The sequence below is a fragment of the Geobacillus sp. GHH01 genome (assembly GCF_000336445.1).
In the GTDB taxonomy this organism is placed as follows: domain Bacteria; phylum Bacillota; class Bacilli; order Bacillales; family Anoxybacillaceae; genus Geobacillus; species Geobacillus zalihae.
In genome coordinates this window covers 1-57,671 of sequence record NC_020210.1, presented here as the reverse complement: position 1 = coordinate 57,671, position 57,671 = coordinate 1, and the positions used below count along the sequence as shown (strand labels likewise).

Here is a 57,671-nt window from a genome sequence, read left to right as displayed (position 1 = left end):
TCGTTCCGACTTTTGCACCGCAATGGCGGCAATAGTAATGTAGCGCCATTCAAGCCAACCTCCTCACTGGGCACCTGCTGTTCCGTCCACAAGGCAGGAAAAGCCGACGCTTCGGCCGCCTCCCGTACTCACATTGTGCACCAGTTCAGAGGAAAATATTCACTCGTTAAAATCATTCATCACTTGAATAAATGGCGCCTTCACCGCCTGTTCACACGCATCGGCCGCCCGCAGCACCGCTTTGTCCACCGCCGGTTTCTCCTCTTCTGTAAATCGGCCTAGCACGTAGTCCGTGACCGGCTGACCGCCGGCCGGCCGGCCGATGCCGATGCGGATGCGCTTAAACTGCTCGGTGCCAAGGTGGTGAATGAGCGATTTGACGCCGTTATGGCCGCCGGAACTCCCTTTTAAGCGAAGGCGGATTTTCCCTGGCGGGAGATCGAGGTCATCGTAAATGACGATGACATCATCGATGGCAATGTCGTAGTAATCCATAAGTGGGCGAACACATTCTCCTGATAAATTCATATATGTCAACGGCTTGCATAATGCTACTTTTTCGCCAGAAACGGACGCCGTTCCAAACAAGCCGCGAAATTTAGCGGTTTTTAACGATACATTCCAGCGCTTCGCCAGTTCGTCGATGACGAAAAAGCCGACATTGTGCCTTGTTTGCTCATACTCCTTGCCCGGATTGCCGAGCCCGACAAACAGCTTCAATCCTCGCGCTCCTCTCTTTGCATGATACTACAAAAGACGTAACCGAAACGGTTACGTCTGTCACTCTTCTGGCGTCGTTTCTCTTCCTTCCGCAGCGTCAGGCTGCCCTGCCTCTTGCTGTTCGCCGCTATCGATTTCTTCCTCTTGTTGCGGCGGCAAGATCGTGGCGATCACTTCGGAGGGTTCATGATTGATTTCAAATTTGCCGTCCGTTTGCACGTCGCCAACGGTGACGGTATCACCGACTTGCAGTCCGGAAATGTCCACTTCGATCACTGGAGGAATGTTTGCCGGCAGGACGCGGATGGACAGCTCATGCAAGTTTTGCTGCAACACGCCGCCATCCTTCACGCCAGGCGCCTCGCCCACTAAGCGAACTTCAACGTCAATATCAACTTCTGTCGATAGATCAACCGCTTGAAAATCGGCGTGAAGCAACTCGCCACGCAACGGGTCGCGCTGCAGTTCGCGCAACAACACGGAATGTTCCTCACCGCCGACTTTCAGCGTCAGCAAGCTTGTGCGCCCGCCTTCACGAAGCGCTTTCTCCAGCTCTGCAGTGCTGACGAAAATCATTTTGTTTTCGACTTTTTTGCCGTACAAAATCGCTGGAATGCCGCCTTGTGAACGAATGCGGTGCAATGTTGAACGTTTTTTGTCTGCGCGTTCCTTCGCTTCCAACACAATCGCCATGTTTCCTCACCTTCCTGAATTAGAATCTATTGTCTACTTTATCCTAAAACAAGAAGGGCTAAACATGTTTTCCTGCGTTAGTCGAACAGGACGCTGACAGACTTCATTTCATACACGCGGCTAATGGCCTCGGCAATGAGCGGCGCCACCGACAGCTCTACAATTTTATCAATTTTTTTCTCTTCTGGCAAGGCAATTGAATTGGTGACGACAAGCTCCTTGATTCTGGAATTTTGGATGCGCTCAATCGCCGGACCGGACAGCACCGGATGGGTGCAACATGCATACACTTCTTTCGCCCCATTCTCGGCGAGGGCGTTGGCTGCAAGGGTAATCGTGCCGGCTGTATCGATAATGTCATCAATCAAAATAGCCGTTTTCCCCGCCACTTGCCCGACAATGTTCATCACTTCCGCCACGTTCGGCTTCGGCCGGCGCTTATCAATAATGGCGATCGGTGCTTTCAAACGGTCAGCGAGCTTGCGCGCCCTTGTGACACCGCCATGGTCCGGAGAGACGACGACAATATCCTCCAATTGTTTGCTTTTGAAATAATCCGCCAAAATGGGCACACCCATCAAATGATCGATTGGAATATCGAAAAATCCTTGAATTTGAGGGGCATGCAAATCAAGCGTGATGACGCGCGACGCCCCGGCCGTCTCGAGCAAGTTGGCGACCAGCTTCGCTGTAATCGGTTCGCGCGAACGCGCTTTCCGGTCTTGACGGGCATAGCCGTAATACGGCATCACGATATTGATCGTGCGGGCCGAGGCGCGCTTTAACGCGTCGATCATGATAAGCAGCTCCATCAAATGCTCATTGACCGGCACGCTCGTCGATTGAATGACGAACACATCGTCGCCGCGGATGCTTTCTTCAATGTTGATTTGAATTTCCCCGTCGCTGAAACGGGAAACGGAACATTTGCCGAGCTCGATTCCCATGACTTCTGCAATTTCCTTCGCCAACTTCATGTTCGAGTTCAGAGCGAACAATTTTAATTGATGCTGACAGTCAGACATGATAGACCTCCGCTAAGATTTTTTCTTGCCTGGCAGGCGATCAACATAATGTTCTTTATTGACTTGCCGGGCGCGGGCAATGGCAAGTGCGCGGCCGGGAACGTCGTCTGTAATCGTCGATCCCGCGGCGACGTAAGCGCCTTGACCGACCGTAACAGGGGCGATCAAATTGACGTTGCAACCGATAAACGCCCCGTCTTCGATTTTGGTCATATGCTTATTCACGCCGTCGTAGTTGACCGTAATCGACCCGCAGCCAAGATTGACATCGGCGCCGACTTCAGCATCGCCGATATAACTCAAGTGCGACGCCTTGCTTCCTTTGCCGAACGTCGATTTTTTCACCTCGACGAAATTGCCGATCCGCACCTCATCGTCGATTTTTGACAGCGGACGAATATGGGCGAACGGGCCGATCGTCACATCCGAACCAATCTCGCTGTCATGGGCGACCGAATGGCGAATCGATGTGCGATGGCCGATATAGCAATTTTTAATTTCCGAATTGGGCCCAATGACGCAATCCTCACCGATCACTGTCTCGCCTTCAATCACCGTGCCGGGGTAAATGACTGTGTCACGCCCGATCACCGCCTCGGCGGAAATATAAGTGGAAGCCGGATCGATGATCGTGACTCCGTTTTTCATATGTTGACGGCAAATGCGAGCACGCATGATCCGCTCCGCTTCAGCGAGAGCGATGCGGTCGTTTACACCGATCGTTTCTTCAAACGACGGCGCCTGATAGGCGGATACAACGCCGCCGTCCGCTTTGATAATTTCAATCACATCCGTTAAATAATATTCGCCTTGAGCGTTTTGATTCGTCACCTTTGTAAGCGCTTGAAACAGTGTCTCATTGTCAAAACAGTACGTTCCTGTGTTAATCTCGCGGATGTTCCGCTCTTGCTCGCTCGCATCTTTATGTTCGACAATTTTCTCGACATGGCCAGCCTCGTTGCGGACAATGCGGCCATATCCGGACGGATCATCAGCGATGGCCGTCAACACGGTCGCCTTCGCCTTGGCGGCCATATGATGCTCGATGAGCATCTCCATCGTCTCAGCGGTGATGAGCGGCGTATCCCCACAGACGACAATCGTCACTCCTTCAAGACCGCGCAAATGCGGAGCCGCCTGCATGACTGCATGCGCCGTCCCGAGTTGCTCCTCCTGCAGGGCATATTCACACTGGGAGCCGAGCTGTTCTTTCACTTGTTCCGCTCCAAATCCCACTACCGCAATCGCTTTTTCCACCCCAAGCTTTGACACTTGGTCGATGACGTGCTGAACCATTGGCTTGCCGCAAATGGGATGAAGCACTTTATACCGCTTCGATTTCATCCTCGTCCCTTGTCCGGCCGCCAAAATGACCGCATATCGTTTCATGTGAAAGGCCTCCAATTACCCTTTTATCCATAATTGAATATATATGAATCAGTGGCACTTTTCAAGGAAACAATACGGCTTTCAAAAAAATAGAGAGCTTGGTGAATTTCACCTAAGCTCCCTTTCATATGTTTACGAAGCGCCAGCTTCTTCAAGTTCTTCTTCCAACTTCCCGAGGCGGTGATATTCAGCGAGGATCGCCTCCTGGATTTTCCCGCGCGTGGCGGAATTGATCGGATGAGCGATATCACGGAACTCCCCATCTGGTGTGCGCTTGCTCGGCATCGCGACAAACAGCCCATTGTTTCCGTCGATGACGCGGATGTCATGGACGACGAACTCGTTGTCCAACGTAATGGAGGCGATCGCTTTCATCCGTCCTTCGGTATTGACGCGGCGTAATCTTACGTCTGTCACTTCCATTTTGCTCACCACCTTTTCCCCTATATGAGACTCGATGTAATGAATTCCACGTGTTCGAGTCATTTCCTTCTTTTTTCGAAAAATTTTTTATAAATTTTTATGTAGGGAAAAAGTGGGGCTAATCATTACGGAACGAGGGCAACGACTTCAATTTCGACAAGGACATCTTTCGGCAGCCGGGCTACTTCCACGCATGAGCGCGCCGGCTTATGGTTCGGGAAGTATTGGCTGTACACTTCATTCATCGCCGCAAAATCATCCATATTTTTTAAAAATACGGTCGTTTTCACCACTGTATCGAGCGAAGCTCCGGCCGCTTCCAATACGGCTTTCAAGTTTTGGAACACTTGATGCGTCTGCGCCTGAATGTCGCCTTTCACCAGTTCCCCTTCTGGGGTGAGCGGGATTTGCCCCGAGCTGTAAAACATGTTGTTGACGATGATGCCTTGCGAATACGGGCCGATCGCTTGCGGCGCCTTCGTTGTCTCTACTTTTCTCATGAGCCAGTCTCCTTTCTTGATTTTTATGTCAAGCAGCAAGCTGCTACAAAAACGCTTTGTAATTGCCTTCCTTAACAGAGATCCTCTTTTCTTTTACATCCACCTCGGACAGTTTGACGAGCGAAATGTATTCATCGACCAATCGCTCTTTTGCCTCTTCCGACTCCACGAGCACGCCAATGCCGGAGACATTGCCGTTAAACTCCTGAAGCAAACTGATCATGCCGTTGATTGTACCCCCCGCCTTCATAAAATCGTCAACGATGAGCACATTGGCTCCTTCCGCTAAGCTGCGCTTCGATAGGACCATCGTTTGGATGCGTTTGGACGAGCCGGATACGTAATTGATGCTTACCATCGGTCCTTCTGTCACTTTATTGTCATGGCGGACGATGACAACGGGCACATACAAAAAGTTGGCGATGGCATACGCGAACGGAATCCCATTGGTGGCGATCGTCATGACGACATCCACCGGACGGTCGGCAAACATCGACGCATAAAGGCGGCCGATTTTGTTCATAATGCGGGGATCGCCAAGAATGTCGGTCATATACAAATATCCGCCGGGAAGAAGCCGATCCGGACGCGACAGTTGTTCACACAAATACGCAACCACTTCTTCCGCTTCCTCAGCATCCATTTTTGGAATGTATTGCACGCCGCCGGCAGCGCCGGGCAGCGTCCGAACGGTTCCGATTCCTTGCTGCTCGAACGTCTGCTTAATGATGGCCAAATCTTCGCTGATCGACGATTTGGCCGATTCGTACCGCTCGGCAAAAAATGTCAGCGGAATGAGCTGATGTGGCCGTTCAAGAAGATAATGCGTCATATCAACTAAACGGCCGCTTCGCCTTAGCTTCATAGCCGACCTCCTGAAACCGAATATTATAAATATATTTTAACAAAAATGTACGTGTTTAATCAAGAGAATGTCGTTCTCCTAACATTCTCACCGCAAACACTTGGTCACAAAAGCCGCGCAACCCATTGTATACCCGCTGCATTCTGGAATCGTGCTCGATCAGTCCAAACACGGTCGGCCCGCTGCCGCTCATCAGCACCGCATCAGCGCCAAACCGCTTCATTTGTTCTTTAATATGCGCGACTTCCGGATATTTTTTCAACGTCACTTCCTCAAGAACATTGCCGACCAACCGGCAGATCGCCGCATAATCTTGCCGCTCGATCGCTCTCACCATCGCATCGACGTCCGGATGGCTGACACGCTCAAGTTCCAAGTTTCGGTACACTTCCGCCGTCGATACACCGATCGGGGGCTTGGCCAGCACAACCCAGCACGGCGGCGGTGAAGCGATCGGAGTGATGACTTCCCCGCGCCCCGTCGCCAAGGCGGTTCCGCCGTAGACGCAAAAAGCGACATCCGAGCCGATTTTCGCCCCAAGCTCTGCCAGTTCATCGAGCGTCAATCCGAGTTGCCAAAGCTTGTTCAACCCGCGCAGCGTCGCCGCCGCATCGCTGCTTCCTCCCGCCAATCCGGCGGCCACCGGAATATGCTTCGTAATCGAAATGGCCACCCCTTGGCGGATCGAAAACGTCTCTTTAAGAAGCTTCGCCGCCTGATACGCCAAGTTGCGGCAATCATCGGGCACAAAGCGGTTTTGCGAAACGATGCGGATCGCATCTTCCTCCGGCAACGCGACAAGCTCAATGCGATCGGCCAAATCGATCGTCGTCATCACCATTTTCACTTCATGGTAACCATCCGGGCGCTTATAAAGAACGTCGAGTGACAAATTGATTTTCGCCGGCGCTTTTATCGACAACCTCACTCATCCTCACCTACTTCCACGCGCAATCATGAATAAGCGGATCGGCATCCATCGGCTGCTTTCCGTCTCCGCCGTCTTTGCCCCGTCTCATCCGCCTTTCTTTCGTCAACCCATTTTATCATATTACCATGTTCTGGCGACGACGCCAAACAATATATGTATGCAAAAAAAGGGCGCCCCGTTCGCGGGACACCCTCGCCGCAACACGCCCCGCTGCCGGCGCTATTCCGTTGTTCCGGCCAGCTGCCGCTCCGCCCGTTCAATCGCCAATCTGACCATGTTTCCTGCGTCTTTCGCGCGGATGGCGCCCCACCCCTCACGTTGCACGACATCGTAAAAGCCCAACTCTTTCGCCAGCTCTTCTTTCAAGCGTTGCGACATAATCCCGCGGCGTCGACCCAATGTCAGCAACCCCTTTCCATGTTCATTGGCGCTATGGCATGAAACGTTTGGCAACCCGCCGGCGCATCAACAAGCCGGCTTTGCATTTGGCCGGGCAAAAGGCGGCTGCGGCAGTTTTAGTATGAAATAAAGGGGGCGGTTTTATCATAGTTCCGAAAGAAAACTCCCGCTTCAAGCAAAGCGAAGTGGGAGTCGTTCACGTCACCTATTTATGACAAAACAAAAAACAAAAAGCAAAAAAGCAGCAAACAAATCTGTCTACTGCCCCCCTGCTTGCTCATCATCCCAAAACGTCAACTTTACCGTCTCTGTCAATACGTCGGCGTAGCTGAACGATACGCGTTCAAACGAATTCTCTTTTTGATCCAGCTCAATGACAAATACGGATGGATATGTTTCCGCCAAAATACCACAACGCTCAATCATTTTTCTGCGTCCGCCGTTGGCCCGCAGCGTCAACCGTTTCCCGATATTGGAATCCAGCGTTTTTTTAATATCGGATAAAGTCTTTGGCATTCATCATCCACCTCACTATTTGTAATTATAACAAAGATGATGTCTAAAGTCAAAAAATAAAAATTATATCAGGGCATTTTTATTTCTGTCAATGTATATTTTTCTACAATATCCTTCTTTTTATGTGTGATGTGGAACTTTTTTGTAAAAAAATGCGACGGACGTATAGAAAAAACCGCCCATCAACTGCGGCGGTTTTCCTCTCGATCCTCAATGAGGCGAAACGGCATCCCGGTGCGGAGCACGCCTTTCGTTTCCACCCCACCAAGCCCCTTTTCCCCGGTTAACGTGTTGCGCAACACATCCCATACGTCGACCGTTTCGGTGAACGGGGTGAAGCTGAGGCGCGAAACGATATAGACGGGGTCCAGAGCATGAATGTTCACCCGCGCTGGTGAACTGGCAAAATTCGCCCCAGCGCGGATGAGCGACTCAAAGTGCGACTGGCAGGCGCCGGCGAAAATGATCAGTTGGTCCAAATGGGGCACTTTTTTGCGCGCCTCTTTCACCGTTTGCACAAAATGGCGCGAATGGCGGTACGCTTTTAACTCATGCACCTTTCCTTTTGACTTCGAATACGAATCATGCCCGGTGATGACTAAAATATCAGGGCGAAACTGCTCGATCCAGTAGCCAACTTTTTCCGGCATTTCGCTTTCCTCGCAGTAAATGCCGTGCACCGGCACGCCGATCCGCTCATACAAATCCATACATTTGCGCAAATATAACGGGTCGCCATCCAAATGGAGGACGCGCCCCGGAATTTGAAAAAAATCTTTCTCCACCCGGTATCCGCCGGTCGCCCGATATTCGACTTTTTGCTTGATCGCCTGATAATCTTGGCGAAAAAGCCGATACGATTGTTCGATCAGCTCGATTTCCCGCTTTTTCCGTTCCTGTTGCTCCTGCTCATCGATGACGACTAAATCGCTGCACGGAGCGTCCGCGACGAGGCGCACATCTTCACCATACAAAATCGCTTCCCACTCGCCGTTTTTTTCTTTCATATCAATCACTCGGAACAATAAATCACATTGGTAAGACTTGCGGGCGACAATATCGCCGATTTTAATGACGTCCATCACCGCTCACTCCATTGCATAATCGTTGTCATCCATACGATATGCACGTGCGGACAATAGGTGATAGACGCCTGTTTGGACGGCTTTGGTTGACGAAAAGACCGCTGCCCCCCCAGAGGAGCGCTTTCTTTACGACTCCTTCATTTGCCGAAAAGCGGTGCCAACGCGTTGCTTAATGAAGCAAACTCAGCGATGTCAAGCGTCTCTCCGCGTCGGCGCGGGTCAATGCCCAAAGCAACGAGCACTCGTTCAATTTGCTCTTTGTTCTCTTTTCCTCCCGGCAAATTGTTTGTTAAGTTGTTGAACAGCGTTTTGCGGCGCTGGGCGAAGCTTGCCCGCACCACTTGGAAAAACACGCCCTCATCGTCGACAACAACAGGCGGATGCTGCCGCTTTACGAGCCGGATGACAGCAGAATCAACGTTCGGCTGCGGCATAAAGACGGTGCGCGGCACCGTCATGATGACTTCCGCTTCGGTATAATACTGCACAGCGATCGTCAGCGAGCCGTAATCTTTCGTCCCTGGCTTAGCGGCAAGACGGTCGGCGACTTCTTTTTGCAGCATGACGACCATGCCGCGGATCGGCAACCGCTCGGTAAGCAGCTTCATAATGATCGGTGTCGTCACATAATAAGGTAAGTTGGCGACGACCATCCGGTCGCTTACATCAGCCAATTCCTCGGCGATGACGGCATGCAAGTCGGCCTTTAATACATCTTGGTGAAAGATGCGCACATTGTCATAAGGAGACAGCGTGTCGGCCAAAATGGGCAACAGTCGGCCGTCGATTTCGAAAGCGACGACTTTTTTCGCCCGCCGCGCCAATTGTTCCGTCAACGCTCCGATGCCTGGTCCGATTTCAATCGCTCCTGTATCAGGGGAGATGTCGGCAACATCCACGATTTTCCGCAAAATGTTCGCATCGATCAAAAAGTTTTGCCCAAGGCTCTTTTTAAACGAAAAGCCATATCGCTCCAAAATTTCTTTCGTCCGCCCCGGTGTTGCAATATCTTTATACATCGTCCGCCTCCTCCTGCATCACGTGCGCTAACGCGGCATAAAAAGCATCACGGGAAATGCGGAACACTTGCAGCCGCTTATGAAACTGCCGACCGTTCGCATAGCCGATTTTCAGCTCCTCGCCAAGACGCTGCCGCCGCCGGCGCGCCATCGCGCCGCCGATCAACCCAGCCTCGATCAGTTCAGCAAACGTAATTTCTTCCTTCCAATCCGACGCCTCTTCATACACGTTGGCGAGCGCCCGACGGATTTCGTCAGGGGACGCGTGCTCAACCCCGATGCCCTTGCCGTTTTTCGCTTTGGCCGCCTCGCGCGGCAAAAAGGCATGCTTGCACCCCGGCACCTGTTCGGCAATCGTGCGGCGAATTTTTTCGCCGGGAAAATCGGGATCGGTAAAAATGATCACGCCGCGGCGCTCTTTCGCCAGCTTGATCCGCTCAATGACATCCGCGCCCACTGCTGCTCCGTTTGTCTCGATTGTATCGGCATCGACGGCGCGCCGGATCGCCGCCGTATCATCTTTTCCTTCCACAACGATCACTTCTTTGATCTTCATCCTCCCATTGCAGAAACAACGGAATCGTCCCTTTTTCCTATTTCTGCAATGCCTCCTTTCCGGTAAAATCAAAAGTAAGGCGAATCATCGCCGAAAGCCGCTTCATTCCCTTATTATTTTTTGAATTTCGCTGAAACTTTTTTTCCGTTTGCATCGTCTAATTTAGCAGAAGCGGCGCGCATTGTCGCGGCACAATGCCATTATAGCGAAAAAAAGCAGAGGGAAAAAACCCTCCGCTTCGTTCTCCCATCGCATCTCTATGGCAATACCCGTATTTTCACGCGCTTTCTGCCCCAACGAAACGCATCCGACCGTTCCGGGAAAAACACATCAATTTTATATCCGCGGATGCCTGAGCCGGTGTCAGCGGCAATGGCATATCCGTATCCTTCCACATACACTCTCGACCCAAGGGGGATGATGGACGGGTCGACCGCAATCACTTTAGCGGAAGGATTTTTGCGCAAGTTGATGCCCGTGCTTGTTATGCCTGAACAGCCTGCACAATAGGCAGTGTAGGCGGTGGCGGTGACGTAAAATTCCTTCGCGGCATGGTCCGAGCCGCGCGAGGACGGGCGGTCGGGCGCGGCAGCTTGGCGCACCGTTTTCGTGCCGATGGCGACAATGCGCGCCTTGCTTTCTTTTAGCGTTTTCACAGCGATTAGTTTGCGCGCCGTTTCTTTGCCGTTTTCCAATGTCACCTCATACGTTTTTTGAACCATCCCTTTTTCTCCAGGCTGAATGACGCGCCGCTCTCCTTTCGGCAATGAGTCATCCCGTTTTGTCACCACGGCAAAGTCGACGGGTTCTTCCACTACATCGGTGACTTTTTTTACTCGGATCACGCGAATGGTCATCTGTTCTTTGACCGTTTCATGCAAGGAGGGCTCTATCCGATCGAGTTGACCTAGCTGAATCCCTTGCTGCTTCAAAAAGTCAGCGACCGTAGTCGAAGTTGTCCATACCTGCTGTTGTTTACCGCCGACATTGACGTGGACTGGAAACGCCTTTTCAACGCCGATGTCCATGCCTTTTTGAATTTTCGCCGAAAGCGCCGGCGCCACTTTGTCATACGCCCCGACCGCCACGTGCTGCGAACGGAGCAGCTCCGCGACCGTATCGGCTGTCGTCCATATCTTTTTCTTTTTTCCATTGACTGTCAGCGTCACTTCTTTGCTTGCTTCCCAAACAATATGGAGATCGTCGGTGATCGGCGAATGCAAGGACGGATAAACATAATCTTCTTTGCGCGGCTGAATGTTTTGCTCCGCAAGCAGCTCTTTCACCGTTTTCGCATGAGTGCGAATTTCTTGTTTGTTTCCGTTTTTGATCAGCGTCACATCGTCTTTGGCCATCTCATATCCAGCAACCCCTGTCGTCGCGGAGATGGCGAGAAACCCGCCCGCTGTGACGGTCACGTTTTTCCTCCATAAGTCCAGCCATTTCCTCCCATTCGGCAACATCAGATGAACGCCTCCTTTTTCTACGGAATTCCCCTCTCCCTTTAACATGTACGCACGAGCATACTCTATTATGCAGAAAATTCAGTGAAAAAGGAAGGAAGACTTGTCGACACGCGGTTGGCTCATATCGGCTGAATTTGTAGAATTTTATCGTCTTCGCCGCACCTTCGACAAGCTTCCCCGCTGTTCGACGCCTAATTTTAGCGGTCGATGGCGAACAATTTTTTGGCATTTTCCGCCGTTGTTTCCGCTACTTCGGCAAAAGAAATGTTTTTGATCTGTGCGATCGCTTCGGCAACGTATTTGACATAGCTCGGCTCGTTTCGTTTGCCGCGGAAAGGGTGAGGCGTTAAATATGGACAGTCGGTTTCGATCAATAAATGGCTGAGTGGAATCTCCTTCGCCACTTCCTTCGGTTTTTTCGCATTTTTAAACGTGACCGGTCCGCCAAGGGAAATGAGAAAATTCATGTCCATGCACTGTTTGGCCACCTCGACGCTGCCGCTGAAACAATGCATAATCCCGCCGATTTCGGCGGCGTTTTCCTCTTGCAAAATTTTTAAAATATCTGCCGTCGCCTCACGGTTATGAATAATGATCGGCAACTTCACCTTTTTAGCCAGCCGGATTTGCTGCCGGAACACCTCTTGTTGCACGTCTTTCGGCGATTTATCCCAATGGTAGTCAAGCCCCATCTCGCCGAGCGCCACGACTTTCGGGTGAGCGGCGAGCTGTTCAATCATCTGCAAATCATCGTCCGTCATCTCGATCGCATCAACCGGATGCCAGCCAACCGCCGCATAAATAAACGGATACCGCTCGGCCAGCTCGATCGCCCGATCGATCGTCGGACGGTCAAACCCGACGACGACAATGTGTGAAACCCCTTCATCGCGGGCGCGTTCAATGACTTGTTCCAAATCTTCTTCGTATTGGACTGCATTCAAATGTGCGTGCGTATCAAACAGCATACTAATGCCCTCTTTTCCACCTTGATGTTAAGTGTAGCATAGAAATTGGTTACATACGTCACATTTCGTTAACATTTCCATTACAAAATAGCGACAAGGAGGTGTCAAGCGCAACACCCCCCTGCCAAGCAAACCGTTATTTGATTTTCGTTCCATTCGGCACGTGTTGATCAACCGTCGCCAGCGAAAATTCCCCGCCGCTGCCTCCGGCTAGAATCATGCCTTCCGACCATTCGCCGCGAAGCTTGGCTGGTTTTAAATTGGCGACGCAAATGACTTTTTTGCCGACGAGTTCTTCTGGTTTGTAAAACTCAGCAATGCCGGAGATCACTTGCCGCTTCTCGCCGCCAAGGTCAAGCTGAAGCTTCAACAGCTTATCGGCGTTTTTCATACGTTCCGCATGGATGACTTCAGCGACGCGCAAATCGACTTTGGCGAACTCGTCAATCGAAATTTCCGCCGCCTCCGCTGCTTTTTTTTCCTCTTTTACCGGTTCGGCGGCCGGTTTGCCCCCTTGCATATGCGCCTTAATGTACTCCACTTCCGCTTCGATGTCGAGGCGCGGGAAGAGCGGTTCTCCCTTTTGCACTTTTGTCCCTTCCGGAATGAGGCCGAAATCGTACAAGCTATCCCATTCTTTTAATGAATGATCCGTGATGCCGAGCTGAGCGAACATGCGCTCCGGCGTGCGCGTCAAAAACGGCTGGAGCAGCACTGCCGTATGGCGAAGCGATTCAGCCAAGTGGGTCATGACGGCGGCAAGCTCATCCCGTTTCTGTTCGTCTTTCGCCAATACCCATGGCTGCGTTTCATCGATATATTTGTTCGTCCGGCTAATCAACTGCCAAACAGCGGCGAGCGCGACGGAAAACTCCATTCCCTCCATCGCTTCTTCATATTGACGCACCACTTCGCGCGCCGTTTGCACCAACTCTTGGTCAAACGGTGTTTTCGGCCCGCGGTATGGCGGAATAACGCCGTCGAAATATTTCTCGATCATCGCCACGGTACGGTGCAACAAGTTGCCTAAGTCGTTGGCCAAGTCATAGTTGATGCGCTCAATAAATCCTTCCGGCGTAAACACGCCATCAGCGCCGAACGGCACTTCCCGCAGCAAATAATAGCGGAGCGCATCAAGCCCATACCGGTCGATGAGCGTCACTGGGTCGACGACATTGCCTTTCGATTTGGACATTTTTCCATCCTTCATCAGCAACCAGCCATGGCCGAATACTTTTTTCGGCAACGGCAAGCCGAGCGCCATCAATATAATCGGCCAATAAATCGTATGGAAACGGACGATTTCTTTGCCGACCAAATGGACGTCCGCCGGCCAATATTTGCGGAACTTTTCATCGTTGTCCGTGCCGTAGCCGAGCGCTGTGATATAGTTGGCAAGCGCGTCGATCCAGACATAGATGACATGCTTCGGATTGCCTGGCACTTTAATGCCCCAATCGAACGTCGTCCGGGACACAGCCAAATCCTCAAGCCCCGGCTTAATGAAGTTGTTGATCATCTCATTTTTCCGCGATTCCGGTTGGATAAAATCGGGATTTTCTTCGTAATATTGCAACAAGCGGTCGACATATTTGCTCATCCGGAAGAAATAGGACTCTTCTTTCACTTTCTCAACAGGCCGGCCGCAGTCCGGACAGTTGCCGTCCACAAGCTGCCGCTCAGTGTAAAACGATTCGCACGGCGTACAATACCAGCCTTCATATTCGCCCAAATAAATATCGCCTTGTTCGACAAGACGGGTGAAAATTTGTTCGACGACTTTTTTATGCCGCTCCTGCGTTGTGCGAATAAAATCGTCGTAGGAAATGTCGAGCTTCTTCCATAGCTCCTGAATGCCAGCGACGATCTCATCGACGTATTGCTGCGGCGTTACTCCTTTTTCTTCCGCCTTGCGCTGAATTTTTTGCCCATGCTCATCGGTGCCGGTCAAATACATGACATCGTAGCCGCGCATCCGTTTATAGCGAGCCATGGCGTCCCCCGCCACCGTTGTGTAAGCATGACCGATATGCAGGCGGTCGCTCGGGTAATAAATCGGCGTCGTCAAATAAAACGTTTTTTTCTCCATCGGTTAGGCCCTCCCTCGTACTGTTGAGCACAAAAGCCCCCGTCCGGCGACGAGAGCGGCGTTACTTCTATTTTACATAATTTTTTCATTCTACAAAAACATCTATTTCTCGTGGGCTGAAAAAATATACCCAAACCGGCAAAAATACGGCCGCGTTTTCAACCATCGCTGCGAATTTGTTATACAAGGATAGAGTTTAGATGGGCAAATTCATTCGTTTTCTCCTTTCTTTCTAAACAAACTTTTTTTTGAAATAACAATATACATTTTTTTTAAATTTTACATATTAAAGGATTGACGCTTAATGGAAACACTGATATGATTAGGTTGTAGGAAATTTGTCGAATATTGACGAATAAACGACAAAAAACTTTTTTGCGGAGAGGAGAATCGACGATGAAATCGACAGGGATCGTGCGTAAAGTCGATGAGTTAGGCCGCGTCGTCATTCCAATTGAGCTGCGACGTACGTTGGATATTAACGAAAAAGATGCGTTGGAAATTTATGTTGACGATGACCGCATCATTTTGAAAAAGTATAAGCCGAACATGACGTGTGTCGTCACCGGCGAAGTGTCGGACGACAACTTCAAACTGGCCGGCGGCAAAATCATTTTAAGCCGCGAAGGCGCGGAAATTTTGCTGCAGGAGATCCAACAGCATCTAGAAGCAGCAACAGACAAAGAAAAAGAATAAAAAAGTTTCTCTGGCTTCAGAGAAACTCTTTTTTTTCTTCTTCTTGCTGTTGATGATACTGCCGATAAACGTCGCGTTTCGACATATTTCGATCACTGGCCGCCTGTTTCACCGCCTCCTTGACGGAAAGGCTGTGCTCGCGAATATAATAATCGACATGTTCGACAAGCGAAAGCGGCTGCCACCATTCCTCTCCCTCTTGCTCTTGTTTCTTCCCGTCTCGCGCCCCTTCGACAATGAGGCAAAATTCGCCCCGGATGTCATGTTCTTCCGCCCAGGCGACCGCATCGCTTAAATCGCCGCGGATGAACTCCTCAAACCGTTTCGTCAACTCGCGGCCAAGAGCGATGCGCCGATTGCCGAATATATCATACATAAGAGCGAGCGTTTCTTTCAAGCGGTGGGGCGCCTCATAAAAAATTAACGTCTCCGCCGCTGTTTTTAATGACAGCAGTTGCTCTTTTTTCTCTTTTTTCGCCCGTTTCAAAAAGCCGACAAACAAAAAGCGGTCCGTGGGCAGCCCGGAGGCGACAAGCGCTGTCAATGCCGCGTTCGCTCCAGGAAGAGGGACGACGCGGCAGCGCTCGGCAAGCGCCGCAGCAATAAGCTCATAGCCCGGATCGGAAATGCCGGGCATCCCGGCGTCGCTCACCAATGCCACCGTTTTTCCTTCCTTCAGCCATTCGACAAGCTGCCGGCCGCTCGCGTATTTATTATGCTCATGGTAGCTGACGAGCGGCGTATGAATGCCGAAATGAGCGAGCAGCTTTTTCGTCTGCCTTGTGTCCTCGGCGGCGATGACATCAGCTTCCTGAAGCGTCCTAACCGCACGAAACGTCATATCCTCCAAATTGCCGATCGGCGTCGGCACGATGTACAGCGTCCCTTGCTCCGTTTGTTCGGTAAAACTTTTTTGCTGCCAAAGCATCCTTGTTCCGCCCCTTTAAGATGAAATAATGCCATATAAGATCCGCTTTGTCTCCTCGGTATATTCGTTATTCTCATCATACACGACAAGCGGAGGCAACACTTTTAAGTCCGGGCTTGCATCTTTTGTCCCTTCAATTAAAATCATGTTCGCCTCTTTGCCCTCTTTCGGGTACACAAAGCGGAGCCGTTTCGGCTCAAGACGGTATTGGCGCATGAGCGTCACAAGGTCAAGCAGCCGCCCGGGCCGGTGGACGAACGCCGCCTTCCCTCCTTGCTTCAACAGCTGGCTGCTGACTCGAATCACATCCTCTAGGGTGCAATAAATTTCATGGCGGGCGATGGCGATATGTTCATTTTTGCTCAGTTCGTCTTTGCCGACTGCCGGAAAATACGGGGGGTTGCACGTGACGACATCGTACCGGCTGTAACCGATCCGTTGCGGCGCTTCTTTAATGTCGCCGTGTATGATCTCGATTTGTCCTTCAAGCCCGTTGTATTGCACGCTTCGCCTCGCCATGTCGCAAAGCCGTTCTTGAATTTCGATGCCGATGATCGTCCCTTTTGTTCGCCGGCTCAACAAGAGGGGAATCACCCCGTTGCCCGTGCACAAATCAACAATCTGCCCCTTTTGAATCGGCATATAGGCAAAATGAGCAAGGAGCACGGCATCAAGGGAAAACGAAAATACAGATGGACTTTGAATGATGCGGAGCTCTTCGTTAAACAAATAATCGAGCCGTTCATCCTCGTACAATTCCACCATGACGCACGATCCTCCATTGAAAAAAATAACCTTTCCGAAACGGAAAGGGTGGCGCTGCCTTTAGTTTTTGTTCAAAAACGACAAGCAAAACAAACAATCGCCCTCGGTGCGAATGCTTCCGTAATGGATGTGACAAATATGAAACCCTTCTTGGTAAAGGCGGGCTAAATTGTCATACCCTTCGCCAATGTCGATGAGTTTTTTGCCATGTTTGTCCCCTTTTCGTTTGCCTTCTTCCCATGCTTCTGACAATTGTTCAAGCCGACGGCGCAAATGAGCATTTTCGATTTGCAGCTGGTGATTCTCTTCTAACAGCTCCGTTACGCGCTGTTTCAGCTGTACCAGCTCGCGGTAAAAATAACTAAGTTGCTCTTCCATATTGGCCACTGATCGAAACACTTCTTTTTTATCTACTTTTTCCACTGGCCCCACCCCAAATTAATCTGCGACGCGAATGGACAACGTCCCGTTTTTCATCAGCTCATCGAGTGTATATTCGACGACCCGTCCGAATTCTGGAAGCTCGATTTGCAGCACCCGCTCTAAAATGTTCAAGCCGACGACTTTGCCGAAGCCGTGCGGTGTTTCGACATATTCCCCTAAATCCGGGAGTTGTTCTTTCGCCGTCTCATACTCTTCGTTTTCATATTTCAGGCAACACATCAGCCGGCCGCACAACCCGGAAATTTTCGTTGGATTGAGCGACAAGTTTTGATCTTTCGCCATTTTGATCGACACCGGTTCAAAATCGCCTAAAAACGTCGAACAACAAAGCATGCGGCCGCACGGCCCGATGCCACCAAGCATTTTCGCCTCGTCGCGCACCCCGATTTGCCGCAGCTCAATGCGCGTGCGGAAAATCGACGCTAAGTCCTTCACAAGTTCGCGGAAATCGACGCGCCCATCGGCAGTGAAATAAAAGATCACTTTATTGCGGTCAAACGTATATTCCACATCGACGAGCTTCATTTCCAGCCCGTGCTCCTCCACTTTGCGCAAGCAAATGTCATACGCCTCGCGCGCCGCCTTTTTGTTTTCTTCCACAACCCATTTATCTTTCTCATTCGCCACGCGGATCACTTTTTTGAGCGGCAGCACGATGTCGTTTTCGTCGACTTGTTTATTGGCGATGACGACTTTTCCGTACTCAATGCCTCGGACCGTCTCGACAATGACGAATTCGCCGACGGGAATAACGGCATCGCCAGGGTCAAAATAATAAATTTTCCCTGCTTTTTTAAAACGGACGCCGACTACCGTATACAACGGCTCTCCCTCCTTTACCGCTTTAATTGAAGAACGAGCTGCTCAACAAGCAACGCCGTGCTCATATTCGTTGTATTTAAACGCGTTTTCGCTTGTAAAATCGCTTCCATGCCAGCCAAAATCCGCCGCTGCGGGCAAGCAAGCGCCCATCGTTGCAGGCGGTCCAGCTGATCGCGGTATAACACGCCGTCCATCTGCCCGGCTTGAATATGCAACAAATCGCGGTATAAATATAAAAGCAAATCAAGTCCAAGGTCAAGCTGATGGCTTTCCAAAAAATGCGGAAACAAGCGGTCGTGGATGAAAAACAAAAGCTGCAGCTCCGGCTTGCCCAGCATCTCATACCATTGTAGCACTAATGTTCGCGCCTCGGCAAACCAACTATCTTTGGCAAGCGCCAGTGCTTCCTCGAAGCTGTTTGTCAAATGGGCAGCCAACAGCGCCAACGGCAACGGCACGTGCTCCTCGACAAGTCCCTGGGCGAGCTCTGCCGGCGGCAACGGCCGGAACGAAAGCACTTGACAGCGGGAAACGATCGTCCCTAGCAGGCGGTGGTATTGCTCAGTCAGCAATACCGCCACCGTCCCCGGATGCGGCTCTTCCAAAAATTTCAGAAGGCTGTTGGCAGCGCTTGTCGTCATTTGATCGGCGTGCTCAACGATGTACATTTTTTTATCCGACTCGACCGCTGTTTTCGAGAACTCTTGCTGCAGCCATTCGATTTGTTCCTTTTTGATTGATCCTCCGTCTGGGCTGATCACCCGGACGTCAGGGTGGTTGCCGGAGTCGATGCGCCGGCAGTTGCGGCACTCCAGACACGGGGAAACTCCGATTGGGGACAGACAAAACAAACGTTTCGCCAACAACAAACTGGCCGCTTTTTTGCCCGTCCCCCGCTGCCCCTCAAACAAGTACGCATGAGAAATCCGCCCTTTTTCCAAGCCGCTTTGCAGCATTTTCGCCACCACCGGCTGGCGTTTCGCTAGCTGTTCCCATCGCATCGCCATCACTCTTCCTTGATTTCTTATTTCTATTCTATCATGTCCACTAGGAATCATCACGGTCGGATTCATGGAAATGGCGCTGTCATCTTCCTTTCAAACGGGAAAGCACCGCGGCCGTTGTTTCAGCGAATACATCATCAAGCGGGCGGTTCGCGTCGATGACGACAATGCGGTCGGCAAACCGTCTGGCGAGTTCCCGATACCCTTCTCGCACCTTCTCATGAAAAGACAACGTTTCAAGGTCAAGCCGATTCACTTCCCGGCCGCGGTTTCGTCGGATTCGTTCAAGCCCAATTTGCGGATCGATATCAAAATAAATCGTCAGCGACGGCATATACCCATCAATAGCGAACTCATTAATTTTCCATACTTCCTCAATGCCAAGCCCGCGGGCAAATCCCTGGTAGGCGAGGGAACTGTCAACAAACCGGTCGCAAAGGACGACGCACCCAGCCTCAAGCGCCGGCACGATTTTCTCAAGCAAATGCTGCCGGCGCGCCGCCGCATACAAAAGCGCCTCCGTCCGCCCGTCCATTTCCGTATAATCACGGTTTAAAATGATTGAGCGAATCGCCTCGGCAATGCGCACCCCGCCCGGTTCCCTCGTCGCCACGACGTCAATCCCCCGCTCACGCAACAACGACTCCAATTTGCTGATCATCGTCGTTTTGCCGGCTCCTTCCGGTCCTTCAAACGAAAAAAAGCATCCGTTCATCACTCGCGGCATCCTTTCCATCCTTCCTATTCGTATACAACCAGCTGACCATCTTTCAGCCGGCTTCCGCCTTGTATGTGCGCCCGCTGACAAAGAAGCTGGCGGATCTGTTCAATATGGCCGCGGCCGATCCGTTCTCCGACCCACACGAGCGGCACCCCAGGCGGATATGGAATGACCGTTTCCGCCGCTATATGTCCTTCAGCTTCCTCGAGCGCCACAGCTTTTGTCCGCAAATGGCGCAGTTCATTATACGGGACTAAAACCGATAGCGGCGGTCCGAGAAAAGGCGAAGCGTTACACACCGGCGCCTCGCCATCTGGCAAATCGCGCCACGCTCGTTTGATTTTCTCCGCTGCTTCCTGAAGCCGCCCGGTTACCGCCAGCGGGCAAACGAAAAGCACGTTCATTCGATCAGCAAGCTCGACAAACACCCCTTCGCGCTCAAGCCAACGTTGCAGTTCATACCCGGTCAAGGAACAGCGCGTCTGCACCATTACTTTCAGCGGGTCGGTCTGTACGCCAAAATGACGGGAACAAACGACTGCCACCCCATCAATATCGGCCAAGGCTGCTTTAAACTTCTCAATTTCTGCCACGATCGCCGCCGCATCGCTTTTTGAAAGCTGGGCGACATAACTCCGCGCCAAATCGAGCGACGCCATAATCGGGTAAGACGGGCTGCTTGACTGAAACAACTGCAAAAAATATTTCAACCGCTCAAGATCAACCCGCTCGCTGTTTACATGCAAAAACGCTCCCATCGTCATCGCCGGCAACGTTTTATGCGCCGACTGCACGACGACATCAGCGCCATAGCGAAGCGCCGATGTCGGAAAAGGGGGGCCGACAACGAAATGGGCGCCATGCGCCTCATCAACCAGCACCGGAATGCCATGTTCATGAACTAGACGGACGATTTCTGTCAAATCGGCGGCCATTCCATAATAATTTGGGTTCGTCAATACAACCGCAGCAACATCATCATAAAGCGCCAACGCCTCTTTGACCGCTTCAGGACGAATGTGCGAAGCGACACACACATCACGATCAAACTCGGGAGCAAGTAGAACAGGAGTGGCTTCCATGAGTTGCAATGCATGCATCACCGATTTATGGCAATTGCGTTGTACAATCACTTTCTTCCTCTTTCCATCACACACGGCGGCGATCATTGCCAAATTCCCTGCCGTCGAACCGTTCACAAGGAAAAACGTCTCCCTAACGCCATACAGCTCCGCCGCCAGCGCCTGCGCCTCGGCAATCACCGACTCAGGATGATGCAAGTCATCCAAGCCGGAAATTTCCGTCGCATCCAACGCCAACAGCGGCGCAAACATATCTCTCCCTCGTTTCGAAAACAAAGCGCCGTATTTATGTCCCGGCACATGAAACGAAACCGGGCGGCGCGCCCAATGGTGCACGAGAGCGTCATATAAAGGAGTTTTCGTTTGATCCATCATCATCCTCTTTCCTTGCTGTCTGTCCCAGAACGGCCATCATCCGGGCAGACTGCCGAAATGCATGGGATATGCAGGAGAAACATCAAACATATAGTATCACAAACGTCCGAAAAAACGCACGAGTCGCGTCAATCGCAAATAAAAACAGGCCCAAATGCAGGCCCTGATTACGAGTGAATTTTCGATGTAAACATTTTGCGCAGCTGCCGCACATAAAACGAGTAGTTCGGGTCGTCCGTATTCGTTTGCACAATCGCCCGGTTGCAGTCCAAACAAAGAAAATGGCCAAAAAGGAAAATCCCTTCCTTTTTTTCCTGTTCACAAACGATGCATACATGTTCGCGTTGATTCCGGTCTGCTATTGATGTCCTCACGCTCTCCACCTCCCATCCTCTATGTTTCCCACATTGCTAACATTCTATACTAGTAGATGAAAGGAAGAGAGACATTGAGCGGGTCCTTATCGTTTTTTCCTCAAAAAACGAAAGCAGCCAATTGCACCAATGCAACTGGCTGCTTGTTCTTTGCCTAGCAGCGACCTACTCTTGCAGGGGCGCTGGCCCCAACTACCATCGGCGCTGGAGGGCTTAACTTCCGTGTTCGGGATGGGAACGGGTGTTTCCCCTCCGCTATCACCACTAGGCCATATGAGGTTGTCAGGAATTCGTTCCCTGAAAACTAGATAACCGTTTTGGGAAGAAGCCGCGGCGAACCGCTCGCCTGCGCTTTTCGCATTGTCCAGCTCCGGCTCGCCGCCGCTCGGGGTCAAATAACCTTCGCCTTCGGGATGTGAACATCCCTGCAGGCGAAGAACATTTGCCCGTCGCGGCGACCCGCTCGCCTGCGCTTTTCACTGTCTAGTTCCGGCCGCCATCGGCTCGCGACGCTTCGGTCCTGCTGCGGCGGCGACAGCCTCCTCGCAGGCCCTCCAGCGCACCTCGCCGATAAGCGGGCGGCCTCCACTTTTCTTGCTGTCCAGTTCCAGCGCCTAGCTCTCTTCTGCCAAATAACCTTCCCCCTCGGGGTGCAAGCACCCCTGCGGGTGAAGAACATTTGGCTTCGAGAGCTAATCGCGGCGCTTCCACTTTTCTAGGTTAAGCCCTCGATCGATTAGTATCCGTCAGCTCCACGTGTCGCCACGCTTCCACCTCGGACCTATCGACCTCGTCATCTTCGAGGGATCTTACCCGCCTGACGCGGTGGGAAATCTCATCTTGAGGGGGGCTTCACGCTTAGATGCTTTCAGCGCTTATCCCGTCCGCACATAGCTACCCAGCGGTGCCCCTGGCGGGACAACTGGTACACCAGCGGTGCGTCCATCCCGGTCCTCTCGTACTAAGGACAGCTCCTCTCAAATTTCCTCCGCCCGCGACGGATAGGGACCGAACTGTCTCACGACGTTCTGAACCCAGCTCGCGTACCGCTTTAATGGGCGAACAGCCCAACCCTTGGGACCGACTACAGCCCCAGGATGCGATGAGCCGACATCGAGGTGCCAAACCTCCCCGTCGATGTGGACTCTTGGGGGAGATCAGCCTGTTATCCCCGGGGTAGCTTTTATCCGTTGAGCGATGGCCCTTCCATGCGGAACCACCGGATCACTAAGCCCGACTTTCGTCCCTGCTCGACCTGTCCGTCTCGCAGTCAAGCTCCCTTGTGCCTTTGCACTCTCCGAATGATTTCCAACCATTCTGAGGGAACCTTTGGGCGCCTCCGTTACCTTTTGGGAGGCGACCGCCCCAGTCAAACTGCCCGCCTGACACTGTCTCCCACCCCGCTAAGGGGTGCGGGTTAGAATTTCAATACCGCCAGGGTGGTATCCCACCGCCGCCTCCACCGAAGCTGGCGCTCCGGCTTCCCAGGCTCCCACCTATCCTGTACAAGCGATACCAAAATTCCATATCAGGCTGCAGTAAAGCTCCACGGGGTCTTTCCGTCCTGTCGCGGGTAACCTGCATCTTCACAGGTAGTATAATTTCACCGGGTCTCTCGTTGAGACAGCGCCCAAGTCGTTACACCTTTCGTGCGGGTCGGAACTTACCCGACAAGGAATTTCGCTACCTTAGGACCGTTATAGTTACGGCCGCCGTTTACTGGGGCTTCGGTTCGCACCTTCGCTTCCGCTAAGCGCTCCCCTTAACCTTCCAGCACCGGGCAGGTGTCAGCCCCTATACGTCGCCTTTCGGCTTCGCAGAGACCTGTGTTTTTGATAAACAGTCGCTTGGGCCTTTTCACTGCGGCTCTTCAGGGCTCTTCACCCCAAAGAGCACCCCTTCTCCCGAAGTTACGGGGTCATTTTGCCGAGTTCCTTAACGAGAGTTCTCCCGCGCGCCTTAGGATTCTCTCCTCGCCTACCTGTGTCGGTTTGCGGTACGGGCACCTCTTCCCTCGCTAGAGGCTTTTCTTGGCAGTGTGAAATCGGGGACTTCCGGATCACTCCGTCGCCGTCACCGCTTGGCCTTATGATCCGCGGATTTGCCTGCGGATCAGCCTCACGGCTTGGACAGGCTCTTCCAGCCGCCTGCTCGCCCTATCCTCCTGCGTCCCCCCATCGCTCAAACGGGAAGAAGGTGGTACAGGAATCTCAACCTGTTGTCCATCACCTACGCCTTTCGGCCTCGGCTTAGGTCCCGACTAACCCTGAGCGGACGAACCTTCCTCAGGAACCCTTAGGCTTTCGGCGCAGAGGATTCTCACCTCTGTTTTCGCTACTCATACCGGCATTCTCACTTCTAAGCGCTCCACCAGTCCTTCCGGTCTGGCTTCTCTGCCCTTAGAACGCTCCCCTACCGATGACCAACGGTCATCCCGCAGCTTCGGCGGCACGTTTAGCCCCGGTACATTTTCGGCGCAGAGTCACTCGACCAGTGAGCTATTACGCACTCTTTAAATGGTGGCTGCTTCTAAGCCAACATCCTGGTTGTCTTTGCAACTCCACATCCTTTTCCACTGAACGTGCACTTCGGGGCCTTAGCTGGCGGTCTGGGCTGTTCCCCTCTCGACCACGGATCTTATCACTCGCAGTCTGACTCCCGGGCATAAGTCATTGGCATTCGGAGTTTGACTGGGTTCGGTAACCCGGTTTGGGCCCCTAGCCCAATCAGTGCTCTACCTCCAAGACTCCTAAACCCGAGGCTAGCCCTAAAGCTATTTCGGGGAGAACCAGCTATCTCCAAGTTCGATTGGCATTTCACCCCTACCCACACCTCATCCCCGCACTTTTCAACGTGCGTGGGTTCGGGCCTCCAGCCGGTGTTACCCGGCCTTCACCCTGGACATGGGTAGATCACCTGGTTTCGGGTCGACGACGACGTACTCACACGCCCTGTTCAGACTCGCTTTCGCTGCGGCTCCGCCTCTTCGGCTTAACCTCGCACGCCATCGTCACTCGCCGGTTCATTCTACAAAAGGCACGCCATCACGCATGAACGCGCTCTGACTACTTGTAGGCACACGGTTTCAGGTTCTCTTTCACTCCCCTCCCGGGGTGCTTTTCACCTTTCCCTCACGGTACTGGTGCACTATCGGTCACTAGGGAGTATTTAGCCTTGGGAGATGGTCCTCCCTGCTTCCGACGGGATTCCTCGTGTCCCGCCGTACTCAGGATCCGCTCGGGAGGGAACGAAGTTTCGACTACAGGGCTCTCACCTTCTCTGGCCGGCCGTTCCAGACCGGTTCGTCTACCCCGTCCCTTTCTCACTCCCATCGTGAGCGGTCCTACAACCCCAAGAGGACTCGCCTCTTGGTTTGGGCTGTTCCCGTTTCGCTCGCCGCTACTCAGGGAATCGCGGTTGCTTTCTTCTCCTCCGGGTACTAAGATGTTTCAGTTCCCCGGGTGTGCCCTCCATGCCCTATGGATTCAGGCATGGATACTGCCCCATTACGGACAGTGGGTTCCCCCATTCGGACATCTCCGGATCAACGCTTGCTTACAGCTCCCCGAAGCGTTTCGGCGTTTGCCCCGTCCTTCATCGGCTCCTAGTGCCAAGGCATCCACCGTGCGCCCTTTCTAGCTTAACCTATTGCGCTCTCGGCTTCTTCCTTTGCTTTATCGGTTATCTAGTTTTCAAGGAACGAAGCTGCTGCCTTGAGTCTGCTTCTTTGCAGCTTTGCGCCGAGGAATCCATCTTCCTTGAACCTGCTGGAAGACGAAGGCGCAAAGTAGCTCCTTTGAATTCGCTTCTTCGCTGGTTTGCGTCGAGAAATTCAGCTTCTCCGAATCCGCTTGTAGACGCAGACGCAAAGCAACTACGTTGAAACCTCTTACCTTGATATGGTGGAGCCTATCGGGATCGAACCGATGACCTCCTGCTTGCAAAGCAGGCGCTCTCCCAGCTGAGCTAAGGCCCCATCCAATGGGCCTAAGTGGACTTGAACCACCGACCTCACGCTTATCAGGCGTGCGCTCTGACCAGCTGAGCTATAGGCCCATATACACATTGCAAGGAACGGTCAGTTCCCTCAAAACGAAACAAGGCTGCTGCCTTGAGTCAGCTTCTTTGCGGCCTTGCGCCGAGGAATCCAGCTCCGCTGAATCACTCGCAGACGCAGGCGCAAAACAACCGAGAGAATAACCAATTCCCTCAAAACCAAACAAAACAGCAAGCGTCATTATAATCAAACTGATAGGTTTTGTCAAGAAATTCTGTCTAGCTCCGGCGCCTGGTTCTCTTCTGCCAAATAACCTTCCCCCTCGGGGGTGCAAGCACCCCTGCGGGTGAAGAACATTTGGCTTCGAGAGCCGATCTCGGCGCCTCCGCTTTTCGTAATGTCTAGCTCCGGCCGCCATCGGCTCGCGACGCTTCGGTCCTGCTGCGGCGGGCTAAGCCCGCTCGCAGGCCCTCCAGCGCACCTCGCCGATAGGCGGGCGGCCTCCGCTTTTCTCCTTAGAAAGGAGGTGATCCAGCCGCACCTTCCGGTACGGCTACCTTGTTACGACTTCACCCCAATCACTTGCCCCACCTTCGGCGGCTGGCTCCCTTGCGGGTTGCCTCACCGACTTCGGGTGTTGCAAGCTCTCGTGGTGTGACGGGCGGTGTGTACAAGGCCCGGGAACGTATTCACCGCGGCATGCTGATCCGCGATTACTAGCGATTCCGGCTTCATGCAGGCGAGTTGCAGCCTGCAATCCGAACTGAGAGCGGCTTTTTGGGATTCGCTCCCCCTCGCGGGTTCGCAGCCCTTTGTACCGCCCATTGTAGCACGTGTGTAGCCCAGGTCATAAGGGGCATGATGATTTGACGTCATCCCCACCTTCCTCCGACTTGTCGCCGGCAGTCCCTCTAGAGTGCCCAACTGAATGCTGGCAACTAGAGGCGAGGGTTGCGCTCGTTGCGGGACTTAACCCAACATCTCACGACACGAGCTGACGACAACCATGCACCACCTGTCACCCTGTCCCCCCGAAGGGGGAACGCCCAATCTCTTGGGTTGTCAGGGGATGTCAAGACCTGGTAAGGTTCTTCGCGTTGCTTCGAATTAAACCACATGCTCCACCGCTTGTGCGGGCCCCCGTCAATTCCTTTGAGTTTCAGCCTTGCGGCCGTACTCCCCAGGCGGAGTGCTTATCGCGTTAGCTGCAGCACTAAAGGGTGTGACCCCTCTAACACTTAGCACTCATCGTTTACGGCGTGGACTACCAGGGTATCTAATCCTGTTTGCTCCCCACGCTTTCGCGCCTCAGCGTCAGTTGCAGGCCAGAGAGCCGCCTTCGCCACTGGTGTTCCTCCACATCTCTACGCATTTCACCGCTACACGTGGAATTCCGCTCTCCTCTCCTGCACTCAAGTCCCCCAGTTTCCAATGACCCTCCACGGTTGAGCCGTGGGCTTTCACATCAGACTTAAGGGACCGCCTGCGCGCGCTTTACGCCCAATAATTCCGGACAACGCTCGCCCCCTACGTATTACCGCGGCTGCTGGCACGTAGTTAGCCGGGGCTTTCTCGTGAGGTACCGTCACCGCGCCGCCCTCTTCGAACGGCGCCCCTTCGTCCCTCACAACAGAGCTTTACGACCCGAAGGCCTTCTTCGCTCACGCGGCGTCGCTCCGTCAGGCTTTCGCCCATTGCGGAAGATTCCCTACTGCTGCCTCCCGTAGGAGTCTGGGCCGTGTCTCAGTCCCAGTGTGGCCGGTCACCCTCTCAGGCCGGCTACGCATCGTCGCCTTGGTGAGCCGTTACCTCACCAACTAGCTAATGCGCCGCGGGCCCATCCGCAAGTGACAGCCAAAGGCCGCCTTTCAACCAAAGACCATGCGGTCTTCGGTGTTATCCGGTATTAGCTCCGGTTTCCCGGAGTTATCCCGGTCTTGCGGGCAGGTTGCCCACGTGTTACTCACCCGTCCGCCGCTGACCAAACCAGAGCAAGCTCCGATTTGGTCCGCTCGACTTGCATGTATTAGGCACGCCGCCAGCGTTCGTCCTGAGCCAGGATCAAACTCTCCAAAAGAAAGTTGATTGGCTTTTGCTTTGGCCAAAGCGGCCTCCGCTTTTCGAATTGTCTAGCTTCGGCCGCTATCGGCTTGCGACGCTTCGTGTCCCGCTGCGGCGGGCTAAGCCCGCTCGCGGGCCTCTCAGCGCGTTTCGCCGATAGGCAAGCGGCCTCAGCTTTTCGCATTGTCCAGCTTCGGCCCGCCGCCGCTCGGGGTCAAATAACCTTCGCCTTCGGGATTGTAAATCCCTGCAGGCGAAGAACATTTGCCCATCGCGGCGACCCGCGAGCCTCAGCTTTTCCGTATTGTCCAGCTTCGGCGCCTCGCTCTCTTCTGCCAAATCACCTTCTACCTCGGGGTGCAAGCACCACTAAGGGTGAAGAACATTTGGCTTCGAGATCGCCAGGATGGCGATATTTCGCCGTTGCCCGCAGGACGCAGGCTGCCTTTAGGCGAAATTACGGCGCCTCCGCTTTTCTTATGACGCTTGCGTTTTGTTTAGTTTTCAAGGAACTTGTTTATCTTGCACACTTTTATTATTATACATATCATTTAATTTGCTGTCAACATATCTTTCATGAACAGCGACATTAATTATTATAATGCATTGTCATATAAAAGTCAATAACTTTTAAACAAAAAAATTAAAGGCATCTTGAATAATGATGCCTACAAAATATATCGGTCAATCACGATTAACGCTGCCGCTCCAGGGAGGCCAAGAAATCCGCAAACGATTGAGGTGACGAGGTTAATCGGAATATGGATGTTAAAATGCCCGCCGATGGCGTTGATGACAAACAGCGCGAGCGCCCCGACGATCAGGCGGATAGCAGCGTAGCCGATCAGGCGAAGCGCTTTGAGACGGGCGCCGACGATAAGCAAAACGGCGATAAGCGCTAGCAACACGGTAATGACGACTTTCGGCTCCAACGTTTGAACCCCCTTTTTGCACGCTTGTACTACCAACGTATGAGAAACAGGGGAAAAAAGAACAAAAAAATAAGGAAGTTAACGCACTTCCTTAAGTGTGATGCGGCGGTGCTTCGCTTCGCGGAGGAGGAAAAAATATTTGGCCTCAGCGAGTTGCAATGCGCTCAGCACCTCCGGAGACGGATCGACGCTTTTTTCGATGAGTTGTTTCTGCTCAAGCCATTCAGTTCTAGCCTTTTGTAGTTCAGCCATTAACTTCTCATCAAATTGTCTCTTTAGTTTCCCCTTTCGCCGCCATAACAAACCGATCCCCACCTTCTTTCTCTCTATAGCTCACGGCGCCCTTCCAACGCCTTTGATAACGTCACTTCGTCCGCATACTCCAAGTCGCCGCCGACCGGCAAGCCATGGGCGATGCGGGTGACTTTGATTCCTGTCGGCTTCAACAGGCGGGAGATGTACATCGCCGTTGCCTCTCCCTCGATGTTCGGGTCGGTCGCTAAAATCACCTCTTGGACCGTCTCATCCTGCAATCGCGTGAGCAGCTCGGCGATTTTAATATCTTCCGGTCCGATGCCTTCCATCGGCGAGATGGCCCCGTGCAACACGTGGTACAGGCCATTGTATTCTTTCATCCTCTCCATGGCGATGACATCTTTCGGATCCTGAACAACGCAAATCGTCGTCCGGTCGCGCCGCTCGTCTTTGCAGATGTAGCAAGGGTCTGTATCTGTAATATGTCCGCAAATCGTGCAATAATGAATATGCCGCTTGACATCAACGAGCGCTTTGGCAAACTCAAGCACGGTGTCTTCTTTCATCGCCAGCACATGAAATGCAAGGCGGGCAGCCGTTTTCGGGCCGATGCCGGGCAGTTTCATAAAACTGTCAATCAACTTCGATAGCGGTTCTGGATAATGCATACGCCCCCCCTAGAACAACCCTGGAATGTTAAGTCCTTTCGTAAACTGCCCCATCATTTCATTAGCCAACTCATCCGCTTTTTTCAACGCATCGTTTGTCGCTGCCAAAATCAAATCTTGCAGCATTTCAATATCGTCTGGGTCGACGACTTCCTCTTTAATTTTTACTTCCAAAATTTGTTTATGACCGTTAGCGACAACGGTCACCATGCCTCCGCCCGCCGTGCCTTCCACCGTTTTTTCCGCCAACTCTTCCTGCGCTTTTTGCATTTCTTTTTGCATTTTTTGCATTTGTTTTAACATTTTTTGCATATTGCCCATTCCGCCACGCATCATCTTGGCATCCTCCTTTAAACGGTTTATTCTTTAATTTCGATCAGCTCTTCGCCAAACAGCCGCTTCGCTTCGGCGATTAACGGATCTTCTTCGCTTTTTTCCACCATGGCGTCCTTATTGCGGATGAACTCTTCTCTTATTTTTCCCCATTCTCCCTCCGGAATGGCTACCATTTCAAAGCGGCGGTTTGTCAGCTCAAACAAAATCGCTTCGACGTTTTCTTTGACCGAACTTGTGGGATCGGTCGCCATTTTGCAGTGGATTTCGTATTTGAATTTTAATACAAACGCTGAGGCGCTCGCTGCAACCGGCTCGCTCTCTTGCAGCAAGGCAGCGTGCGACACTTTATGCTGCCGTTTCAACGTGTCGAGCACATCCGCCCAGCATCCTTTCACCAAAGCTAAATCTTCATGCGTCGCCTGTTTCAACAGCTCGTAAATGCGGCCAACCGGGGCTTTATATCCCCCCGTTTTCATCGGTTTGGACAGTTTTTTCACCGGCGCGGCGGTCGACGGAGGGGCAGGCGGTTGTTCCTTCAGGCGCCGCAATTCCGCCTCCAGCGTTTCAATCCGCTTTATCAACGGTTCCAACTCGGAAGCCGACAGCGACGGGGCGGCGGCTGATGGATGGCAAAGTTTCACAAGCGCCACTTCCAACAGAAGGCGCGGGTGGTTTGTCCACTTCATCTCTTGCTGGCTTTTGTTCAGCAACTCGATGGCCTCGTATAAATTGGAAACCGGAATCATTTCCGACAGTGAAGTGAACGCTTCGTCAACGACAGCAATTTGAATCGCTCCCTCCACATAGGGAGCGGTTTTGTACAGCAATAAATCGCGATAGTACAAAATCAAGTCTTCAACCAAACGATGCGGATCTTTCCCTTGCGCCATCATCGTTTCCAACTGCTGAAGAACCGCCGCTGTATCTTTGCGGTGGATGGCTTCGATGAAGCTCGATAAGGCGGCAAATGATGCAGCCCCGGTCATCGCCAGCACGTCGTCGAGCCGAAGTTTCCCGTCGCTGAACGAAATGGCTTGATCAAGCAAGCTGAGCGCATCGCGCATCCCCCCGTCTGCAGCACGGGCGATGGCGGACAATGCCTCATCGGACGCCTCGACACCTTGGGCGCTTGCGACATACTTTAGCCGTGAAACGATCGCCGGAAGCGGGATGCGGCGAAAATCGAACCGTTGGCAGCGGGAAATGATCGTCGCCGGAATTTTGTGCGGCTCGGTCGTGGCCAAAATGAAAATGACGTGTTTCGGCGGCTCCTCCAACGTTTTCAACAGCGCGTTAAACGCACCGATCGACAGCATATGCACCTCGTCGATGATATACACTTTGTAGCGGGCCGACGTCGGCGCAAATTTCACCTTCTCACGGATATCACGAATTTCATCGACGCGGTTGTTGGAAGCAGCGTCAATTTCCAGCACATCGGGAACCGTTCCATTCGTAATGCCGAGGCAAGCTGGACACTCATTGCATGGCTCCGCCGCTGGCGCCTGTTCACAGTTGACCGCCTTGGCGAAAATTTTCGCTGCGCTCGTTTTTCCTGTACCGCGCGGGCCGGAAAATAAGTAAGCGTGCGATATTTTATGTTGAAGCAGGGCGCTTTGCAACGTCTTGGTCACGTGTTCTTGGCCGACCATGTCCGCAAAGCGCTGCGGCCGAAACACGCGATATAACGCTTGGTATGCCACGGAAAACGGCCCTCCTCTTTCTCTCGTCCTATCTATTATATAACTTCCTATTGCAATTTGAAATAACAAAAAACCCACTCGCCATGAGTGGGTTTTGTTCCCTATCGCTATGTAAGGCCGTGCACCTTCTGTCGATTAGCTGCCCCGAGCGTTGCTCAAGCAGTTAGCTCAGCCCAGGCGTCCCCGCGGCACATGGGAGCATCCGCTTACTGCTGCTTCCTTCCGGACCTGACAGGGTTCACGGAATCCCATTGCGCGGGACCCAGACGTCAACACCACTTGCTTGAGACAGGCCTCGCAACAGACTAACCTCGAGAAGGAATTCAGCCTCGCTAGAGCGGATTGCGAGTACAGGGCACCGCTACCTCCCCGCTTAGCACGGCACTATCAGTATAGCTCGTTAGCGGAAAAAATGCAATGTCAATCGACGGAATTTTCGTTGGCACTCCCGCCAACATTTCTCTTTTGTTCGCGCAATCGTCGAAAAAATTGGCTCAACAGCGAACCGCACTCGTCAGCAAGCACCCCGCTTACCACCTTAACCTGATGGTTAAATCGGCTTTCCTGCAATAAGTTCATCAATGTCCCAGCGCACCCTCCCTTTGGGTCAAACGCGCCAAATACAACCCGTTCGATGCGGGAAAGAACAATGGCGCCTGCGCACATGGCGCACGGCTCAAGCGTTACGTACAACGTCGCCCGCTCAAGCCGCCATGAACCGGTTGCCCGGCATGCTTCATCGATTGCCAAAATTTCTGCATGAGCGATGGCGCGTTGTTCAGTTTCCCGCAAATTATGAGCGCGGGCGATGACGCGGCCGTCTTGAACGATGACAGCGCCGATCGGCACTTCGCCGATCTGCTCCGCTTTTTTTGCTTCTTCCATTGCCAATCGCATGTAGTACTCGTCGGTGTTCATCGTATACCCCTTCACACAAACGGTCATTTCTCTTTTCTTTTCATCATAGAATATGGAGAATAAAGACGCAACTAGGAGGTCAAGTATGCAAATCCACGTAGTGCAGAGTGGACAAACGTTAAGTGGAATTGCTGAGGCATACGGGACCACGGCGGAAGAAATTGTCCGGGCCAACAAGCTTCCAAACCCTGATAAACTCGTTGTCGGCCAGGCGCTCGTGATCCCGATCGTCGGTCGTTTTTACTGGGTGCAGCGCGGCGACACGTTATGGTCGATTGCACGCCGATTTTCGATTCCGATGCAGCGGCTTGCCGAAGTGAATCGCCTCTCCTTAAACGCTCCGCTTAAGGTCGGGCAGCGGCTTTATATACCGCCCGGCGCCAAGCGAAGAGCGGAGTTTAACGCCTATATTGAACCGCGCGGCGCGACTGTCAGCCCAGCGCTGGAGGCGAGCGCTCGCGAAGCCGCTCCGTATTTGACTTATTTGAGTCCTTTTTATTTTGCGATCCGACGCGACGCGACATTGCAAGAGCCGCCGCTTGACGACTTTCCGGATATTGCCCGCGCCAACCGCGTCACGCTCGTTATGGTTGTCGCCAACATTGAAAACGGGCAGTTCAGCGACGAGCTCGGCGCGCTTATGTTAACAAACGAAACGCTGCAAAATCGTCTGCTCGACAACATTGTCGCGACCGCTAGACGGTATGGCTTCCGCGACATCCATTTTGATTTTGAATATTTGCGCCCGGAAGACCGTGAGGCGTATAATGCGTTTTTGCGCAAAGCGAAACGGCGGTTTGCACGAGAAGGGTGGATGATGTCGACCGCCTTGGCGCCGAAAACGAGCGCGACCCAGCGCGGACGTTGGTACGAAGCACACGACTACCGCGCCCATGGACAAATTGTCGACTTTGTCGTGATCATGACGTATGAATGGGGCTACAGCGGCGGGCCGCCGATGCCGGTGTCCCCGATCGGTCCGGTCCGCCGCGTTCTCGAGTACGCCATCTCTGAAATGCCAGCCGGAAAAATTTTGATGGGGCAAAACTTGTATGGCTACGACTGGACGCTGCCATATGTACCCGGCGGCCCGTACGCCCAGGCCATCAGCCCGCAGCAAGCCATCGCCCTCGCCGCAAAGTATAACGTTGCCATCGAATACGATACGGAGGCGCAGGCACCGCATTTTCGCTATCGCGACGAAAACGGACGCGAGCATGAAGTATGGTTCGAGGACGCCCGCTCCATTCAAGCAAAATTTAATCTCGTGAAGGAACTTGGTTTGCGCGGGGTCAGCTATTGGAAACTTGGCATTGATTTTCCACAAAACTGGCTGCTGATCGCTGATCAATTTACTGTTGTAAAAAAATAAAGGCATAAAAAACCCGCCGGTCAACGGCGGGTTTTTTTATGATGGGAAACGGCTTTCGGCGGTCAGCCGTTTCAGATGACAATCTCCTCTTATGCGCGTCAGTCCTCTTCATCATCGTCTTGGCCAAGAACAAGATTTCTTGTTCCTCATTGCCAACGTCATTCACTATAACACGGCAGTCGGGAAAAGTCAACCAACGATTTGCCTCAAGCACCTTTTTTCAGCGAATGACGTCCCGATTCCCCATGTAAGGACGAAGCGCTTCCGGAACGATGACCGAGCCGTCTTCTTGCTGGTAGTTTTCCAAAATGGCGGCGACCGTCCGCCCAATGGCTAGCCCCGAACCGTTTAATGTATGCACGTACTCCGGTTTCGCTTTTGGATCGCGACGGAAGCGGATGTTGGCACGGCGCGCTTGAAACGCCTCAAAGTTGCTGCACGACGAAATTTCCCGGTACGTTCCGTAACTTGGCAGCCAAACTTCAATATCGTACGTTTTCGCCGCCGAGAATCCAAGGTCTCCGGTGCACAAGGCGACAACGCGGTACGGAAGCCCGAGCCGTTGCAAAATCGTCTCTGCCTGGCGCGTCAGCTTTTCCAATTCATCGTACGAGTCCTCCGGCTTTACGAATTTTACCAGCTCGACTTTATTGAACTGATGCTGGCGGATCAGCCCTCTCGTGTCGCGGCCGGCCGACCCGGCTTCCGCGCGGAAGCAGGCGCTGTAGGCCGCATAGTAAATCGGCAAATCATCTGCGGCCAAAATTTCGTCGCGATGCAGGTTCGTCACCGGCACCTCAGCGGTCGGAATGAGGAAATAATCTTCGCTGTCCAAATGGAACGCATCCTCGGCAAATTTCGGCAACTGTCCGGTTCCGATCATACTCGCCCGGTTCACTAAATATGGCGGCAACACTTCTTCGTAACCGAATTCATCGAGATGGATGTCAAGCATAAAGTTGATGAGCGCCCGCTCAAGCCGCGCTCCTAACCCTTTATAAAAGACAAATCGGCTTCCCGCCACTTTGGCGGCTCGCTCAAAGTCGAGCAAACCGAGCCGATCGGCGATTTCCCAATGCGGCTTCGGCTCAAAGGAAAACGAACGCGGCTCTCCCCATCTCCGCACTTCCACATTGTCCTCTTCTGATTGGCCGATCGGCACTGATTCGTGCGGCACGTTTGGAATCGACAACAACAAGTCGTCGAGTTCCGCCTCAAGCTGGCGAATTTGTTCATCCATCCGTTTAATGCGGTCACCGACTTCGCGCATTTGGGCAATCAGCGGCTCGGCGTCCTTTTTCTCGCGCTTTAGGACAGCGATTTGCTGCGACACATCGTTGCGCTTGCTTTTCAGCTCTTCGACTTCCGCAATCAAGCGGCGGCGGTCTTTGTCCAATTGTTCAAAGCGGTCGATGTTCGTCAAATCCCCGCCGCGCTGCATTAGTTTTTCTTTCACTTCTTCAAACTGGGTGCGCAATATTTTCACATCCAGCATGGCTTTTACCTCCTTTTCCATTCAATATTATACATAAAAAAGCCCCCGTCCCAAAAAAGGGACGGGAGCCATCCCGCGGTGCCACCCTTATTGAAGGCTTGCGATGCCTTCCCCTTTTGCCGTTAACGGCGGCGGCCGAAAACGCCTACTGGCCCTTTGGGCGTTCAACGTTTTGCTCGAGGATGGATTCACAGGAGCTCCCTGCCGGTTCGCACCACCCACCGGCTCTCTGAAAGGAAGGGGACCTGCTACTTGTTCCTCTCATCGCTTTCGCTTGATCACTTTACTTGAGGCTTGACGCCATTTTCGCTTCTTTGACCATGTTGAGGAAGTATTGCATCAATCGATGATCGTCGGTCAGCTCTGGATGGAACGAGCAGCCGAGAAACTGGCCTTGCCGGGCCGCGACAATGCGGTCGTTGTATGTCGCCAAGACATCGACCTCGTCGCCGACCTCGACAATGTGCGGAGCACGGATGAAGACGCCGACAAACCCGTCGCCGACACCCTTAATCGACAGCTCCGCCTCAAAGCTTTCCCGCTGCCGACCGAACGAGTTCCGCTCGACTGTAATGTCCATTAATCCTAAATGTGGCTCGTCATAGCCGACAATTCGCTTCGCCAGCAAAATGAGTCCGGCGCACGTGCCGAACATCGGCTTGCCGGCAGCGGCAAATTGCTTGAGCGGCTCCATCAGCCCATAGCGGTCGATGAGCCGCCGCATCGTTGTGCTTTCGCCGCCCGGCAGCACAAGACCGTCCAACCCCTCAAGCTGCTCCGGCTTTTTCACGATGACCGCCTCGGCGCCGCACGCCTCAATGGCGCGAACATGCTCCCGCACAGCTCCTTGCAGTCCAAGTACACCTATTTTCATCGTTGCTTTGCTCCTTTATTTAGCTTACCAGCCGCGTTCTTGCATCCGGTGCTCCGGCAACAATGTCGCGATATCGATGCCGCGCATCGCGCCGCCCAATCCTTTCGACAAGTGTGCGATCAATTCATAGTCTTCGTAATGAGTCGTCGCCTCTACGATCGCGCGCGCGTATTTTTCCGGATTTTCCGATTTGAAAATGCCAGACCCAACAAAGACACCGTCCGCACCCAAGTGCATCATCAAGGCAGCGTCAGCCGGTGTCGCGACACCGCCGGCGGCAAAGTTGACGACCGGCAGGCGGCCAAGCCGCTTGATCTCGCGCAGCACCTCAACCGGAGCCCCGAGCTGTTTCGCCTCAGCGACAAGCTCATCTTCGCTCATGTTGACGACTTTGCGAATTTGCGCGTTCACTTTGCGCATATGGCGCACGGCCTCAACAATGTTGCCTGTCCCCGGCTCTCCTTTGGTTCGCAACATCGATGCCCCTTCTGCAATGCGGCGCGCCGCTTCCCCTAAATCGCGGCAACCGCACACAAATGGAACGGTAAACTGCCGTTTGTCAATATGGAATTCCTCATCAGCCGGCGTTAATACTTCGCTTTCGTCAATGTAGTCGACACCAAGCGCCTCTAAGACACGCGCCTCAACATAGTGACCGATCCGCACTTTCGCCATGACTGGGATCGAAACGGCGTTCATCACTTCTTCGATCACCGTCGGGTCGGCCATGCGCGCGACACCGCCAGCGGCGCGAATGTCCGCCGGGACGCGCTCGAGCGCCATAACCGCGACAGCCCCTGCCGCTTCAGCGATTTTCGCCTGTTCTGCGTTCACGACGTCCATGATGACGCCGCCTTTTTGCATTTCCGCCATGCCGCGTTTGACGCGGTCCGTACCTGTCAATGCCAACGTTGATTCCCCCTATTCCTGATCCTTATGCTTTGCGAGGCATGCAAAAGGACGATTCCACTGTTTTATTTTACCTCAATTTTTACAAAAATCACAATGGAAAAAAGCTCCCCATCAAGGGGAGTCGATTCTACAGCCAGCCTTTCACTGTTTTGGCGACGCTTGTCCATAAATCAACAAACAGTCCGCCGACCGCGCGCATCGAAAGAACAAACCAATTGGCTTTTTCGACTTCAGCTGTTGTGACAAGCGGCACACGAATGTTTTTTTGCATGTCTGGGCTTAAGAAGGCAAGGGAGTCGTCCCCTTTATATTCGAGCGTCATATATCCAACCGTTTCCCCTTTTTTCAAAGGGGCGACTAGCTTTCCTTCTTTTGTCATTTTTTTCTTGTCCAACACATATACAGGTTTGTATTGTTTTTCCTCGCCGTTTTTCACAAGCAGATCCAGATTCTTTCCTGTCGCGACACGAACCTCTTTTTCTTTCCCTTTCACGACCGGAAGTGTTTCTTTTCCTTTCAGCTGGTACCCTTTTGGATAAAGCGTCTCGAGGGAGTATTGGTTGAATCCGTAGTTAAATAGTTTTTCTGTCTCTTTAAAACGCGCCTCTTTTGTTGTTTTCCCACTCGCATCTTTCGCATTCATGACAACCGAAATCAAGCGGACGCCGTTTCGTTTCGCCGTCCCGGTGAAACAGTTGCCGGCAAATTCCGTATAGCCGGTTTTCAACCCGTCTACACCTTCGTATCCGTACACAAGCCCAGGCAGCATCCAATTCCAGTTGTCCATTTTGATTTCATCTTTTGTTCCTTCCCGGAATACTTTATGAGGAATGCTCGCTGTTTTCAGCACTTCGGGATGATCTTTCAGCAACCGGTAGGCAAGCATCGCCATCGCACGTGCGGACATGACGTTTTCCTCATTTGTGCTTGTCCCTTCTGGATGGAATCCTTTTAAATCCTTATTGCTCAACCCTGTGGCATTGACAAACTTATAATCTTTCAGCCCAAGCTCTTTCGCTTTGTCGTTCATCATTTTCACAAAATTTTTCTCCGATCCAGCGATGATCTCAGCAATCGCGACCGTTGCCCCGTTCGCCGAATAAATGGCCATTGCCTCGTACAGCTCACGCACCGTATACTTGCCATCTTTTCGCAACGGGACATTGGACAGCGCCCGGTCTTGCGACAGCCGGTACACGTAATCGCTTGGCGTGTACATTTGATCCCATTTGACGCGCTTCGCCTTAATGGCGTCAAGAAGCAAATACTCGGTCATCATTTTCGTCATGCTGGCAATCCCAAGCACCGTATCGATATTTTTTTCATACAAAATTCTTCCCGTTTGTGCATCCACTAAAATCGCAGCGTCCGCCCGGATGTCAAGCGGGGCGCTTTCCGCCTTCACCGTCTGTTGAAACGGACCAAACGTTAAACAAAGGCAAATCGACAGCAACCAAAACAACCAGTTTTGTTTTCTCCTCCTCACAATGACACCCTCCTCACACAACCGTTATTGTAACATACCGTCGGCCAAAAAAATAGACGGAGGACATGTCTCCGTCACAGTTGAGCCGATCGGCGCAACTCCGATCAAAAAGCAGAGTAGTTCGGCGCTTCTTTCGTAATTTGCACGTCATGCGGATGGCTTTCACGGAGCCCCGCGCTCGTCATGCGGATAAACTGCGTTTTTTCGCGCAGCTCTTCCAAATTGCGGGTTCCACAATAGCCCATGCCGGCGCGCAACCCACCGACAAGCTGATAAATCGTGTCGGCAAGCGGCCCTTTGTATGGAACGCGTCCCTCGATGCCTTCCGGGACAAACTTTTTCGCATCTTCTTGAAAATAGCGGTCTTTGCTGCCGCGCTCCATGGCTGCGACCGATCCCATGCCCCGGTACACCTTAAAGCGGCGGCCTTGGTAAATTTCCGTCTCACCCGGGCTTTCGGAAACACCAGCAAGCAAGCTGCCGAGCATAACCGCATGCGCCCCAGCCGCGATCGCCTTCACAATGTCGCCGGAATATTTGATCCCGCCGTCAGCGATGATCGGGACGCCATGTTTGCGCGCCTCAGTCGCACAGTCGTAGATCGCCGTAATTTGCGGCACACCAACCCCGGCGACAACCCGGGTCGTGCAGATGGACCCCGGACCGATTCCGACTTTAATAATGTTCGCCCCAGCCTCAATCAAGTCGCGCGTCCCTTCAGCTGTCGCGACATTGCCGGCGATGATGTTCAAGTCCGGGTATTGGCGTCGGATGTTGGCCACCGTCTCTAGGACGCCTTTCGAATGGCCGTGCGCCGTGTCAACGACAATGACATCAACCCCTGCCTCAACAAGCTTTTTGACGCGAATCATCGTGTCCGCCGTCACCCCGACGGCCGCCCCGACAATCAGCCTCCCTTTCGCATCTTTCGCCGAATTCGGGAACTCAATGACCTTTTCAATATCCTTGATCGTAATTAATCCCTTCAGCACACCGTTTTCATCAACAAGAGGCAGTTTTTCGACCTTGTGTCGCTGCAAAATTTTCTCTGCTTCCTCCAACGTTGTCCCCACCGGAGCAGTGATCAAGTTTTCCTTCGTCATTACCTCGGAAATTTTAATCGAATAGTCTTGAATGAAACGCAAGTCACGGTTCGTAATAATGCCGACCAATTTTTGCTCCTCGGGGTTGTTGACGATCGGCACCCCCGAGATCCGATATTTACTCATTAAGTGTTCTGCATCATACACTTGATGATCCGGCGTTAGGAAAAACGGGTCCGTAATGACGCCTCGTTCCGACCGTTTCACCTTGTCGACCTGCTCGGCCTGCTGTTCGATCGACATATTTTTGTGAATGATGCCAAGGCCTCCCTGACGCGCCATCGCAATTGCCATCTCCGCTTCGGTAACCGTATCCATCCCAGCGCTGAGAATCGGGATGTTCAACTGCAGCGTATCGCTCAACTTCGTGGTTACATCAACATCGCGCGGCAATACGTCCGACTTCGCTGGGATGAGAAGAACATCATCAAACGTCAATCCTTCCTTGGCGAATTTCGCTTCCCACATGTTTTCTCCCCCTTGTCCGGAAATATTATTAGTAGCTTAACAACTGGTTAAACTACTGTCAAGGAATCAAGAAAATGTCCAACTTTTCAGTTATTTCGAGACAATTCTATGTAAGGGGGGTAAAAATGTTCGGAAATCACGGTCAACTGTTTCGCCTTTCTGTTTTCCGCTCGGCCGATACTGCGCAGCAATTTTTGCGGCAATGCTATCAACAGCTGCAGCGGGATGACGCCGTCCAACGCAGTTATGCAAACTGTTACCCATTTTTATATTATCTGGAACACGGGCAAAACTTTTACGCCGCTGCCCAGCAGGCGCCGCTGTCCATCAAGCCGGTTCTCTTGTTTTACGGCATGGTGCAGCTCTTAAAAGCATGCCTGCTCACTGTCGACCCCGACTACCCGGAATCAACATCGGTCTTGGCCCATGGTGTATCAGCAAGAAAACGAAAAAAACAGGGCTACGAATTTTTAGATGATGAAGTGAAAATACAAAAAAACGGTTTATTCGCACATTTTTCTGAAAAAATGTTTCATGTGAAACAAGAAGCTGGGGAAAAATTTCGCATGGGCACGCTGTTGCAACGAATTGGCGAGTTGCATGAAACGTTTTTTCTTCTAAGCGGGCGAAAAAAACCGTTATCCTTGCCTGTTGTACATACTGCTTCGCCGCCGATGCTCGCCATCCCAAAAGTGATTTTGGACCACTACCATATGTCGTTGTCCCGCTTTGTCCAATATCTCTGTGAAGAAGGACAAGGAAAGCGGCTTTCGTTCGCCAAAGAAGAAGGAGAATTTCTGTATTTTCATATAGAATCGCCGCTGTCGCCGGCCGGAGAAGGTCCGTTTTTATTCCATCTTGACGGTACACTCCGAATTCCAGTCAAGAAAGAGAAAACATTCTCGCTTCCAGAAATACACGCCCATTACTTGTTGCTGTATAACTTGAGCATGATTTCGCGCTATGAGACGGAATGGTGGAGCGAGCTTCTCCATTCTTACCCAAGCAAGGCATACACTTTTATTCTTGAGTTTCTCTCCGTGTCGGCGGAAAAAGTGCCGTTGCTGCTTCATGAATACTTAATGCGGAAATTTTTGGGTTGAATCAAATCAAAAATCCCCTGCTGTATATACAGCAGGGGATTTTCGCCTAGCAGCGACCTACTCTTGCAGGGGCGCTGGCCCCAACTACCATCGGCGCTGGAGGGCTTAACTTCCGTGTTCGGGATGGGAACGGGTGTTTCCCCTCCGCCATAGCCACTAGGCAATGATGATCATCTTGGACAGTAATTATTATATCCATCCTGTTGGATTTGTCAACAGGATGTTCATTCCCTCAAAACTAGATAACCGTTGGAAGAAGCCGCTCATAGGTCAAGCCCTCGATCGATTAGTATCCGTCAGCTCCACGTGTCGCCACGCTTCCACCTCGGACCTATCGACCTCGTCATCTTCGAGGGATCTTACCCGCCTAACGCGGTGGGAAATCTCATCTTGAGGGGGGCTTCACGCTTAGATGCTTTCAGCGCTTATCCCGTCCGCACATAGCTACCCAGCGGTGCCCCTGGCGGGACAACTGGTACACCAGCGGTGCGTCCATCCCGGTCCTCTCGTACTAAGGACAGCTCCTCTCAAATTTCCTCCGCCCACGACGGATAGGGACCGAACTGTCTCACGACGTTCTGAACCCAGCTCGCGTACCGCTTTAATGGGCGAACAGCCCAACCCTTGGGACCGACTACAGCCCCAGGATGCGATGAGCCGACATCGAGGTGCCAAACCTCCCCGTCGATGTGGACTCTTGGGGGAGATCAGCCTGTTATCCCCGGGGTAGCTTTTATCCGTTGAGCGATGGCCCTTCCATGCGGAACCACCGGATCACTAAGCCCGACTTTCGTCCCTGCTCGACCTGTCCGTCTCGCAGTCAAGCTCCCTTGTGCCTTTGCACTCTCCGAATGATTTCCAACCATTCTGAGGGAACCTTTGGGCGCCTCCGTTACCTTTTGGGAGGCGACCGCCCCAGTCAAACTGCCCACCTGACACTGTCTCCCACCCCGCTAAGGGGTGCGGGTTAGAATTTCAATACCGCCAGGGTGGTATCCCACCGCCGCCTCCACCGAAGCTGGCGCTCCGGCTTCCCAGGCTCCCACCTATCCTGTACAAGCGATACCAAAATTCCATATCAGGCTGCAGTAAAGCTCCACGGGGTCTTTCCGTCCTGTCGCGGGTAACCTGCATCTTCACAGGTAGTATAATTTCACCGGGTCTCTCGTTGAGACAGCGCCCAAGTCGTTACACCTTTCGTGCGGGTCGGAACTTACCCGACAAGGAATTTCGCTACCTTAGGACCGTTATAGTTACGGCCGCCGTTTACTGGGGCTTCGGTTCGCACCTTCGCTTCCGCTAAGCGCTCCCCTTAACCTTCCAGCACCGGGCAGGTGTCAGCCCCTATACGTCGCCTTTCGGCTTCGCAGAGACCTGTGTTTTTGATAAACAGTCGCTTGGGCCTTTTCACTGCGGCTCTTCAGGGCTCTTCACCCCAAAGAGCACCCCTTCTCCCGAAGTTACGGGGTCATTTTGCCGAGTTCCTTAACGAGAGTTCTCCCGCGCGCCTTAGGATTCTCTCCTCGCCTACCTGTGTCGGTTTGCGGTACGGGCACCTCTTCCCTCGCTAGAGGCTTTTCTTGGCAGTGTGAAATCGGGGACTTCCGGATCAATCCGTCGCCGTCACCGCTTGGCCTTATGATCCGCGGATTTGCCTGCGGATCAGCCTCACGGCTTGGACAGGCTCTTCCAACCGCCTGCTCGCCCTATCCTCCTGCGTCCCCCCATCGCTCAAACGGGAAGAAGGTGGTACAGGAATCTCAACCTGTTGTCCATCACCTACGCCTTTCGGCCTCGGCTTAGGTCCCGACTAACCCTGAGCGGACGAACCTTCCTCAGGAACCCTTAGGCTTTCGGCGCAGAGGATTCTCACCTCTGTTTTCGCTACTCATACCGGCATTCTCACTTCTAAGCGCTCCACCAGTCCTTCCGGTCTGGCTTCTCTGCCCTTAGAACGCTCCCCTACCGATGACCAACGGTCATCCCGCAGCTTCGGCGGCACGTTTAGCCCCGGTACATTTTCGGCGCAGAGTCACTCGACCAGTGAGCTATTACGCACTCTTTAAATGGTGGCTGCTTCTAAGCCAACATCCTGGTTGTCTTTGCAACTCCACATCCTTTTCCACTGAACGTGCACTTCGGGGCCTTAGCTGGCGGTCTGGGCTGTTCCCCTCTCGACCACGGATCTTATCACTCGCAGTCTGACTCCCGGGCATAAGTCATTGGCATTCGGAGTTTGACTGGGTTCGGTAACCCGGTTTGGGCCCCTAGCCCAATCAGTGCTCTACCTCCAAGACTCCTAAACCCGAGGCTAGCCCTAAAGCTATTTCGGGGAGAACCAGCTATCTCCAAGTTCGATTGGCATTTCACCCCTACCCACACCTCATCCCCGCACTTTTCAACGTGCGTGGGTTCGGGCCTCCAGCCGGTGTTACCCGGCCTTCACCCTGGACATGGGTAGATCACCTGGTTTCGGGTCGACGACGACGTACTCACACGCCCTGTTCAGACTCGCTTTCGCTGCGGCTCCGCCTCTCCGGCTTAACCTCGCACGCCATCGTCACTCGCCGGTTCATTCTACAAAAGGCACGCCATCACCCATCAACGGGCTCTGACTACTTGTAGGCACACGGTTTCAGGTTCTCTTTCACTCCCCTCCCGGGGTGCTTTTCACCTTTCCCTCACGGTACTGGTGCACTATCGGTCACTAGGGAGTATTTAGCCTTGGGAGATGGTCCTCCCTGCTTCCGACGGGATTCCTCGTGTCCCGCCGTACTCAGGATCCGCTCGGGAGGGAACGAAGTTTCGACTACAGGGCTCTCACCTTCTCTGGCCGGCCGTTCCAGACCGGTTCGTCTACCCCGTTCCTTTCTCACTCCCATCGTGAGCGGTCCTACAACCCCAAGAGGACATGCCTCTTGGTTTGGGCTGTTCCCGTTTCGCTCGCCGCTACTCAGGGAATCGCGGTTGCTTTCTTCTCCTCCGGGTACTAAGATGTTTCAGTTCCCCGGGTGTGCCCTCCATGCCCTATGGATTCAGGCATGGATACTGCCCCATTACGGACAGTGGGTTCCCCCATTCGGACATCTCCGGATCAACGCTTGCTTACAGCTCCCCGAAGCGTTTCGGCGTTTGCCCCGTCCTTCATCGGCTCCTAGTGCCAAGGCATCCACCGTGCGCCCTTTCTAGCTTAACCTATTGCGCTCTCGGCTTCTTCCTTTGCTTTATCGGTTATCTAGTTTTCAAGGAACGAAGCTGCTGCCTTGAGTCTGCTTCTTTGCAGCTTTGCGCCGAGGAATCCATCTTCCTTGAACCTGCTGGAAGACGAAGGCGCAAAGTAGCTCCTTTGAATTCGCTTCTTCGCTGGTTTGCGTCGAGGAATCCAGCTTCTCTGAATTCACTTGTAGACGCAAAGCGACTTCTTTGAACAAACTTCCTTGCGGCTTTGTGCCGAGGAATCTTGCTTCCCTGAACCCGCTAGCAGACGCAGGCACAGATACAAAGCAACTACGTTGAAACCTCTTACCTTGATATGGTGGAGCCTATCGGGATCGAACCGATGACCTCCTGCTTGCAAAGCAGGCGCTCTCCCAGCTGAGCTAAGGCCCCATCCAATGGGCCTAAGTGGACTTGAACCACCGACCTCACGCTTATCAGGCGTGCGCTCTGACCAGCTGAGCTATAGGCCCATATACACATTGCAAGGAACAATAAGTTCCCTCAAAACTAAACAAAACAGCAAGCGTCATTATAATCAAACTGATAGGTTTTGTCAAGAAATTCTGTCTAGCTCCGGCGCCTGGTTCTCTTCTGCCAAATAACCTTCCCCCTCGGGGGTGCAAGCACCCCTGCGGGTGAAGAACATTTGGCTTCGAGAGCCGATCTCGGCGCCTCCGCTTTTCGTAATGTCTAGCTCCGGCCGCCATCGGCTCGCGACGCTTCGGTCCTGCTGCGGCGGGCTAAGCCCGCTCGCAGGCCCTCCAGCGCACCTCGCCGATAGGCGGGCGGCCTCCGCTTTTCTCCTTAGAAAGGAGGTGATCCAGCCGCACCTTCCGGTACGGCTACCTTGTTACGACTTCACCCCAATCACTTGCCCCACCTTCGGCGGCTGGCTCCCTTGCGGGTTGCCTCACCGACTTCGGGTGTTGCAAGCTCTCGTGGTGTGACGGGCGGTGTGTACAAGGCCCGGGAACGTATTCACCGCGGCATGCTGATCCGCGATTACTAGCGATTCCGGCTTCATGCAGGCGAGTTGCAGCCTGCAATCCGAACTGAGAGCGGCTTTTTGGGATTCGCTCCCCCTCGCGGGTTCGCAGCCCTTTGTACCGCCCATTGTAGCACGTGTGTAGCCCAGGTCATAAGGGGCATGATGATTTGACGTCATCCCCACCTTCCTCCGACTTGTCGCCGGCAGTCCCTCTAGAGTGCCCAACTGAATGCTGGCAACTAGAGGCGAGGGTTGCGCTCGTTGCGGGACTTAACCCAACATCTCACGACACGAGCTGACGACAACCATGCACCACCTGTCACCCTGTCCCCCCGAAGGGGGAACGCCCAATCTCTTGGGTTGTCAGGGGATGTCAAGACCTGGTAAGGTTCTTCGCGTTGCTTCGAATTAAACCACATGCTCCACCGCTTGTGCGGGCCCCCGTCAATTCCTTTGAGTTTCAGCCTTGCGGCCGTACTCCCCAGGCGGAGTGCTTATCGCGTTAGCTGCAGCACTAAAGGGTGTGACCCCTCTAACACTTAGCACTCATCGTTTACGGCGTGGACTACCAGGGTATCTAATCCTGTTTGCTCCCCACGCTTTCGCGCCTCAGCGTCAGTTGCAGGCCAGAGAGCCGCCTTCGCCACTGGTGTTCCTCCACATCTCTACGCATTTCACCGCTACACGTGGAATTCCGCTCTCCTCTCCTGCACTCAAGTCCCCCAGTTTCCAATGACCCTCCACGGTTGAGCCGTGGGCTTTCACATCAGACTTAAGAGACCGCCTGCGCGCGCTTTACGCCCAATAATTCCGGACAACGCTCGCCCCCTACGTATTACCGCGGCTGCTGGCACGTAGTTAGCCGGGGCTTTCTCGTGAGGTACCGTCACCGCGCCGCCCTCTTCGAACGGCGCTCCTTCGTCCCTCACAACAGAGCTTTACGACCCGAAGGCCTTCTTCGCTCACGCGGCGTCGCTCCGTCAGGCTTTCGCCCATTGCGGAAGATTCCCTACTGCTGCCTCCCGTAGGAGTCTGGGCCGTGTCTCAGTCCCAGTGTGGCCGGTCACCCTCTCAGGCCGGCTACGCATCGTCGCCTTGGTGAGCCGTTACCTCACCAACTAGCTAATGCGCCGCGGGCCCATCCGCAAGTGACAGCCAAAGGCCGCCTTTCAACCAAAGACCATGCGGTCTTCGGTGTTATCCGGTATTAGCTCCGGTTTCCCGGAGTTATCCCGGTCTTGCGGGCAGGTTGCCCACGTGTTACTCACCCGTCCGCCGCTGACCAAACCAGAGCAAGCTCCGATTTGGTCCGCTCGACTTGCATGTATTAGGCACGCCGCCAGCGTTCGTCCTGAGCCAGGATCAAACTCTCCAAAGAAAGTTGATTGGCTTTTCGCATTGTCCAGCTTCGGCCGCTATCGGCTCGCGACGCTTCGTGTCCCGCTGCGGCGGGCTAAGCCCGCTCGCGGGCCTCTCAGCGCGTTTCGCCGATAGGCAAGCGGCCTCAGCTTTTCGCATTGTCCAGCTTCGGCCCGCCGCCTCTCGGGGTCAAATAACCTTCGCCTTCGGGATTGTAAATCCCTGCAGGCGAAGAACATTTGCCCATCGCGGCGACCCGCGAGCCTCAGCTTTTCTTATGACGCTTGCGTTTTGTTTAGTTTTCAAGGAGCTTTTTCGCTGTCCCTTAATGATGACAGCTATTAAATAATAACCCATGGACAACGAAAAGTCAACAACTTTTTTATTTCTTTACCGTCACAAGCAATGTTGATTGTATCATGTGGATGTTGTTTAGGCAATAGTATTTTTTGGAACTGACACTGATCAACCTTGCACCATTTCCTCGATATATATGTCCCGCTGAACGCTTAGTGACAGCAACTGTCCGGTTTCGATGATCTTGACGATCGGCCGGGCTGGCTCGTCCGAAGGAATAAACATCACTTCAGCCATTTCGCCGTTGGAGAGTTTGACGACGGCTCCTGTTTGTAGGCCGATGAGATTGTTCACCAGCGCGGCGACAGCTTCTGTACTCAGTTTGCCGAACTGCTCCCTTTGCATCGTTTCAATGGCCCGAAACGGCGACTGTTTGCGACGGTATAACCGTTCTGAAGTCATGGCATGGTAGACATCAGCGACGGCAACGATCTGGCTGTAAGGGTGAATTCTTTCTGCTTTTACTCCGAGCGGGTAGCCGCTGCCGTCATTTCGTTCATGATGTTGCAACACAGCAAGTTTTGCCCCATGGTTTAGCGCAGGGATTTTTTGCACCATGCGGTAGCTGAAGACAGGGTGCTGCTTTACTTCATTGAACTCGGCTTCAGTGAGCGCCGACGGATTTGTCAAAATTCTCTTACTTACTTTCGCCATGCCACAGTCTGCTAGCACACCGGCAAGGGCGATTTGGTGGCATTCCCCTTCGCTGTATCCAAGCTGCATGGCCAAAAAGCCCGCGAGCAGCCCGACGCTGACGGCATGATGGTGCAAATATTCGTCCTTTGTTGCGTAATGATGCAACATAAGCAACTCCCGTTTTTGGCCCGCCATTCGTTCAAAAAGCGAAATGATGACCCCTCTGATTTCGCCGATATCAACCGGCAAACCGGCTTGCCACGATTGAAACCATGTTTTGTATCGTTGGACCGCCTCTAAGTAGAAAGCCATCGGCTGTTTGGCAACCGCCGTTGATGCGGAATCGACGTTGGGAAATGGTTCACCGTTAGCAAGCAATGGTTCAACGTCCACTTCCTCAACGAGGAATTTTTCAAGTACGAGTAGCAACGGTTTCGTGATCACGGTGTTTTTCGGTATAATTGGACGTTTCGTCTTGCCGAGCACATCTTCAGCGAGCACGCATCCTTCGCGAAGCTGGGAGCGTTTCACACGGACCATCGATTAGTGCCCCCTTTGTCTTTTTTTTTCTCTGTATTTCTATCGTAACATGATTTTGGCCGCGATGGCAGGCTTTTGAAACAGAAAAACGACGCCCCGCGCCTATAGGCGAAGCGCCGTTTCCGTTAGGCTGAATGATCTTCTTCTTTATTCCTCGTCCCTTTCTTCCTCAGGCACTTTCGCCACCGTAGCGACGCACTCATGCCCATCTTCGCCAGAGAGGCGAATGAGCTTAACGCCTTGGGCGATTCTTCCCGTCCGAGAAATATCGCTGACGGCAATGCGAATGAGCACGCCGCCGGTCGTGATCACCATGACGTCTTCATTGCCGACGACGGTTGTCACCGCAACGACAGGACCGTTTTTATCCGTGACGTTGCACGTTTTCAATCCTTTGCCCCCGCGGCTTTGCACGCGGTATTCCGAGGCCGGAGTGCGCTTGCCGAACCCTTTTTTCGTGACGACAAGCACATCATGATGGTCTTCTAAAATTTCCATGCCAACTACTTCATCCCCGTCATCAAGCGTGATCGCTTTGACTCCAGTCGCGCTGCGGCCCATCGCCCGCACGTCGGTTTCCGGAAAACGGATGAGCATGCCGTTTTTCGTACCGATGATCAAATGCTTTTTGCCATCCGTCAGCCGGACAGAAATCAGTTCATCCCCTTCGCGCAAATGGATGGCGATAAGCCCGTTGTTGCGAATATGGGCGAACGCTGAAAGCGGGGAACGTTTGGCAATTCCTTGCTTTGTCGCAAACACGAGGTAGCGTTCATCGCTAAACTCGCTTTCAATCGGAATCATGGCGTTGATCCACTCATCTTTATCGAGCTCAAGCAAGTTGATGATCGGCAGCCCTTTGGCTGTGCGGCCGAATTCCGGAATCTCGTAGCCTTTTGCCTGATATACTTTCCCTTTATTCGTGAAAAACAGCACGGTGTCATGAGTCGACGTAATGAGCAAATGTTCGACAAAATCGTCTTCCGCCGTATGCATGCCTTGCACGCCCCGTCCGCCGCGTTTTTGGCTCCGGTACGTCGATAAAGGCAAGCGCTTGATGTAGCCTTTATGAGTAAGCGTGATGACGACATGCTCTTGTGGAATTAAATCCTCGTCATCGAACTGCTCAACGGCTCCTGAAACGATTTCCGTGCGCCGCTCATCGTTGAACCGCTCCTTAATTTCGCTCAGTTCATCGCGAATGATTTGCAATACTTTCTCTTCGTCGGCCAATACGCCTCTCAGTTCTGCGATCAGACGGACAAGGTCTTGGTATTCTTGTTCGATTTTTTCCCGCTCAAGGCCGGTTAACCGTTGCAGGCGCATATCCAAAATCGCCTGCGCTTGCCGTTCACTGAGTGAGAACCGCGCCATCAGCCCTTCGCGTGCCGCCTCCGTTGTCTGTGAGCGGCGGATGAGGTCGATCACTTCATCCAAATGGTCAAGGGCGATGCGCAACCCTTCCAGAATGTGAGCACGCGCCTCGGCTTTTTTCAGCTCAAACGCCGTCCGCCGGCGGATGACGGTTTTTTGATGGTTTAAATAATGCTCCAAACACTCTTTTAAGTTCAGCACTTTCGGCTCGCCGTTTACCAAAGCAAGCATGTTGATGCCAAAACTCGTTTGCAATGCCGTATGTTTGTACAAATTGTTCAACACAACCTTCGCGTTGGCATCGCGCCGCACTTCGATAACGATGCGCATGCCGCTCCGATCCGACTCGTCGCGCAAGTCGGTGATGCCGTCAATTTTTTTGTCGCGCACAAGTTCGGCGATCCGCTCGATCAGTTTCGCCTTGTTTACTTGGTAAGGTAGCTCGGTCACAATGATCGTTTCCTTGCCGTTTGGCTGCTGCTCGATTTCGGCCTTGGCGCGCAATGTAATGGAGCCGCGACCCGTTTCGTACGCCTTGCGGATGCCGCTGCGGCCGATAATTTGTCCAGCGGTTGGAAAGTCAGGTCCTGGGATGTATTCCATCAAATCGGCAACCGTCATCTCCGGATTTTGGCTTAATGCCAACAAGGCATCAATCACTTCGCCAAGCTGGTGCGGCGGAATGTTCGTCGCCATTCCGACAGCGATGCCGGATGAACCGTTGACAAGCAAATTAGGAAACCGGGACGGCAGCACGACCGGTTCTTTTTCCGAACCGTCATAGTTGTCTTGATAGTCAATCGTGTCTTTGTTGATATCGCGCAAAAGCTCCATGGCGATTTTCGACATGCGCGCTTCCGTGTAGCGCATCGCTGCTGCCGCGTCGCCGTCAATCGATCCGAAGTTGCCATGTCCGTCGACAAGCATGTAGCGGTAGTTGAAATCTTGCGCCATGCGCACCATCGTGTCATACACGGCGGCATCCCCGTGCGGATGATATTTCCCGATCACTTCGCCGACGATGCGAGCCGACTTTTTATACGGTTTATCGGCAGTCATGCCGAGGTCGTGCATGGCATATAAAATGCGGCGATGCACCGGCTTCAGCCCGTCGCGCACGTCCGGCAGGGCGCGCGAAACGATGACGCTCATCGCATAGTCAAGAAACGAAGAACGCATTTCCTGGCTGATGTTCACTTCGCGGATGCGCGGTTGTTCGTGTTCTGCCATTCGTTCAAACCTCCCTTTGAAACCTCCTCCAGTCCGGACCGCCCGGCCAGGCGGACGCGGACGGACGGCGGGCGCCGCTTCGCTCGCGCGCCGGGTGTCCCCGTCGGCAAGGTGAAGCGAGGAGGGCGGCTGATTCCCTCTTTTTTTATCCTAAATGTCCAAGTTTTTCACATAACGGGCATTTTCTTCGATGAACTGGCGGCGCGGCTCAACTTTATCGCCCATTAAAATTTCAAACGTTTCATCTGCGTCAATGGCGTCTTGCAAGCTCACTTGCAGCAACGTTCTCGTTTCCGGATTCATCGTCGTTTCCCAAAGTTGCTCCGGATTCATTTCGCCCAGTCCTTTATAGCGTTGAATCGTCGGTTTTGGCTGGTCCGGCAGCTCGGCAAGGATTTTCTCAAGCTGGCGGTCGTTGTAAGCATAACGCACCTGTTTTCCCTGCTCGATTTTATACAGCGGCGGCTGAGCGATATAAATGTAGCCGTGTTCAATCAATTCCCGCATATAACGGTAAAAAAATGTTAAAAGAAGCGTGCGAATATGGGCCCCGTCAACATCGGCGTCGGTCATGATGATGACCTTATGGTAACGCGCCTTTGAGATGTCAAACTCTTCGCCAATGCCCGTGCCAAGGGCGGTAATAATCGCCCGCACCTCATTGTTCGACAAAATTTTGTCCAAGCGCGCTTTTTCCACGTTAAGGATTTTCCCGCGCAGCGGCAAAATCGCTTGGAAATGGCGGTCGCGCCCTTGTTTCGCGGAGCCGCCGGCCGAATCGCCCTCGACGACGTACAGCTCGCTGATCGACGGGTCTCTTGACGAACAGTCAGCCAGTTTGCCCGGCAAATTGGAAATTTCAAGCGCACTTTTGCGCCGCGTCAGTTCGCGCGCTTTTTTCGCCGCCAGCCGCGCCCGCGCCGCCATCATGCCTTTTTCGACGATTTTTCGGGCAATCGTCGGATTTTCAAGCAAAAACGTTTCAAATTGTTCGGAAAAGACAGCGTCGGTCACCGTGCGCGCATCGCTGTTGCCGAGCTTCGTTTTCGTTTGCCCTTCAAACTGCGGCGATGGATGCTTGATCGACACGATGGCCGTCAGCCCTTCGCGCACATCTTCGCCAGTCAAATTCGTGTCGTTTTCTTTAAAAATTTGCTGCTTGCGAGCGTAATCATTGATAATGCGCGTCAGCGCCATTTTAAAGCCAGATTCATGTGTGCCGCCTTCATGCGTATGAATGTTGTTGACAAACGAATAAATATTGCTCGTATAGCCGTCGTTGTACTGCAAGGCGATTTCTACGGCAATGCCGTCACGCTCGCCAGCGATATAAATTGGCTCTTCGTGCAGCACTTCTCGTGTTCGGTTCAAATGACGGACGTATGAACGAATGCCGCCTTCGTAAACATATTCGTTTTTTCGGCTGTCAACCCGTTCGTCCGTCAGCGTGATTTTTAAGCCGCGATTTAGAAAGGCGAGCTCACGCAACCGAGTGGCCAGCGTTTCATAGTCAAATTCGGTCGTCTCAGTGAAAATTTCCGGGTCCGGCTTAAAACGGGTCGTCGTTCCGGTCCGGTCTGTCTCGCCGATGACTTGCAAGTCGGTGCACGGTTCTCCGCGCTCGTACCGCTGGTAATGGATTTTTCCATCCCGATAGACGTAAACTTCGAGCCATTCCGATAAGGCGTTGACGACCGAAGCGCCAACGCCGTGCAAGCCGCCGGACACTTTATAGCCCCCTCCGCCAAATTTCCCACCGGCATGAAGGACGGTCATAATGACTTCGACGGCGGGACGCCCGGTCGCCTCGTGAATGTCAACCGGAATGCCACGCCCGTTGTCGGCGACGGTGATGCTGTTGTCTTTGCCGATCGTCACATCGATGTTTGTGCAATAGCCCGCCAACGCCTCGTCGATGCTGTTGTCGACGATTTCCCAAACGAGATGGTGCAGTCCTTTCGGCCCCGTCGAGCCGATGTACATCCCCGGGCGCTTGCGGACCGCTTCAAGGCCTTCAAGCACTTGGATTTGGCTTGCATCGTACGTCTGCTCAACCCGTTGTTCCATTGTCATGCCTGATCACCTACGCTTTCTTTGCAAACGTTCAACGGTCTCGCGGTCAAGAAGGAGCGGTTACCGAACCAGAATGGACTCGATAAATAGCCGCTTCTTGAATGATATCGTGCTTAATGCCGTCAATGCTTGTTGTTGTGACAAAAGTTTGCACTTTTTTCCGGATGGCATCAAGGAGGTGGGTTTGCCGAAAGTCATCAAGTTCTGACAACACATCATCCAGCAATAAAATGGGGTAATCGCCTAACTCGGAAAAGATGAGCTCAAGTTCTGCCAGCTTGACCGCTAGCGCGGTTGTACGTTGTTGCCCCTGGGAACCGAAAGTTTGCACGTTTTTTCCATTCACGAAAAACGCGATGTCATCGCGATGCGGGCCGACCAACGTTGTTCCCCGCAGAACTTCCCGTTCCCTCATGGCGGCGAACGTTTCACTGTATGCTTCTACTATTCTCGACAATTCCGCCTTTTCTGATACGTCGACCGACGGTTCGTATCGGATGCAAAGCTGTTCGGCGCCGCGGCTGATTTCATAGTGGATTGGCATCGCCCATTGCTCAAGCAGCGACAAAAACTGGCGGCGCCGCAGCGTAATTTTGGCCGCCAGCAATACAAGCTGCTCAGTTAACACATCAAGAACCGCCTCATCGCTCCGCTCGCGCGCCTGCATCATTTTTAAGTAATGATTGCGTTGTTGCAGCAGCTTTTGGTATTGGCTCAAATCATGTATATACACAGGCGACACTTGCCCGATTTCCATATCGACAAATCGGCGCCGCACTTGCGGACTTCCCTTGACTAAATTCAAGTCTTCGGGAGCGAACATGACGACATTCAAATGGCCGACGTATTGGCTGAGCCGTTGCTGTTCAATATGGTTGCATCTTGCTTTTTTTCCTTTTTTTGAAATAAGCAACTCAAGCGTTAACGACCCGCTTCGTTTTTCCGCTCTTCCTTCTATTTTAGCATACTCTTCATTCCAACGGATAAGGTCTTTATCGTTGGACGTGCGGTGCGACTTCGCCATAGCCAAAACATAAATGGCCTCCATCATGTTCGTCTTTCCTTGGGCATTTTCTCCTAAGATGACGTTCACGCCCTCGCCGAAATTCAGCGTTTCATACTCATAATTCCGGTAATTCGTCAACGTTAAGTTGGTCAAAAACACCGAACCTTCACCTACTCCGCTTTTACGACGACGAACGTGCCAAACGGTTCAATGTCGATCCGGTCGCCGTCTCTCAGCTTTCGCCCGCGCCGGTTTTCCCGTTCTCCATTGACAAGCACGTGATGTTCCTGCAAAAACCATTTGGCCGCACCGCCAGTATCGATCAATCGCACAAGTTTCAAAAGCTGCCCCAGCGTAATCGTTTCCGTTGTAATCGTCACCCGTTGTTCCATCCGTGTCATCGCTCGCTTTCCTTCAAACTGCCTATTCTTTTATTTTACCGGAAAATCCGCCCACTCGCAAAGAAAGCCGATGAGAAGGATGGGCATAGATGTTGCCCGCCTTCTCATCGGACTTGAGAAAAAGCAGCGTTGTCGGGCGGCTTTTGCCCTTGAAGCTGAATGGTTTTCGCCAATAGGAGGGCGGTGGGTCAATATGTTCTCACCGGCAAAATGAGCTGAAGCATCGAATCGGTATGAAGCGGGCGCAACAGGAACGGCCGCATGGCCCCAGTGAAGCTGATTTGAATGTCTGTTCCATCAAGCGCCCGCAACGCGTCCATCATATATTTCGCGCTGAACGAAATGTTCAACTCTTCCCCTTCAAGAGACTCCGTTTGCAGCTGCTCCGTCACTTTCCCGATCTCCGGAGAAATCGAAGAAATTTCGAGCATTCCTCCAGGAAGCGTCGTCAGTTTCACAACGTTGTTCCTTCCTTCTCGAGCAAGCAAGGACGCTCGGTCGATTGCCTGCAGAAACTCTTTTGCATTGACGATCATGGTCGTTTTGCTTTCTGTTGGAATCAAGCGGGCCGTCTCCGGATAGTTGCCGTCAAGCAGCCGGGAAAAGAAGAGAAGGTGCTCGGCCTTAAATAGCACTTGATTGGCTGTCATGACGATGTCCACCGGGTGGTTGCCGTCATCCAAAATTTTGCTGAGCTCATTAAGACTTTTTCCAGGGATGACGACGTTGTATGATACTTCATTTTCCGACTCAATTTTCACTTTGCGCATGGCTAAGCGATGACTGTCGGTCGCTGTGCAGACAAGCTCGCCATGTTCAACTTTCCAGTTGACACCTGTCAAGATTGGGCGCGTTTCCGATGTAGAAACGGCGAACACCGTTTGTCGAATCACGGTTTTCAATAAATCAGCCGGGATTTGAAACACGTTTTCTTCTTCAATTTGCGGCAGGCGCGGATATTCGTCGGCGTTTAGCCCATTGAGGCGGAATTCTGAGTGCCCCGAGCGGATGATCGTCAAAAAGTTGTCTTCCGTTTCGATTTCCACCGTTTGTTGCGGCAGTTTTTTCACGATTTCAGAGAAAAAGCGCGCCTGCAGTACGATGCTCCCCGGTCTTTTCACGTCAACGAGCAACTTGCCTTCTTTTTCAAGCGGAATAAACGATTCAATTGAAATGTCGGAATCGCTTCCGGTCAGCGTTACTCCCGAGGCGGTTGCTGTTAGTTTGATTCCGGTCAAAATCGGAATCGTCGTTCTTGTCGATACGGCTTTCATCACGTCTTGGACGCTCTTGGCCAACGCTTCGCGGTCAATGGAAATGTTCACGTTGCTGTTCCTCCCCGTTTCTTTAGATCGTCGGAAATAAATTATAAAAATATAAAGATAAAAACCGTAGTACTAGTCGTATGGCTTGTTAGTATGTGGATAAACAAAAAAAGCGAAGCAAGCACAGCCTGTCCACATGTGGATAAGCTGTGCATAAAACCGAGACAGTTGTTCACAGTTGCTTCAGCTTTTCTTGAATCTCTTGTATATGCCTTTGCAGCTGCGTATCGGTTTGCAAAAGCTTTGATATTTTTTCATGGGCGTGGATGACGGTTGTATGATCGCGTCCCCCAAATTCATCGCCGATTTTCGGCAACGAACAGTCGGTCAGTTCGCGGGAGAGATACATGGCAATTTGCCGAGGGAACGCGACCGATTTTGTTCGCTTTTTCGCTTTAAAATCTTCCATCTTGATGTTGAAATGCTGTCCAACAACGCGCTGAATGTCTTGAATCGTGATTACCTTCGGCTTTGCGCTCGGGATGATGTCTTTCAATGCCTCTGCTGCCAAGTCAGCGGTGATCTCTTTGTTGATGAGCGACGAATAAGCGACGACGCGAATGAGAGCGCCCTCAAGCTCGCGGATGTTCGAGTCAATTTGATTGGCGATATAAAGCATTACCTCGTTTGGAATGTCAAACCCCTCCGCCTTCGCCTTTTTGCGGAGGATAGCGATCCGCGTCTCCAGATCAGGCGGCGTAATGTCGGTGATGAGCCCCCACTCAAAGCGCGAACGCAAGCGGTCTTCGAGTGTTGGGATTTCTTTCGGCGGTCGATCGCTTGAGATGACGATTTGCTTGCTCTCCTCGTGCAGCGTATTAAACGTATGGAAAAATTCTTCTTGCGTTTGTTCTTTTCCGGCCAAAAACTGAATATCATCGATCAGTAGGACGTCAACGTTCCGGTACTTGTTGCGAAAGTCGTCAGGGCGGTTGTCTCGGATGGCGTTAATAAACTCATTCGTAAACTTCTCTGAAGATAAATAGACCACTTTCGCCGATGGGTTATGTTCAATCACGTAATGGCCGATCGCGTGCATTAAGTGTGTTTTTCCAAGTCCGACGCCGCCATAGATAAACAAGGGGTTGTATGCTTTGGCCGGAGCCTCAGCGACCGCCAGTGAAGCGGCATGGGCGAACCGGTTGCCGGAGCCGATGACAAACGTATCGAACGTGTATTTCGGATTTAACATGCTTTGTGGGAAATCGTTTGTCTCTTCATACGGTTTCCGTTGCTTTTTCTTAGATGACTGGAACTCTAGTTCTTCATCATCCTGATTTGGCGGAATGATAAACTTGACGGCCAATTCTTCGCCCGTGATGGTGTAGATCGTTTCCGCAATCAAATGAGAGTAGCGAGAATCAAGCCAATCTCTAGCAAACTCGTTCGGGGCTACGATGACGAGCGTGTCACCTCGTAAAGAGTGGGCTTTTGTTGACTTGAGCCAAGTTTCAAAGCTCGGCTTGCTGATTTTTTGTTCAATCTCCGCGAGCACGCGATCCCATAAGTCATGGATATTTTCCACCCGTTGCCCCTCCCTTAAGTCAGAGGATGATCGTTTGTTTAAAAAAATAAGTTTGTGGAAAAAGCATATTAAGGAAATAAAGAAGCTTTTCGACAAAATC

At 52.6% G+C, this 57,671-nt stretch carries 46 protein-coding genes, 4 tRNA genes, 6 rRNA genes, 1 other RNA gene and 1 other annotated feature (1 of these 58 running past the window's edge); of the genes, 3 read left to right on the top strand and 54 right to left on the bottom strand.

Going from position 1 to position 57,671, the window contains the following annotated elements; translation table 11 throughout:
- The 17 genes from GHH_RS00295 to metG form a co-directional block, all read right to left on the bottom strand.
- Window positions 1–49: the start of an anti-sigma-F factor Fin family protein gene (locus tag GHH_RS00295; protein ID WP_011229562.1), read on the bottom strand. 182 nt of this gene lie to the left of the window's left edge; only the first 49 of its 231 coding nucleotides appear in the window; its start codon is at window positions 47–49; its stop codon lies off the left edge, out of view.
- A gap of 110 nt (window positions 50–159) precedes the next feature.
- The gene (pth, locus tag GHH_RS00290; protein ID WP_011229561.1) at window positions 160–720 is read right to left on the bottom strand and encodes an aminoacyl-tRNA hydrolase; all 561 of its coding nucleotides are present in this window, start codon (window positions 718–720) and stop codon (window positions 160–162) included.
- 60 nt (window positions 721–780) lie between these two features.
- Window positions 781–1,413 (bottom strand): 50S ribosomal protein L25/general stress protein Ctc, encoded by a 633-nt coding sequence (locus GHH_RS00285; protein WP_015373703.1) that lies wholly within the window; start codon window positions 1,411–1,413, stop codon window positions 781–783.
- A 77-nt stretch (window positions 1,414–1,490) separates the two neighbouring features.
- Window positions 1,491–2,438 carry a ribose-phosphate diphosphokinase gene (locus tag GHH_RS00280; RefSeq protein WP_011229559.1) on the bottom strand — a complete coding sequence of 316 codons (948 nt, stop codon included), beginning with the start codon at window positions 2,436–2,438 and terminating at the stop codon, window positions 1,491–1,493.
- 12 nt (window positions 2,439–2,450) lie between these two features.
- A complete protein-coding gene (gene glmU, locus GHH_RS00275; RefSeq protein WP_011229558.1) occupies window positions 2,451–3,827 on the bottom strand; it encodes a bifunctional UDP-N-acetylglucosamine diphosphorylase/glucosamine-1-phosphate N-acetyltransferase GlmU in 1,377 nt (458 codons plus the stop codon).
- 132 nt (window positions 3,828–3,959) lie between these two features.
- On the bottom strand, window positions 3,960–4,250 hold the full coding sequence (gene spoVG, locus GHH_RS00270; protein ID WP_003247437.1) for a septation regulator SpoVG: 291 nt from the start codon (window positions 4,248–4,250) through the stop codon (window positions 3,960–3,962).
- A 125-nt stretch (window positions 4,251–4,375) separates the two neighbouring features.
- The gene (locus GHH_RS00265; RefSeq protein WP_011229557.1) at window positions 4,376–4,750 is read right to left on the bottom strand and encodes a RidA family protein; all 375 of its coding nucleotides are present in this window, start codon (window positions 4,748–4,750) and stop codon (window positions 4,376–4,378) included.
- Window positions 4,751–4,793: 43 nt separating this feature from the next.
- Entirely contained in the window at window positions 4,794–5,615 is an 822-nt protein-coding gene (gene purR / locus GHH_RS00260; RefSeq protein ID WP_015373702.1) for a pur operon repressor, read from the bottom strand.
- A 55-nt stretch (window positions 5,616–5,670) separates the two neighbouring features.
- Complete coding sequence (gene ispE, locus GHH_RS00255; protein ID WP_015373701.1) at window positions 5,671–6,543, bottom strand: 4-(cytidine 5'-diphospho)-2-C-methyl-D-erythritol kinase; 873 nt, start codon at window positions 6,541–6,543, stop codon at window positions 5,671–5,673.
- Between the two features lie 222 nt (window positions 6,544–6,765).
- Entirely contained in the window at window positions 6,766–6,945 is a 180-nt protein-coding gene (locus tag GHH_RS00245; RefSeq protein ID WP_013143961.1) for a small, acid-soluble spore protein, alpha/beta type, read from the bottom strand.
- A 258-nt stretch (window positions 6,946–7,203) separates the two neighbouring features.
- Window positions 7,204–7,461, bottom strand: coding sequence for a biofilm formation stimulator Veg (gene veg / locus GHH_RS00240; protein ID WP_011229553.1), 258 nt, complete (start codon window positions 7,459–7,461; stop codon window positions 7,204–7,206).
- A gap of 182 nt (window positions 7,462–7,643) precedes the next feature.
- A complete protein-coding gene (gene yabG / locus GHH_RS00235) occupies window positions 7,644–8,543 on the bottom strand; it encodes a sporulation peptidase YabG (RefSeq protein WP_011229552.1) in 900 nt (299 codons plus the stop codon).
- Between the two features lie 140 nt (window positions 8,544–8,683).
- On the bottom strand, window positions 8,684–9,565 hold the full coding sequence (gene rsmA / locus GHH_RS00230; protein ID WP_011229551.1) for a 16S rRNA (adenine(1518)-N(6)/adenine(1519)-N(6))-dimethyltransferase RsmA: 882 nt from the start codon (window positions 9,563–9,565) through the stop codon (window positions 8,684–8,686).
- Window positions 9,558–10,121 (bottom strand): ribonuclease M5, encoded by a 564-nt coding sequence (gene rnmV / locus GHH_RS00225; RefSeq protein WP_014194568.1) that lies wholly within the window; start codon window positions 10,119–10,121, stop codon window positions 9,558–9,560. The genes rsmA and rnmV overlap by 8 nt, the downstream gene beginning before the upstream one ends.
- 257 nt (window positions 10,122–10,378) lie before the next feature.
- Entirely contained in the window at window positions 10,379–11,584 is a 1,206-nt protein-coding gene (locus tag GHH_RS00220; RefSeq protein WP_015373700.1) for a G5 and 3D domain-containing protein, read from the bottom strand.
- A gap of 200 nt (window positions 11,585–11,784) precedes the next feature.
- Entirely contained in the window at window positions 11,785–12,555 is a 771-nt protein-coding gene (locus tag GHH_RS00215) for a TatD family hydrolase (protein ID WP_011229548.1), read from the bottom strand.
- 136 nt (window positions 12,556–12,691) lie between these two features.
- Complete coding sequence (gene metG, locus GHH_RS00210; RefSeq protein WP_015373699.1) at window positions 12,692–14,644, bottom strand: methionine--tRNA ligase; 1,953 nt, start codon at window positions 14,642–14,644, stop codon at window positions 12,692–12,694.
- A gap of 396 nt (window positions 14,645–15,040) precedes the next feature.
- Here metG and GHH_RS00205 point away from each other — a divergent pair, with 396 nt between their 5' ends.
- Window positions 15,041–15,340, top strand: a complete 300-nt coding sequence (locus GHH_RS00205) for an AbrB/MazE/SpoVT family DNA-binding domain-containing protein (RefSeq protein WP_011229546.1) — start codon at window positions 15,041–15,043, stop codon at window positions 15,338–15,340.
- Window positions 15,341–15,356: 16 nt separating this feature from the next.
- Here the strand turns inward: GHH_RS00205 and rsmI are convergent, their stop codons facing one another.
- The 20 genes from rsmI to tadA all read right to left on the bottom strand — a co-directional run bounded on the left by rsmI (window position 15,357) and on the right by tadA (window position 32,725).
- Window positions 15,357–16,268 (bottom strand): 16S rRNA (cytidine(1402)-2'-O)-methyltransferase, encoded by a 912-nt coding sequence (gene rsmI, locus GHH_RS00200; protein WP_011229545.1) that lies wholly within the window; start codon window positions 16,266–16,268, stop codon window positions 15,357–15,359.
- 15 nt (window positions 16,269–16,283) lie between these two features.
- On the bottom strand, window positions 16,284–17,033 hold the full coding sequence (locus GHH_RS00195; RefSeq protein ID WP_012820433.1) for a tRNA1(Val) (adenine(37)-N6)-methyltransferase: 750 nt from the start codon (window positions 17,031–17,033) through the stop codon (window positions 16,284–16,286).
- A 60-nt stretch (window positions 17,034–17,093) separates the two neighbouring features.
- Entirely contained in the window at window positions 17,094–17,456 is a 363-nt protein-coding gene (yabA, locus tag GHH_RS00190) for a DNA replication initiation control protein YabA (RefSeq protein WP_011229543.1), read from the bottom strand.
- Window positions 17,457–17,471: 15 nt separating this feature from the next.
- Complete coding sequence (locus tag GHH_RS00185) at window positions 17,472–18,299, bottom strand: stage 0 sporulation family protein (protein ID WP_011229542.1); 828 nt, start codon at window positions 18,297–18,299, stop codon at window positions 17,472–17,474.
- Window positions 18,300–18,313: 14 nt separating this feature from the next.
- Window positions 18,314–19,306, bottom strand: a complete 993-nt coding sequence (gene holB, locus GHH_RS00180; protein WP_015373698.1) for a DNA polymerase III subunit delta' — start codon at window positions 19,304–19,306, stop codon at window positions 18,314–18,316.
- A 79-nt stretch (window positions 19,307–19,385) separates the two neighbouring features.
- Window positions 19,386–20,018, bottom strand: a complete 633-nt coding sequence (tmk, locus tag GHH_RS00175; RefSeq protein ID WP_041467722.1) for a dTMP kinase — start codon at window positions 20,016–20,018, stop codon at window positions 19,386–19,388.
- Window positions 20,019–20,044: 26 nt separating this feature from the next.
- Complete coding sequence (locus tag GHH_RS00170; protein WP_015373697.1) at window positions 20,045–21,478, bottom strand: aminotransferase class I/II-fold pyridoxal phosphate-dependent enzyme; 1,434 nt, start codon at window positions 21,476–21,478, stop codon at window positions 20,045–20,047.
- Between the two features lie 170 nt (window positions 21,479–21,648).
- Window positions 21,649–21,855, bottom strand: a complete 207-nt coding sequence (locus tag GHH_RS00165) for a sigma factor G inhibitor Gin (RefSeq protein ID WP_011229538.1) — start codon at window positions 21,853–21,855, stop codon at window positions 21,649–21,651.
- 152 nt (window positions 21,856–22,007) lie between these two features.
- Window positions 22,008–22,124, bottom strand: a 5S ribosomal RNA gene (gene rrf / locus GHH_RS00160).
- A 447-nt stretch (window positions 22,125–22,571) separates the two neighbouring features.
- Window positions 22,572–25,501 (bottom strand): 23S ribosomal RNA (locus tag GHH_RS00155).
- Window positions 25,502–25,755: 254 nt separating this feature from the next.
- Window positions 25,756–25,831, bottom strand: a tRNA-Ala gene (locus GHH_RS00150).
- A 6-nt stretch (window positions 25,832–25,837) separates the two neighbouring features.
- Window positions 25,838–25,911 (bottom strand) — tRNA-Ile (locus tag GHH_RS00145).
- Window positions 25,912–26,371: 460 nt separating this feature from the next.
- Window positions 26,372–27,929, bottom strand: a 16S ribosomal RNA gene (locus GHH_RS00140).
- Together the 16S, 23S and 5S rRNA genes with 2 tRNA genes alongside form the textbook arrangement of a ribosomal RNA operon.
- A gap of 652 nt (window positions 27,930–28,581) precedes the next feature.
- Window positions 28,582–28,845, bottom strand: a complete 264-nt coding sequence (locus tag GHH_RS00135; protein ID WP_011229537.1) for a pro-sigmaK processing inhibitor BofA family protein — start codon at window positions 28,843–28,845, stop codon at window positions 28,582–28,584.
- A gap of 78 nt (window positions 28,846–28,923) precedes the next feature.
- On the bottom strand, window positions 28,924–29,148 hold the full coding sequence (locus tag GHH_RS00130) for a YaaL family protein (protein WP_012820427.1): 225 nt from the start codon (window positions 29,146–29,148) through the stop codon (window positions 28,924–28,926).
- Between the two features lie 23 nt (window positions 29,149–29,171).
- On the bottom strand, window positions 29,172–29,768 hold the full coding sequence (gene recR / locus GHH_RS00125) for a recombination mediator RecR (RefSeq protein WP_011229535.1): 597 nt from the start codon (window positions 29,766–29,768) through the stop codon (window positions 29,172–29,174).
- Window positions 29,769–29,777: 9 nt separating this feature from the next.
- Entirely contained in the window at window positions 29,778–30,104 is a 327-nt protein-coding gene (locus GHH_RS00120) for a YbaB/EbfC family nucleoid-associated protein (RefSeq protein ID WP_011229534.1), read from the bottom strand.
- A 23-nt stretch (window positions 30,105–30,127) separates the two neighbouring features.
- Window positions 30,128–31,807, bottom strand: a complete 1,680-nt coding sequence (gene dnaX, locus GHH_RS00115; protein ID WP_012820425.1) for a DNA polymerase III subunit gamma/tau — start codon at window positions 31,805–31,807, stop codon at window positions 30,128–30,130.
- Window positions 31,808–31,924: 117 nt separating this feature from the next.
- Window positions 31,925–32,189, bottom strand: an RNA gene (gene ffs / locus GHH_RS17775) — signal recognition particle sRNA large type.
- 38 nt (window positions 32,190–32,227) lie between these two features.
- Window positions 32,228–32,725 carry a tRNA adenosine(34) deaminase TadA gene (gene tadA / locus GHH_RS00110; protein WP_011229532.1) on the bottom strand — a complete coding sequence of 166 codons (498 nt, stop codon included), beginning with the start codon at window positions 32,723–32,725 and terminating at the stop codon, window positions 32,228–32,230.
- Between the two features lie 85 nt (window positions 32,726–32,810).
- On the opposite strand from tadA, the gene GHH_RS00105 reads away from it, so the two are divergent.
- Window positions 32,811–34,097: a LysM peptidoglycan-binding domain-containing protein gene (locus GHH_RS00105; protein WP_013143955.1), complete on the top strand. Its 1,287-nt coding sequence runs from the start codon at window positions 32,811–32,813 to the stop codon at window positions 34,095–34,097.
- Between the two features lie 220 nt (window positions 34,098–34,317).
- Here GHH_RS00105 and serS read toward each other — a convergent pair whose 3' ends face one another.
- From serS to guaB, 5 genes are all read right to left on the bottom strand, one after another.
- Complete coding sequence (gene serS, locus GHH_RS00095) at window positions 34,318–35,592, bottom strand: serine--tRNA ligase (protein WP_011229529.1); 1,275 nt, start codon at window positions 35,590–35,592, stop codon at window positions 34,318–34,320.
- 54 nt (window positions 35,593–35,646) lie between these two features.
- Window positions 35,647–35,866 (bottom strand) — a binding site (T-box leader).
- A 9-nt stretch (window positions 35,867–35,875) separates the two neighbouring features.
- Window positions 35,876–36,466 carry a pyridoxal 5'-phosphate synthase glutaminase subunit PdxT gene (gene pdxT / locus GHH_RS00090; protein WP_015373696.1) on the bottom strand — a complete coding sequence of 197 codons (591 nt, stop codon included), beginning with the start codon at window positions 36,464–36,466 and terminating at the stop codon, window positions 35,876–35,878.
- A 24-nt stretch (window positions 36,467–36,490) separates the two neighbouring features.
- A complete protein-coding gene (gene pdxS / locus GHH_RS00085) occupies window positions 36,491–37,375 on the bottom strand; it encodes a pyridoxal 5'-phosphate synthase lyase subunit PdxS (protein WP_011229527.1) in 885 nt (294 codons plus the stop codon).
- 130 nt (window positions 37,376–37,505) lie between these two features.
- A complete protein-coding gene (locus GHH_RS00080; protein WP_011229526.1) occupies window positions 37,506–38,864 on the bottom strand; it encodes a serine hydrolase in 1,359 nt (452 codons plus the stop codon).
- Between the two features lie 104 nt (window positions 38,865–38,968).
- Entirely contained in the window at window positions 38,969–40,435 is a 1,467-nt protein-coding gene (gene guaB / locus GHH_RS00075) for an IMP dehydrogenase (RefSeq protein WP_011229525.1), read from the bottom strand.
- 125 nt (window positions 40,436–40,560) lie between these two features.
- Between guaB and GHH_RS00070 the strand changes: the two genes are divergently transcribed.
- Window positions 40,561–41,538: a YaaC family protein gene (locus GHH_RS00070; protein WP_012820422.1), complete on the top strand. Its 978-nt coding sequence runs from the start codon at window positions 40,561–40,563 to the stop codon at window positions 41,536–41,538.
- Window positions 41,539–41,582: 44 nt separating this feature from the next.
- Here the strand turns inward: GHH_RS00070 and rrf (GHH_RS00065) are convergent.
- The 12 genes from rrf (GHH_RS00065) to dnaA all read right to left on the bottom strand — a co-directional run bounded on the left by rrf (GHH_RS00065) (window position 41,583) and on the right by dnaA (window position 57,571).
- Window positions 41,583–41,699: ribosomal RNA gene (gene rrf / locus GHH_RS00065) — 5S ribosomal RNA — on the bottom strand.
- Window positions 41,700–41,804: 105 nt separating this feature from the next.
- Window positions 41,805–44,734 (bottom strand): 23S ribosomal RNA (locus GHH_RS00060).
- A gap of 337 nt (window positions 44,735–45,071) precedes the next feature.
- A tRNA-Ala gene (locus tag GHH_RS00050) sits at window positions 45,072–45,147 on the bottom strand.
- 6 nt (window positions 45,148–45,153) lie between these two features.
- Window positions 45,154–45,227: transfer RNA gene (locus GHH_RS00045), tRNA-Ile, on the bottom strand.
- A 338-nt stretch (window positions 45,228–45,565) separates the two neighbouring features.
- Window positions 45,566–47,123, bottom strand: a 16S ribosomal RNA gene (locus GHH_RS00040).
- A gap of 446 nt (window positions 47,124–47,569) precedes the next feature.
- Window positions 47,570–48,637, bottom strand: a complete 1,068-nt coding sequence (locus GHH_RS00035) for an HD-GYP domain-containing protein (RefSeq protein ID WP_014194554.1) — start codon at window positions 48,635–48,637, stop codon at window positions 47,570–47,572.
- A gap of 147 nt (window positions 48,638–48,784) precedes the next feature.
- Entirely contained in the window at window positions 48,785–51,241 is a 2,457-nt protein-coding gene (gene gyrA, locus GHH_RS00030) for a DNA gyrase subunit A (RefSeq protein WP_011229522.1), read from the bottom strand.
- 150 nt (window positions 51,242–51,391) lie between these two features.
- Complete coding sequence (gene gyrB / locus GHH_RS00025; protein ID WP_014194553.1) at window positions 51,392–53,314, bottom strand: DNA topoisomerase (ATP-hydrolyzing) subunit B; 1,923 nt, start codon at window positions 53,312–53,314, stop codon at window positions 51,392–51,394.
- A gap of 46 nt (window positions 53,315–53,360) precedes the next feature.
- The gene (gene recF, locus GHH_RS00020) at window positions 53,361–54,479 is read right to left on the bottom strand and encodes a DNA replication/repair protein RecF (RefSeq protein ID WP_012820419.1); all 1,119 of its coding nucleotides are present in this window, start codon (window positions 54,477–54,479) and stop codon (window positions 53,361–53,363) included.
- 11 nt (window positions 54,480–54,490) lie between these two features.
- Window positions 54,491–54,721, bottom strand: coding sequence for a S4 domain-containing protein YaaA (yaaA, locus tag GHH_RS00015; protein ID WP_012820418.1), 231 nt, complete (start codon window positions 54,719–54,721; stop codon window positions 54,491–54,493).
- A 188-nt stretch (window positions 54,722–54,909) separates the two neighbouring features.
- Window positions 54,910–56,046 carry a DNA polymerase III subunit beta gene (dnaN, locus tag GHH_RS00010; protein WP_015373695.1) on the bottom strand — a complete coding sequence of 379 codons (1,137 nt, stop codon included), beginning with the start codon at window positions 56,044–56,046 and terminating at the stop codon, window positions 54,910–54,912.
- A 172-nt stretch (window positions 56,047–56,218) separates the two neighbouring features.
- Entirely contained in the window at window positions 56,219–57,571 is a 1,353-nt protein-coding gene (gene dnaA / locus GHH_RS00005; protein WP_011229517.1) for a chromosomal replication initiator protein DnaA, read from the bottom strand.
- Between the last annotated feature and the right edge of the window lie 100 nt (window positions 57,572–57,671).

Bases quoted from the DNA above. Each gene is read 5' to 3' on its own strand.
- GHH_RS00285 (WP_015373703.1), bottom strand. From the start codon at position 1,413: ATGGCGATTGTGTTGGAAGCGAAGGAACGCGCAGACAAAAAACGTTCA.
- GHH_RS00280 (WP_011229559.1), bottom strand. From the start codon at position 2,438: ATGTCTGACTGTCAGCATCAATTAAAATTGTTCGCTCTGAACTCGAAC.
- glmU (WP_011229558.1), bottom strand. From the start codon at position 3,827: ATGAAACGATATGCGGTCATTTTGGCGGCCGGACAAGGGACGAGGATG.
- spoVG (WP_003247437.1), bottom strand. From the start codon at position 4,250: ATGGAAGTGACAGACGTAAGATTACGCCGCGTCAATACCGAAGGACGG.
- GHH_RS00265 (WP_011229557.1), bottom strand. From the start codon at position 4,750: ATGAGAAAAGTAGAGACAACGAAGGCGCCGCAAGCGATCGGCCCGTAT.
- purR (WP_015373702.1), bottom strand. From the start codon at position 5,615: ATGAAGCTAAGGCGAAGCGGCCGTTTAGTTGATATGACGCATTATCTT.
- veg (WP_011229553.1), bottom strand. From the start codon at position 7,461: ATGCCAAAGACTTTATCCGATATTAAAAAAACGCTGGATTCCAATATC.
- yabG (WP_011229552.1), bottom strand. From the start codon at position 8,543: ATGGACGTCATTAAAATCGGCGATATTGTCGCCCGCAAGTCTTACCAA.
- rsmA (WP_011229551.1), bottom strand. From the start codon at position 9,565: ATGTATAAAGATATTGCAACACCGGGGCGGACGAAAGAAATTTTGGAG.
- rnmV (WP_014194568.1), bottom strand. From the start codon at position 10,121: ATGAAGATCAAAGAAGTGATCGTTGTGGAAGGAAAAGATGATACGGCG.
- GHH_RS00220 (WP_015373700.1), bottom strand. From the start codon at position 11,584: ATGTTGCCGAATGGGAGGAAATGGCTGGACTTATGGAGGAAAAACGTG.
- GHH_RS00215 (WP_011229548.1), bottom strand. From the start codon at position 12,555: ATGCTGTTTGATACGCACGCACATTTGAATGCAGTCCAATACGAAGAA.
- metG (WP_015373699.1), bottom strand. From the start codon at position 14,644: ATGGAGAAAAAAACGTTTTATTTGACGACGCCGATTTATTACCCGAGC.
- GHH_RS00205 (WP_011229546.1), top strand. From the start codon at position 15,041: ATGAAATCGACAGGGATCGTGCGTAAAGTCGATGAGTTAGGCCGCGTC.
- rsmI (WP_011229545.1), bottom strand. From the start codon at position 16,268: ATGCTTTGGCAGCAAAAAAGTTTTACCGAACAAACGGAGCAAGGGACG.
- GHH_RS00195 (WP_012820433.1), bottom strand. From the start codon at position 17,033: ATGGTGGAATTGTACGAGGATGAACGGCTCGATTATTTGTTTAACGAA.
- holB (WP_015373698.1), bottom strand. From the start codon at position 19,306: ATGGCGATGCGATGGGAACAGCTAGCGAAACGCCAGCCGGTGGTGGCG.
- tmk (WP_041467722.1), bottom strand. From the start codon at position 20,018: ATGAACGGATGCTTTTTTTCGTTTGAAGGACCGGAAGGAGCCGGCAAA.
- GHH_RS00170 (WP_015373697.1), bottom strand. From the start codon at position 21,478: ATGGATCAAACGAAAACTCCTTTATATGACGCTCTCGTGCACCATTGG.
- recR (WP_011229535.1), bottom strand. From the start codon at position 29,768: ATGCATTATCCAGAACCGCTATCGAAGTTGATTGACAGTTTTATGAAA.
- GHH_RS00120 (WP_011229534.1), bottom strand. From the start codon at position 30,104: ATGATGCGTGGCGGAATGGGCAATATGCAAAAAATGTTAAAACAAATG.
- tadA (WP_011229532.1), bottom strand. From the start codon at position 32,725: ATGAACACCGACGAGTACTACATGCGATTGGCAATGGAAGAAGCAAAA.
- GHH_RS00105 (WP_013143955.1), top strand. From the start codon at position 32,811: ATGCAAATCCACGTAGTGCAGAGTGGACAAACGTTAAGTGGAATTGCT.
- serS (WP_011229529.1), bottom strand. From the start codon at position 35,592: ATGCTGGATGTGAAAATATTGCGCACCCAGTTTGAAGAAGTGAAAGAA.
- pdxT (WP_015373696.1), bottom strand. From the start codon at position 36,466: ATGAAAATAGGTGTACTTGGACTGCAAGGAGCTGTGCGGGAGCATGTT.
- guaB (WP_011229525.1), bottom strand. From the start codon at position 40,435: ATGTGGGAAGCGAAATTCGCCAAGGAAGGATTGACGTTTGATGATGTT.
- GHH_RS00070 (WP_012820422.1), top strand. From the start codon at position 40,561: ATGTTCGGAAATCACGGTCAACTGTTTCGCCTTTCTGTTTTCCGCTCG.
- GHH_RS00035 (WP_014194554.1), bottom strand. From the start codon at position 48,637: ATGGTCCGTGTGAAACGCTCCCAGCTTCGCGAAGGATGCGTGCTCGCT.
- gyrA (WP_011229522.1), bottom strand. From the start codon at position 51,241: ATGGCAGAACACGAACAACCGCGCATCCGCGAAGTGAACATCAGCCAG.
- gyrB (WP_014194553.1), bottom strand. From the start codon at position 53,314: ATGACAATGGAACAACGGGTTGAGCAGACGTACGATGCAAGCCAAATC.
- yaaA (WP_012820418.1), bottom strand. From the start codon at position 54,721: ATGACACGGATGGAACAACGGGTGACGATTACAACGGAAACGATTACG.